General features: G+C 69.5%; 45 protein-coding genes (1 of these 45 running past the window's edge). 12 read left to right on the forward strand and 33 right to left on the reverse strand.

The annotated features are described in order from the left end of the window. Window positions 1–449 precede the first annotated feature (449 nt). From ribH to ribD, 4 genes are read right to left on the reverse strand one after another with little or no spacing between them, the layout of a single operon-like run. Window positions 450–902 carry a 6,7-dimethyl-8-ribityllumazine synthase gene (gene ribH / locus SGCZBJ_RS10395; RefSeq protein WP_101717937.1) on the reverse strand — a complete coding sequence of 151 codons (453 nt, stop codon included), beginning with the start codon at window positions 900–902 and terminating at the stop codon, window positions 450–452. Between the two features lie 14 nt (window positions 903–916). After that, a complete protein-coding gene (gene ribB / locus SGCZBJ_RS26605; protein WP_101717938.1) occupies window positions 917–2107 on the reverse strand; it encodes a 3,4-dihydroxy-2-butanone-4-phosphate synthase in 1191 nt (396 codons plus the stop codon). Then, window positions 2074–2697 carry a riboflavin synthase gene (locus SGCZBJ_RS10405; protein WP_101717939.1) on the reverse strand — a complete coding sequence of 208 codons (624 nt, stop codon included), beginning with the start codon at window positions 2695–2697 and terminating at the stop codon, window positions 2074–2076. The genes ribB and SGCZBJ_RS10405 overlap by 34 nt, the downstream gene beginning before the upstream one ends. Window positions 2698–2706: 9 nt before the next feature. After that, window positions 2707–3669 (reverse strand): bifunctional diaminohydroxyphosphoribosylaminopyrimidine deaminase/5-amino-6-(5-phosphoribosylamino)uracil reductase RibD, encoded by a 963-nt coding sequence (gene ribD / locus SGCZBJ_RS10410; RefSeq protein ID WP_101717940.1) that lies wholly within the window; start codon window positions 3667–3669, stop codon window positions 2707–2709. A 144-nt stretch (window positions 3670–3813) separates the two neighbouring features. Between ribD and SGCZBJ_RS10415 the strand changes: the two genes are divergently transcribed. Then, on the forward strand, window positions 3814–4488 hold the full coding sequence (locus tag SGCZBJ_RS10415) for a GntR family transcriptional regulator (protein ID WP_101717941.1): 675 nt from the start codon (window positions 3814–3816) through the stop codon (window positions 4486–4488). A 101-nt stretch (window positions 4489–4589) separates the two neighbouring features. Further along, the gene (locus tag SGCZBJ_RS10420) at window positions 4590–6638 is read left to right on the forward strand and encodes a TonB-dependent receptor domain-containing protein (protein WP_101717942.1); all 2049 of its coding nucleotides are present in this window, start codon (window positions 4590–4592) and stop codon (window positions 6636–6638) included. 165 nt (window positions 6639–6803) lie between these two features. Here the strand turns inward: SGCZBJ_RS10420 and SGCZBJ_RS26070 are convergent, their stop codons facing one another. The 6 genes from SGCZBJ_RS26070 to SGCZBJ_RS10445 form a co-directional block, all read right to left on the reverse strand. Beyond that, a complete protein-coding gene (locus tag SGCZBJ_RS26070) occupies window positions 6804–7037 on the reverse strand; it encodes a hypothetical protein (protein WP_240621468.1) in 234 nt (77 codons plus the stop codon). Window positions 7038–7159: 122 nt separating this feature from the next. Then, window positions 7160–9094 (reverse strand): beta-N-acetylhexosaminidase, encoded by a 1935-nt coding sequence (locus SGCZBJ_RS10425; RefSeq protein ID WP_240621469.1) that lies wholly within the window; start codon window positions 9092–9094, stop codon window positions 7160–7162. Between the two features lie 23 nt (window positions 9095–9117). Next, window positions 9118–9744, reverse strand: a complete 627-nt coding sequence (locus SGCZBJ_RS10430; RefSeq protein WP_133149227.1) for a DUF1349 domain-containing protein — start codon at window positions 9742–9744, stop codon at window positions 9118–9120. Beyond that, a complete protein-coding gene (locus tag SGCZBJ_RS10435) occupies window positions 9734–11062 on the reverse strand; it encodes a GntP family permease (RefSeq protein WP_101718000.1) in 1329 nt (442 codons plus the stop codon). The genes SGCZBJ_RS10430 and SGCZBJ_RS10435 overlap by 11 nt, the downstream gene beginning before the upstream one ends. A gap of 223 nt (window positions 11063–11285) precedes the next feature. Continuing rightward, the gene (locus tag SGCZBJ_RS10440) at window positions 11286–14207 is read right to left on the reverse strand and encodes a TonB-dependent receptor domain-containing protein (RefSeq protein WP_240621470.1); all 2922 of its coding nucleotides are present in this window, start codon (window positions 14205–14207) and stop codon (window positions 11286–11288) included. Between the two features lie 535 nt (window positions 14208–14742). Continuing rightward, window positions 14743–15681 (reverse strand): MurR/RpiR family transcriptional regulator, encoded by a 939-nt coding sequence (locus SGCZBJ_RS10445; RefSeq protein ID WP_101717945.1) that lies wholly within the window; start codon window positions 15679–15681, stop codon window positions 14743–14745. A 183-nt stretch (window positions 15682–15864) separates the two neighbouring features. Here SGCZBJ_RS10445 and SGCZBJ_RS10450 point away from each other — a divergent pair, with 183 nt between their 5' ends. The 3 genes from SGCZBJ_RS10450 to SGCZBJ_RS10460 are packed head-to-tail and all read left to right on the forward strand — an operon-like array spanning window position 15865 to window position 19022. Further along, window positions 15865–16254 carry a RidA family protein gene (locus SGCZBJ_RS10450; protein ID WP_058347523.1) on the forward strand — a complete coding sequence of 130 codons (390 nt, stop codon included), beginning with the start codon at window positions 15865–15867 and terminating at the stop codon, window positions 16252–16254. Between the two features lie 5 nt (window positions 16255–16259). Further along, window positions 16260–17543 carry a type III PLP-dependent enzyme domain-containing protein gene (locus tag SGCZBJ_RS10455; RefSeq protein ID WP_101717946.1) on the forward strand — a complete coding sequence of 428 codons (1284 nt, stop codon included), beginning with the start codon at window positions 16260–16262 and terminating at the stop codon, window positions 17541–17543. Window positions 17544–17570: 27 nt separating this feature from the next. Continuing rightward, window positions 17571–19022, forward strand: coding sequence for an N-acyl-D-amino-acid deacylase family protein (locus SGCZBJ_RS10460; protein ID WP_101718001.1), 1452 nt, complete (start codon window positions 17571–17573; stop codon window positions 19020–19022). A gap of 4 nt (window positions 19023–19026) precedes the next feature. Here the strand turns inward: SGCZBJ_RS10460 and SGCZBJ_RS10465 are convergent, their stop codons facing one another. The 13 genes from SGCZBJ_RS10465 to SGCZBJ_RS10525 form a co-directional block, all read right to left on the reverse strand. Beyond that, window positions 19027–19914, reverse strand: coding sequence for an RDD family protein (locus SGCZBJ_RS10465; RefSeq protein WP_101717947.1), 888 nt, complete (start codon window positions 19912–19914; stop codon window positions 19027–19029). Further along, window positions 19911–20918 (reverse strand): stage II sporulation protein M, encoded by a 1008-nt coding sequence (locus tag SGCZBJ_RS10470; RefSeq protein ID WP_101717948.1) that lies wholly within the window; start codon window positions 20916–20918, stop codon window positions 19911–19913. Before SGCZBJ_RS10470 ends, SGCZBJ_RS10465 begins: the two co-directional genes overlap by 4 nt. Continuing rightward, entirely contained in the window at window positions 20915–22228 is a 1314-nt protein-coding gene (locus SGCZBJ_RS10475; protein WP_101717949.1) for a DUF58 domain-containing protein, read from the reverse strand. Before SGCZBJ_RS10475 ends, SGCZBJ_RS10470 begins: the two co-directional genes overlap by 4 nt. Further along, window positions 22225–23181 carry an AAA family ATPase gene (locus tag SGCZBJ_RS10480; protein ID WP_420808156.1) on the reverse strand — a complete coding sequence of 319 codons (957 nt, stop codon included), beginning with the start codon at window positions 23179–23181 and terminating at the stop codon, window positions 22225–22227. The genes SGCZBJ_RS10475 and SGCZBJ_RS10480 overlap by 4 nt, the downstream gene beginning before the upstream one ends. After that, the gene (locus tag SGCZBJ_RS10485; RefSeq protein WP_240621471.1) at window positions 23168–24397 is read right to left on the reverse strand and encodes a hypothetical protein; all 1230 of its coding nucleotides are present in this window, start codon (window positions 24395–24397) and stop codon (window positions 23168–23170) included. The genes SGCZBJ_RS10480 and SGCZBJ_RS10485 overlap by 14 nt, the downstream gene beginning before the upstream one ends. Beyond that, the gene (locus SGCZBJ_RS10490; RefSeq protein ID WP_101717952.1) at window positions 24394–25020 is read right to left on the reverse strand and encodes a DUF4129 domain-containing protein; all 627 of its coding nucleotides are present in this window, start codon (window positions 25018–25020) and stop codon (window positions 24394–24396) included. The genes SGCZBJ_RS10485 and SGCZBJ_RS10490 overlap by 4 nt, the downstream gene beginning before the upstream one ends. Before the next feature lie 141 nt (window positions 25021–25161). Continuing rightward, window positions 25162–25938, reverse strand: a complete 777-nt coding sequence (locus SGCZBJ_RS10495; protein ID WP_205685362.1) for an energy transducer TonB — start codon at window positions 25936–25938, stop codon at window positions 25162–25164. Next, window positions 25938–27434, reverse strand: coding sequence for a surface lipoprotein assembly modifier (locus SGCZBJ_RS10500; protein WP_101717953.1), 1497 nt, complete (start codon window positions 27432–27434; stop codon window positions 25938–25940). The genes SGCZBJ_RS10495 and SGCZBJ_RS10500 overlap by 1 nt, the downstream gene beginning before the upstream one ends. 47 nt (window positions 27435–27481) lie before the next feature. Then, entirely contained in the window at window positions 27482–28246 is a 765-nt protein-coding gene (locus tag SGCZBJ_RS10505) for a Slam-dependent surface lipoprotein (RefSeq protein ID WP_101717954.1), read from the reverse strand. 115 nt (window positions 28247–28361) lie between these two features. Then, the gene (locus SGCZBJ_RS10510; RefSeq protein WP_101717955.1) at window positions 28362–31340 is read right to left on the reverse strand and encodes a TonB-dependent receptor; all 2979 of its coding nucleotides are present in this window, start codon (window positions 31338–31340) and stop codon (window positions 28362–28364) included. A gap of 140 nt (window positions 31341–31480) precedes the next feature. Continuing rightward, the gene (locus SGCZBJ_RS10515) at window positions 31481–32452 is read right to left on the reverse strand and encodes a FecR family protein (RefSeq protein WP_101717956.1); all 972 of its coding nucleotides are present in this window, start codon (window positions 32450–32452) and stop codon (window positions 31481–31483) included. A gap of 58 nt (window positions 32453–32510) precedes the next feature. Next, on the reverse strand, window positions 32511–33056 hold the full coding sequence (locus SGCZBJ_RS10520; RefSeq protein ID WP_165799296.1) for an RNA polymerase sigma factor: 546 nt from the start codon (window positions 33054–33056) through the stop codon (window positions 32511–32513). A gap of 232 nt (window positions 33057–33288) precedes the next feature. After that, window positions 33289–34200, reverse strand: a complete 912-nt coding sequence (locus tag SGCZBJ_RS10525) for an aldo/keto reductase (RefSeq protein WP_205685363.1) — start codon at window positions 34198–34200, stop codon at window positions 33289–33291. A 212-nt stretch (window positions 34201–34412) separates the two neighbouring features. On the opposite strand from SGCZBJ_RS10525, the gene SGCZBJ_RS10530 reads away from it, so the two are divergent. Next, window positions 34413–35630, forward strand: a complete 1218-nt coding sequence (locus SGCZBJ_RS10530) for a dipeptidase (protein WP_101717958.1) — start codon at window positions 34413–34415, stop codon at window positions 35628–35630. A gap of 48 nt (window positions 35631–35678) precedes the next feature. On the opposite strand, the gene SGCZBJ_RS10535 is transcribed toward SGCZBJ_RS10530, so the two are convergent. Both SGCZBJ_RS10535 and ilvD read right to left on the reverse strand, forming a co-directional pair. Further along, on the reverse strand, window positions 35679–36995 hold the full coding sequence (locus SGCZBJ_RS10535) for an O-acetylhomoserine aminocarboxypropyltransferase/cysteine synthase family protein (protein ID WP_101717959.1): 1317 nt from the start codon (window positions 36993–36995) through the stop codon (window positions 35679–35681). Window positions 36996–37143: 148 nt separating this feature from the next. Continuing rightward, window positions 37144–39000: a dihydroxy-acid dehydratase gene (gene ilvD, locus SGCZBJ_RS10540; RefSeq protein WP_101717960.1), complete on the reverse strand. Its 1857-nt coding sequence runs from the start codon at window positions 38998–39000 to the stop codon at window positions 37144–37146. A gap of 96 nt (window positions 39001–39096) precedes the next feature. On the opposite strand from ilvD, the gene SGCZBJ_RS10545 reads away from it, so the two are divergent. Then, entirely contained in the window at window positions 39097–39993 is an 897-nt protein-coding gene (locus SGCZBJ_RS10545; protein ID WP_101717961.1) for a LysR family transcriptional regulator, read from the forward strand. 13 nt (window positions 39994–40006) lie between these two features. Here SGCZBJ_RS10545 and SGCZBJ_RS10550 read toward each other — a convergent pair whose 3' ends face one another. Then, complete coding sequence (locus SGCZBJ_RS10550; RefSeq protein WP_101717962.1) at window positions 40007–42835, reverse strand: TonB-dependent receptor; 2829 nt, start codon at window positions 42833–42835, stop codon at window positions 40007–40009. A gap of 270 nt (window positions 42836–43105) precedes the next feature. Here SGCZBJ_RS10550 and rhaT point away from each other — a divergent pair, with 270 nt between their 5' ends. Further along, window positions 43106–44173, forward strand: a complete 1068-nt coding sequence (gene rhaT, locus SGCZBJ_RS10555; RefSeq protein WP_240621472.1) for an L-rhamnose/proton symporter RhaT — start codon at window positions 43106–43108, stop codon at window positions 44171–44173. A 30-nt stretch (window positions 44174–44203) separates the two neighbouring features. On the opposite strand, the gene SGCZBJ_RS10560 is transcribed toward rhaT, so the two are convergent. Then, window positions 44204–44890 carry a DOPA 4,5-dioxygenase family protein gene (locus SGCZBJ_RS10560; protein ID WP_101717964.1) on the reverse strand — a complete coding sequence of 229 codons (687 nt, stop codon included), beginning with the start codon at window positions 44888–44890 and terminating at the stop codon, window positions 44204–44206. A gap of 231 nt (window positions 44891–45121) precedes the next feature. Between SGCZBJ_RS10560 and SGCZBJ_RS10565 the strand changes: the two genes are divergently transcribed. After that, the gene (locus SGCZBJ_RS10565; protein ID WP_205685364.1) at window positions 45122–46633 is read left to right on the forward strand and encodes a DHA2 family efflux MFS transporter permease subunit; all 1512 of its coding nucleotides are present in this window, start codon (window positions 45122–45124) and stop codon (window positions 46631–46633) included. On the opposite strand, the gene SGCZBJ_RS10570 is transcribed toward SGCZBJ_RS10565, so the two are convergent. Continuing rightward, window positions 46630–47871 carry an MFS transporter gene (locus SGCZBJ_RS10570; protein WP_101717965.1) on the reverse strand — a complete coding sequence of 414 codons (1242 nt, stop codon included), beginning with the start codon at window positions 47869–47871 and terminating at the stop codon, window positions 46630–46632. The two genes, SGCZBJ_RS10565 and SGCZBJ_RS10570, sit on opposite strands and share 4 nt — an antisense overlap. 327 nt (window positions 47872–48198) lie before the next feature. On the opposite strand from SGCZBJ_RS10570, the gene SGCZBJ_RS10575 reads away from it, so the two are divergent. After that, window positions 48199–48429, forward strand: coding sequence for a DUF5961 family protein (locus SGCZBJ_RS10575; protein ID WP_101717966.1), 231 nt, complete (start codon window positions 48199–48201; stop codon window positions 48427–48429). Window positions 48430–48483: 54 nt separating this feature from the next. Then, entirely contained in the window at window positions 48484–48666 is a 183-nt protein-coding gene (locus SGCZBJ_RS10580) for a hypothetical protein (RefSeq protein ID WP_133149228.1), read from the forward strand. Window positions 48667–48670: 4 nt separating this feature from the next. Here the strand turns inward: SGCZBJ_RS10580 and SGCZBJ_RS10585 are convergent, their stop codons facing one another. The 4 genes from SGCZBJ_RS10585 to SGCZBJ_RS10600 form a co-directional block, all read right to left on the reverse strand. Next, the gene (locus tag SGCZBJ_RS10585) at window positions 48671–50692 is read right to left on the reverse strand and encodes a S9 family peptidase (RefSeq protein ID WP_101717968.1); all 2022 of its coding nucleotides are present in this window, start codon (window positions 50690–50692) and stop codon (window positions 48671–48673) included. A 53-nt stretch (window positions 50693–50745) separates the two neighbouring features. Next, the gene (locus SGCZBJ_RS10590) at window positions 50746–53859 is read right to left on the reverse strand and encodes a TonB-dependent receptor (protein WP_101717969.1); all 3114 of its coding nucleotides are present in this window, start codon (window positions 53857–53859) and stop codon (window positions 50746–50748) included. A 105-nt stretch (window positions 53860–53964) separates the two neighbouring features. Then, window positions 53965–54912, reverse strand: coding sequence for a FecR family protein (locus SGCZBJ_RS10595; protein WP_165799297.1), 948 nt, complete (start codon window positions 54910–54912; stop codon window positions 53965–53967). Further along, window positions 54906–55379: an RNA polymerase sigma factor gene (locus SGCZBJ_RS10600; RefSeq protein WP_101717971.1), complete on the reverse strand. Its 474-nt coding sequence runs from the start codon at window positions 55377–55379 to the stop codon at window positions 54906–54908. Before SGCZBJ_RS10600 ends, SGCZBJ_RS10595 begins: the two co-directional genes overlap by 7 nt. Before the next feature lie 241 nt (window positions 55380–55620). Here SGCZBJ_RS10600 and SGCZBJ_RS10605 point away from each other — a divergent pair, with 241 nt between their 5' ends. After that, window positions 55621–56421, forward strand: coding sequence for a universal stress protein (locus tag SGCZBJ_RS10605; RefSeq protein ID WP_101717972.1), 801 nt, complete (start codon window positions 55621–55623; stop codon window positions 56419–56421). On the opposite strand, the gene mnhG is transcribed toward SGCZBJ_RS10605, so the two are convergent. After that, window positions 56418–56570, reverse strand: the 3' end of a protein-coding gene (mnhG, locus tag SGCZBJ_RS10610; RefSeq protein WP_101717973.1) for a monovalent cation/H(+) antiporter subunit G. It continues 192 nt past the right edge of the window; the window shows 153 of its 345 coding nt (coding positions 193–345); the start codon falls outside the window, past its right edge; it ends in the stop codon at window positions 56418–56420. The genes SGCZBJ_RS10605 and mnhG overlap by 4 nt on opposite strands.

Genomic DNA, 56570 nt, shown 5'->3' on the forward strand with positions numbered 1-56570 from the left:
CCAGGTCCCCGAGCGTCCGGTTTTCCCGACCGGACTCTTTCCCGCTCGACTGCATCCCGCCGCCGCATGGTCGCTGGCCGTGCGCCCCTTCGGTGCGGCGAGACGGGTAGAGTGTACGGCGGGTTCGAGCGCGTCTGATCGACGGACGTGAGAAAGTCGTAGGGCGTTGAGTTCGTGGAACTCTTTTCGGCGAACGCCGGGGATCCACGCTGCTCTATCCCCTTCGCTCCCGCTCCTCCCCCGAGAAACGGGGGAGGTGGCGCGGTGCGGATACGCGCCGTGACGGAGGGGGCGACGGCCGGCGCGGCGCCCAGCCTCGCCCCCTCCACCGCTTCGCGGTCCCCCTCCCCCGCAGGCGGGGGAGGAGCGCCTTACCCGGCTACCGCCTCGGCAGCTGAGAACGGCCCCCTCCGGCCCTTTGGGCCGCCTCCCCCAGAGGGGGAGGATCATCAGGCCGCCGCCCGGATCCTGCGCAGCGTCGCAATCGCGCCCAGACACGCCGCGGCGGCCTCGCGGCCCTTGTTGGCGGCGTCGTCGCGGCTGCGGACGATGGCCTGGTCGTCATCGTAGGTGGTCAGCACGCCGAAGGTGATCGGGGTCTCGGTGGCCAGGCCCGCCTGCATCAGGCCGATGCTGGCGCCCAGGCTGATGAACTCGAAATGGGCGGTGTCGCCCTTGATCACGCAACCCAGGCAGACGACGCCGTCGTAGCGGCCGATGCGGGCCAGGGCCTGGGCCAGAAGCGGCAGCTCGAAGGCGCCCGGCGCATCGATGACGTCACCCTCGGCCACCGGCGCGCCGCCTTCCTGTAGTTCGACGAGAGCGCCACGCAGCAGGCCGCCGGTGACCTCGGGATTGAAGCCGCTGACGACGACAGCGATGCGAGTTTCGGGATGGGTCATGAAGCCGGTCCAGGTCAGGAGGCGCGGGCCAGGCCGTGGCCCAGCTTGTCGCGCTTGGCGGCGAGATAGGCGGCGTTGTGCGGGGTGACGGGGGCCAGAAGCGGAACCTGCTCGGCCACCTCGATCCCGCCGGCGCGCAGGGCGGCCGCCTTGCGCGGGTTGTTGCTGAGCAGGCGCAGGCGATCGACGCCAAGGCTCTTCAGCATGGCCACGGCGGCGGCGTAGTCGCGCGGATCGTCGGCGAAACCCAAGGCGTGGTTGGCTTCGACGGTGTCGAGCCCCTCGTCCTGCAAGGCGTAGGCGGCGATCTTGTTGGCGAGGCCAAGCCCCCTGCCCTCGTGGCCGCGCAGATAGACCAGCGCCCCGCCCTCCTCGCCGATGCGGCGCATGGAGGCCTGAAGCTGGGCGCCGCAGTCGCAGCGTTGCGAGCCCAGGGCGTCGCCGGTCAGGCACTCGGAATGCACCCGCACCAGCGGCGCGTCGCCCAGCGGCCCTTTCAGCAGCACGAGATGCTCGACGCCGCTGGTCCGATCGCGGAAGGCGCGGACCTCGAACCGGCCGCCATGGGCCGACGGCAGGTGCGACGCAGCGACCGGCTCGACCGTCTGGACGCGCAGGTGCTCGACCAGCTCGGCGATGGTCAGGATCGGCAGGTCATGACGGGCGCCGAAGACCTCCAGGTCGTCGCGGCGGGCCATGGTCCCGTCGTCGTTCATCACCTCGCAGATGACGGCGGCGGGCGTCAGGCCGGCCAGCCGCATCAGCTCGACCGAGGCCTCGGTGTGGCCGGCGCGAGCCAGCACCCCGCCGGGCACGGCCCGCAGCGGGAAGACGTGGCCGGGCGAGACGATGTCGGCGGGCTTTGCGTCCGGCGCGACCGCGGCCTGGATGGTCAGGGCCCGGTCGAAGGCCGAGATACCGGTGTCGACGCCCACCGCCGCCTCGATCGAGACGGTGAAGGCGGTGCTGCGCCGGGTTTTGTTGTCGGCGACCATCGGCGGCAGGCCCAGGCGGTCGACGGCGTCGGGCTCCATGGCCAGGCAGATCAGGCCGCTGGCGGCCTTGGCCATGAAGGCGATGGCGGGGCCGTCGGCGAACTGGGCGCCGAGCACCAGGTCGCCCTCGTTCTCGCGATCCTCGTCGTCGACCAGGATGATCATGCCGCCGGCCTTCAGGCGTTCGAGGGCGTCAGATAGGCGTGACATAGCCGCTCCACGTATTTGGCCAGCACGTCGACCTCGACATTGATCGGGGCGCCGACGCCGGCGTGCTGAAGGTTGGTGTGGGTCCAGGTGTGGGGGATGATCGTGATCCCGACCGGGAAGCGTTCCTCGGCGTCGGCCGGCCCGACGTGGTTGAGGGTCAGGCTGACCCCGTCGAGGGCGATCGAGCCCTTCTCAACGCAGAAGGCCCGCAAGGCGCCCGGCAGGCTGAGCGTCAGCCGACGCGAGCCGCCGTCGTCGACTGCTTCGGAAAGGCGCGCGACGCCGTCGACATGGCCCTGGACGAGGTGGCCCGACAGCCGGGTCGACAGGGTCACGGCGCGTTCGAGGTTGAGCACCGTTCCGACGCCGGCCGCGCCCAGGCTGGTGCGGGCCAGGGTCTCGGGGCTGACGAAGAAGTCGGCCCCGCCGCCAGGATCATGACGCACGACCGTCAGGCAGACGCCGTTGACGGCGACGCTCTCGCCCAGCGCCAGGTCGGCGAAGCCGGTGGCCAGGGACAGGCGCAGGGCGCCGTCCTCGGGGGCGACGGCGACGACCTCGCCCAGGGTTTCGATGATGCCGGAGAACATGGGGCTCCTTCAGGGGGCCGGGACGCGCAGGGCGGTCTCGACGATGTCGGGATCGCCCGCGCGGGCGGCCTTGGTGATGATGACGCGCTCGTCCCAGAGGCCGGCGGCGAGGAAGGCGGCCGACAGGGTCGGGCCCGCCTCGACCAGGGCCTCCAACGCGCCGCCATCACCGAGATCGGCCAGCAGCGAGGGGATGTCGGCGTGGACGGAAGGATCGAGGCCGCGCTCTCGGGCGGCGGCCAGATAGCTGCCAGGCACGCGCCCCCGGCGGTCGAGTATGGCCAGGCGACGCGGCGCGCGGCGCGGGTCGGCCACCCGGCGGACGGTCAGCAGCGGGGCGTCGGCCAGGATCGTGCCCGAACCGGTGATCACCGCGTCGGCGCGGCGGCGCAGGGCATGGGCCAAGTCGAGCGAAGCCTGCGAGGTGAAGGTCTTCTCGCCCGGCGGCGGGACCATCGAACCGCCAGCGGTGAAGGCCTGCTTGAGAGTCACCCAGGGACGGCCGTGCAGGGCGCGCATGACGAAGGGCGCGATCAGCCGCGCGGCCTCGTCGGCCAGCGGTCCGGCGACGCGGGTCACGTCCAGGCCGGCGGCCGAAAGGCGGTCGGCCCCGCCGCCGGCGACGGCCGGATTGGGATCGCGAGCGCCGATCCAGACGGCGCGGGCGGGGCTGGCCAGGATCGCCTCGCTGCACGGCCCGGTACGGCCGTGGTGGTTGCAGGGCTCCAGGGTGACGACCAGGGTATGGACCGCCTCCCAGCGGTCGCGGCAGGCGGCGAGCGCGGCGGCTTCGGCGTGCGGCAGGCCCGCGCCCTCATGGGCCTCTACCGCCAGGACGGAGCCGTCGGCGGCCAGCACGGCGCAGCCCACCGGCGGGTTGGGCGCGGTGGCGCCGGCAAGGGCGGCGGCGGCGTCGAGGGCCAGGCGGAAGGCCCGGGCGATGGCCGGCGGTGGAGGCGAAAGAGCCGTCATGCCAAGCAGTTAGGCCGCGCTCCTCAGCCTCGCCAAGCGTTGGTCGCTTTTCGAAACTCTTACATGTTAGAGCCCATGGGAAATGACGACGGCGCGTTTTGCGCCTACGAGCGTGAGCATGCGCGCGCAGCCCCCGAACCGGCCATGAAGGGCCCCCTGAACAGCGTCGAGCCTCATGGCGACTGGGCGCCGGGACTGCAAAAGGCCCGCCTCTACGAGCTGATCCTGCAGGACATCATCCTGGGCGAACTGCCACCGATGCAGGTGCTGGAGGAGAAGGCCCTGGCCGCTCGATACGCCGGCGGCGTGGCGGGGGTGCGCGAGGCGCTGGGACGGCTGGCCATCGAAGGCCTGGTCGTGCGGCGGCCGCGCGTGGGCACCATCGTCGCGCCGATGGACGTCACCGAGATCGAGCACGCCTTCGAGGTGCGGCGAATGCTGGAAGGCCGCACGGCTGCCCTGGCCGCCCGCAACCGCCGCCCGGCCGACCTGGTGGCCATCACCGCCGCCTTCGAGGGGGCCGAAGCGGCGATCGAAGCCGGCGACTTCCGGGCCATGCTGGCCATGGACCACGCCTTTCACCGCGCGGTGGCCTTCGCCGCCCAGAACCCCACCCTCGCCCGCTTCGTCATCGCCCTGCAGAACGTCGCGACGCGGTTCTGGATCTGGCAGATGGAAAAGCAGACGCCGGAGGAGCAGATGGCCGACGTGGTGCTGCACCGGGCCCTGGCCCAGGCCATCGTCGACCGCGACCCGGCCGCCGCCGAAGCCATCTGCGCCCAGTTGATCGGCGAGCCGCCCAGCGCCCAACGCGCCTGACATCGCCCATGATGGGTGAAAAATGGGCCGACTACGGGTTGCGAATTGTTACGTTATAACATAGTTGACCTCCTACTATTGTTAGATGGGGTCAGCGTTCCATGCAACTTCGAAGCATCCTTCTCGCCGCCGGCAGCCTTACCGCCCTTGCCGCTCCGACCTGGGCGCTCGCCGCGCAATCCGGCCCCGGCGGGACCGACGTCGAGGGCGTGGTGGTGACAGCCGACCCGCTGGGCCGCTCGGGCAAGGAGGTGATCTCCAGCGTCGCGGTGCTGACCGGCGAAGAGTTCGTGCAGCGCCGCCAGGCGACGCTGGGTGAGACGCTGAACGGCCTGCCCGGCGTCAATTCCGACACCTTCGGCGGCGGCGCCAGCCGGCCGGTGATCCGCGGCCAGACCGCCCCGCGCGTGAAGGTGCTGAGCGAGGGCGCGGCCCTGATGGACGCCTCGGAAGTGTCGCCTGACCACGCCGTTTCCGGCGAGCCACTGCTGCTGGAAGGCGTTGAGATCCTGCGCGGTCCCAGCGCCCTGCTCTACGGCGGCGGCGCGATCGGCGGCGCGGTCAACCTGATCGATCGCAAGATCCCGACCCAGGTCCCGCCGCTGGGCGGCGACGGCGTGGCCGAGGTGCGCTTCGGTTCGGGCGACAACGAGCGGGCCGGCGTGCTAGGCCTGACGGCGGGCGTGGGCCAGTTCGCGGTGCGGATCGAGGCCGCCGGCCGCAAGACCGACGACTACGAGGCCCCCGGCTTCGACAGCTCGACGGTCCCCGGCACCTTCAACCGCACCTCGACGGCGACCCTTGGCCTGTCGTGGATCGGCTCACGCGGCTATCTGGGCGCGGCCTACACCCAGCAGGACAGCAAGTACGGCCTGCCCGGCCACAGCCACGAATACGAGTCGTGCCATCCGCATGGCGCGACCCTGCACTGCGGCGGCCATGACGATCACGGCGACGAGGATGACCACGATCACGACCATGAGGGCGAGGAGCACGGCGCCCCGGTGGTCGACCTGCTGAGCAAGCGCGTCGACGTGCGCGGCGAGATCAACGACCCGTTCGCCGGTGTCGAGCGCATCCGTTTCCGTGGCGGCTACACCGACTATCGCCACCACGAGATCGAGGACGGCGCCATCGCCACCACCTTCGGCAACGAGGGCTACGACGCCCGCGTCGAGGTGCAGCACGCGCCGATCGGCGGGGTGCGCGGCGTGGTCGGCGTGCAGGTGGGCAAGAGCGACTTCTCGGCCGTCGGCGAGGAGGCCTTCCTTCCGCAGAGCCGCACGGAGACGAAGGCGCTGTTCGTGGTCGAGGAATACGTGGCCGGCGACTGGCGCTTCGAAGGCGCCCTGCGCCAGGAGTGGCAGGAGGCCAGCGCCGAAGGGCGCGTGGACACCGACCACAAGCCGTTCTCGGCCTCGGCCGCGGCCAGCTGGACCTTCACGCCGGGCTATGTGGCCTCGCTGTCGGTGGCCCGCTCGCAGCGCGCGCCCAGCGCCCAGGAGCTCTATGCCCGCGGCGTGCACCTGGCGACCAACACCTACGAGATCGGCTCGGCCGGCCTCGACGTCGAGACCGCCGCTTCGGTGGAGCTGGGCGTGCGCAAGACCCAAGGCGCCACGACCTTCTCGGCCAGCGCCTATCGCTACGCCTATGACGGCTACATCTATGCCGACACGCTGGACCGGTACGAGGACTTCCGCCTGGTGCGCTACGCTCAGGACGACGCCACCTTCACCGGCCTGGAGGGCCAGGTGACCCAGAAGCTGAAGCCCTGGCTGTCGGTGACCGCCTTCGGCGACTACGTGCGGGCCAAGCTGAAGGACGGCGGCGGCGACCTGCCGCGCATTCCGGCCGGACGCCTGGGCCTGCGCGGCGACGCCAAGAGCGGCGCTTGGAGCGGCAATGTCGAATATGTGCGGGTGTTCGAGCAGGACCGCGTCGCGGCCTTCGAAAGCCAGACGCCGGGCTACGACATGATCAACGCCACGCTGGCCTACGACCTGCCGATGGGCCCGGTGATCGGCCAGGTGTTCCTGCGCGGCACGAACCTGCTGGACGAGAAGGCGCTGAACCACGCGTCGTTCGTCAGCACCTCGGCGCCGCTGCGCGGACGCAACGTGGTGATGGGTCTGCGGGCGCTGTTCTAGGGCGACCTCGGCTTGGAGACGCCATCCCCTCCCCGGCGTCTCCGAAGGTTCGTCATCCCGGCCGCAGCGTAGCGGAGAGCCGGGACCCAGGAGTCGGCGCATTGCAGCGGCCCCTGGGTCCCGGGCCTGCGGACCGCTTCGCGGTCCTCCGCCCGGGATGACGAACTATTTGTCGACGCCCGGCGTGATCCGCACGCTGTGCACGACCCACATCGGCTCGATGGCCTTGCTGGCGAAGGTGAAGCAGATGTCGCCCTTGCCGCGCGGCGGGGCGTCGATGACGATCTCGGTCAGGGCCGAGTTCTTGGCCGCCTCCGTCAGCGGCACGGTGGCCAGACGCGGCCCCTTGCAGCCGAAGCGCACCTCCAGCTCGCCCTCGGGCCGCGAGGGCGGACGCACCGGCAGCGGCTCCAGCTTGTTGCCGAGCTGGAAGTTGAACGGCAGCTGGCCGACCGTGACGGTCAGCTTGGCGCCGGCCGTGAGGTCCGCGTCCTTCCAGATCCAGCACGGGTTGAGGATGTCTAGCAGGAAGGTGGCGCGTCGCCCTTATCGTTGGCGCCGTCGTCCTCGAGGTTGAGGATCAGGCCCTCGGTGCAGCGGGCCAGCTGGTGCGAGCGGCGGGTCAGGGCCGTATCGGCGGTGACGTTCCAGGCGCGCACCCGGCCCAGCGGATGCTTGCCCTGGAAGGTGCGGGCCTTCAGTTGCGCCCCGGCTTGCAGCTTCAGCGGCGCGGCGTAGCGCGGCGAGGCGGCGGTCGGCTCGGAACCGTCGGTGGTGTAGCGCACCTCGCCGACCTGGAGGCCGGTGTCGAGGCTGGCGCCGATCTCCGAGCCCTTCGGCCAGTCGAACGAAGCCTGCGGCTCGAACGGCACGGCATCATAGGCGAGACCCAGGTCCGACAGGCGGCCGAGGGTGGCCGGCAGGCGATCCTCGAAGCCGGCCCAGCCCTGCTTTTCGCGCGAGGTCCAGGCGTTCTCGGCCAGGGCCGCCAGGCGCGGGAACAGCATGGTCACCGCCCGCTCGTCGGTGCGGATATGCTCGCTGAACATCGTGGCCTGCATGCCCAGTACGTGCTTGTGCTGCTCGGGCGTCAGTTCCGACGGCTCAGCATTGAAGGCGTAGACGCTTTTCAGCGTCGAGAGCTTGCCGCGACCGGGCGGTTCGTCCGGCGAGGTGCTCTGGCGATGGTCGAAATAGAGCACAGGCCCCGGCGCCAGCACGGTGTCGTGCCCCTGCTTGGCGGCGGCGACAGCGCCTTCCAGCCCCCGCCAGGACATGACCGTGGCGTTGGGGGCCAGACCCCCTTCGAGGATCTCGTCCCAGCCGACCAGGCGGCGGCCCTTGGCGTTGAGATGCTTTTCGATGCGCTGGATGAAGTAGCTCTGCAGGGCGTGCTCGTCGGCCAGGCCCAGCTCCTTCATGCGGGCCTGGATCTTCGGACTGGCCTCCCACTGGGCCTTCAGCGCCTCGTCGCCGCCGACGTGGATGTATTCCGACGGGAAGATCGCCATCACCTCGTCGAGCACGTCCTCCAGGAAGGCGAAGGTCGCATCGTCGACGTTGAAGATGTCGGGATAGACGCCCCAGTCGGCCATCACCCGATCGGCGGCCGGGCGCGTGCCCAGTTGCGGATAGCTGGAGATCGCCGCCTGGGCGTGGCCGGGCATCTCGATCTCGGGCACGACGACGATGCTGCGGGCGGCGGCGTAGGCGACGATCTCGCGCGCCTGGTCCTGGGTGTAGAAGCCGCCGTAGCGAACCTCCTCGCCGGAAGCCTTGTAGCCCGCCGCCCCGGCCGGACGCCGCCAGGCGCCGTGGTCGGTGAGGTTGGGGTGCTTCTTGATCTCCAGGCGCCAGCCCTGGTCGTCGGTCAGGTGCCAGTGCAGCGTGTTCAGCTTCAGGCTGGCCATGCCGTCGATGATCCGCTTGATCGTCGGCAGGCTCTGGTAATGGCGGGTGCTGTCGAGCATCAGGCCGCGCCAGGAAAAGCGCGGGGCGTCCTCGATGCGCACGGCCTGCACGCGGACCGGCGCGCCGGCCTTGTCCTGACCAGCCAACTGCCAAAGCGACACCGCGCCGTAGAACAGACCCGCCTTGTCCTGGGCGAGGATCTGCGCGCGCTGGGACGAGACGTCGAGGGCGTAGGCCTCGCCCGCCGGACCGCCGCGCGACAGCACGACGCCGCCGGGGCCCGTCGGCGCGCCTTCCTTGATCGCCAGGCGCACGCCGCGCGTGGCGGCCAGGGTGTCGACCAGCCACTGGGCCGCGACCCGGGCCTCGGCGTCGCCCTGCGCGATCCAGACGGCGTCGCCGGCGCGCAAAGTCAGAGAACCTTGCGCCGGCGCGATCTTGGCCGGGGCCGGGGTGACAGCGAAGGCCTGTGCGGCCAGGGCGGGCGCGGGCAGCACGGCGGCGAGCGCGACGGCGGCCGCGACGGGTCGGAGGGCGAAAGGCATGGTCAGCTCCCAGCGGCCTCTTTTCAGAGGCTCTTGATCGTTATGTTTGAAATCCGGGCCGCAAAGCCCTTGCCGGCCGGCGAAGCGGCCATGACGCCAAGGTCGACCACGTCCGGCATCGGCAGGTGGCCAAGGCGGGTGTCGACGAAGGCCCCCTCACCCACCGCATGGGCGCAGAACAGGGTCTGGCCCGAGCGGCGCAACTTGACCCGCACGGCCGGCGCGGTGGGGATCACGAGCGACGAGCCGTCCGACCAGTCGCGGGTGAAGACGGTGGCCGAGTGCAGTTCTCCGCCCAGCCGCTCGACGCCGGTCTTCATCCAGAGATCGGGGGCCAGGCGCAGCATCAGGCCGGTCTGGTCGGCGTCGGCGGCGTAGTCGCCGGCCAGGGTCGCCGTCATCTCGAAGTCGCCGGACTGGCGGCGGAACCAGAAGTGGCCGTTGTCGATCAGCGGTCCGCCGGCCGTGCGACGCCAGAAGTCGGTTCCGGGACCGGCCTCGCAGGCCAGGGTCTTGTCCTTCCAGGCCCAGGTCGGCGGCGCGTTCAGCCACGACCAGCCGTCGTTGGCGGCGGCCACGGCCGGCATGGCGACGGCTGCGGCAGCGCCTGCGAGAAAGGCTCGGCGGTCGAGGGCGCGATCAGACGACAAGGCTGAGCCCCAGCACACAGATCAGGCCGACGATCCCGACCAGGCTCTCCATCACCGTCCAGGACAGCAGGGTTTCCTTCAGGGTCAGGCCGAAATACTCCTTGAACAGCCAGAAGCCCGGGTCGTTGACGTGCGAGAACATCAGGCTGCCGGCGCCGATGGCCAGGACCATCAGGTTGGGGTCGACGCCGGTCGTGGCCATCAGGGGCTGGATCAGGCCGGCGGCGGTGAGGCCCGCGATGGTGGCCGAGCCCAGGGCGACGCGGATGACGACGGCGATCAGCCAGCCCAGCACCAGCGGGTGCAGCGGCAGAGAGCCGAGCCAGCCGCCGAGCGTGGCGCTGACGCCGCTGTCGACGAACACCTGCTTGAGGGCCCCCGCCCCCGCCAGGATCAGCAGGATCGAGGCCACGTCCTTCAGGGCGTCGCCATAGCGCTGCATCTGCACGGGAATGCCGATCCCGCGCAGCACCCCCAGGCTGAAGGTGGCGTAGATCAGGCACAGGGTCAGGACGACGGCGGGGTTGCCGAGGAAGCCGATCAGGTCGTGGGTCGGCGACGGGTTCCTGAACGCCACCAGCAGCGCCGTGGTGGCGGCGATCAGCACGACGGGCAGCAGCGCGGTCGTGAAGCTGTTGATCGGCCCCGGGGCCTTGGCGTCCGCGGCCTCCTCGGCGGCGAACGGCGAGTCTGCGGGCGGTCCGCCCAGCGGCAGCAGGTTGACGCGCTTGAGCACCAGGGTCAGCAGCGGGCCGCCGACCATCAGGGCGGCGATGGCGACGATCAGGCCATAGCCGAGGGTCAGGCCCGTGTCGGCGCCGAACAGGGTGACGAGGGCGGCGGGCGACGGGTGCGGCGGCAGGTAGCCGTGGGCCACCGACAGACCTGACAGCAGCGGCAGACCGACATAGACCGGCGGCAGGTCAGCCCGCTTGGCGATCGAGAAGATCAGCGGGATCATGACCACGAAGCCGACGCTGTAGAACAGCGGGATGCCGACGATCAGGCCGGTCATGGCCATGGCCAACAGGATGAAGCGCAGGCCCACGGCGCCGATCAGGGCGCGGGCGATGCTCTGGGCGGCGCCGCTGTCGGCGATGGCGCGGCCGAACATGGCCCCCAGGCAGATGATGGCCACGAGGCCGCCGAGCATGTCGCCGACGCCCTTCTCGAGGGACTTGGGGATCTGGGCCAGCGGCATGCCGAACAGCACCGCGCCGCCCAGCGCCACGACCAGGAAGGCCAGGAACGGCGGGACCTTGCCCCAGGCGATCAGCACGACCAGCAGCGCGATCAGCGCGACAACGGCGAGCACCATCATGACCAAGCCACCACCCTAGAGCACGCGGGCGACGTTTCGCTCCGCTGCGGGAAGGAAAGAGCGATTCCCCGGCGCCGTGGGGTTTTGTGGCGCCGGGGAATCTAAAGCCGGACAAGGCAGGGGATCCGCCTTGGGGCTGAGGCCCGGCCGCTTACCGGGGAGGGAGTGGCTTCGCGGCCGGTGGTGGGCGCGCTCGCAGAAGCGCGCCCGAGCACGGCGATCAGAACCGCAGGCGAACGCCCGCGCGGTACATCCGACCGATGGTGTCGTAGAGGTAGGGGTTGACGCCCGGGCTGACGTTGGTGGTCGGCGCGGCGACCGGATCCTCGTCGAACAGGTTGTCGACCTTGAAGTAGGCGGTGACGTTGTCGTTGACGTCGTAGGTGCCGCCGAGGTCGACGTAGGTCGCCCCCTCCATGTGGTTGTTGTCGATGGTGCGGCGCTGCACGGTCGAAACCGGGCAGTTGGTCTGGCACTCGATGTATTCGTTGTTGTAGACGCCGTCGCTGATCCAGCGCTGGTAGAGGGTCAGGCTGAGGCGATCGAGCGCCCAGGTCTGGCTGAAGGTGGCCTTCCAGTCAGGGGTGTTGGACAGGTTCACGCCGGCGCTCTCGACCGGGATCGTGCCCAGCACGCCCGAGGTGGTCTTGAAGCTCATGACGTGGGTGGCCAGGGCCCGGATCGACAGCGTGCCCGGCAGGCCCCAGTCTTCCAGGTTCTTGCGGTAGATGGCCTCCAGGTCGACGCCCTTGGTGCGCATGGTGGCCACGTTGAAGGCCTGCACCCGCACGAAGTTGGTGTTGGGCTGGGTGCTGGTCAGCAGCATCGCCCCGCAGATCTCCTGGTTGCCGGCGACGCACAGGTCGACCAGGTCCTGGGCGGCCAGCGAGTTGATGGCGCCGTCGACCTTGATGTCGAAATAGTCGGCCGAGAAGCTGAAGCCCGGCAGCCAGGCCGGCTCGGCCAGGACGACGCCGACCTCGGTGTTGCGGGCGATTTCCGGACGCAGGTTGCTGTTGCCGACGATCTCCTGGAGGACGTTCACCGCCGTGCCGCGATAGAGCACGGTGGCGTTGGTCACCACCGGCGGCGCGAACAGTTCGCCCAGGTTGGGGGCGCGGATGTCGCGCGAAGTCACGGCCCGCAGGCGCAGGCCCTGGACCGGGGTCTTCCAGACGCCGCCCAGCTTCCACGTCGTGACGTTGCCCGAGGTGCTGTACTTGGTCTGGCGGACCGCGCCGTTGATGTTGGCCTCGCCGAGGGTCTCGGACTGGAGGACCGGCACGTTGGCTTCGAGGTAGCCTTCAGTCACGTGATAGGAGCCGTGGCCGCCGTGATAGTTGCCGGCATACCAGTTGTTGCCGGCCAGGCGCAGCAGCGGATCGGCCTTGTAGTCGTCGGTGTAGCCGTTGTCGGCCGTCGCGCCGTCGCCATAGGGGTCGCCGATCGTGCGGTACTTCTCCTCGCGCCATTCCAGGCCGGCGGCGATGGCCACCAGGCCGGCCCACGACTGGAAGGGCTCGCCGGTGACGTTGAACGCGGCGACGGACTCGTTCTGCTTGGAGCGCTGGCGCGGCCCGTTCTTGGGCATGACATAGGCCAGGGCGGCCGGATCCTGGGCGACATTGCCGATGATGTTCAGCGGCACGCAGCCGGCGGCGCGGGCGATCGGATCGCGGCAGATCACCGTGCCGTTCGGGCCGGCGATGGCGTCGATGGCGGCGTTGTAGCGCGGCGTCAGAGTGATGTTGTCGACGTCGATGCTGATGCGGTTGACGCCGTAGGCGTAGTAGGCGTCATAGCTCCACGACGTGCCGAATACTTCGCGGCTGCCGGTCGCGCCCAGCACGAAGCGTTCCTGCTCGCGCTTGACGTTGACGTCGATGGGACCGAAGGCGCCGTTGCTGGTGCCCATCTGGAAGCTGGTGATGTTGTTGCTGACGCAGGCCGAACGGATGGCGGCCGGCACGAACGGATTCTCGCACTGGATGGTCAGGCCCGTGCGCTCGGCGCCGACATTGGGCTGGTTGAGCGAGTTCACCTGGGCGAAGTTGGTGGTCAGGTAGAGCTCGTCGTCGTCGCCCCACTTGTAGCTGACGCGGCCGTAGGCGACTTTTCGCTTGAGCCGCGCGGCCAGGGTCGGCGAGGCGCCGATGCCGCCCGACAGGTCGCCGCCGACGCAGAACGGGGCGAAGCAGCCGGTGACGCCGCCGGCGCCGTTGGGCGCGCCGCCCGAACCGTACTGGAACTGGTAGGGCGCGCCGCCCGCACCGAACGCGATGCCCTGCAGCGGGCCGTTCGTGATCAGGCCGTACTGGGCGTACTGGATCTGCTGGGCGCCCTTGATGACGCGATACTGCGGCCGGCCGTCGGTGGTCGAGGCCAGCGGGCGCACCTGGATGGCGGGGGTTTCGTACCAGTCACGGCCGCCGGCCTGCTGCTCGCCGAAGCCGCCGGCCAGGACGCCGGCCTCGCGGCTGTATTCGACGCTGCCGATGACGCGCAGGCGATCGTCCATGAAGGCGTCGCCGAACGCGGCCTGGGCCACGAAGGTGTCGTTGTCGCGATACTTGCTCTCGCCGCCTTCGAGGCGGGCCTTGAAGCCCTCGAAGGTCTTGTCGGTGACGAAGTTGACCACGCCGCCGATGGCGTCCGAACCGTAGGAGGCCGAGGCGCCGCCGGTGACCACGTCGACCTGCTTGATCAGCAGTTGCGGAAACTGGCTGACGTCGGAGACGCCGTTGATGTTGGCCGGGGTGACGCGCTGGCCGTCCAGCAGGGTCAGGGTGCGGATGGGCCCAAGGCCGCGCAGGCTGAACGAGCTCAGGCCCTGCATGCCGCTGCTGGTGCTGTTGACGAAGACCGTCTTGCCGGTGCTGCCTTGCAGGGCCGGCATCTGGACGATGGCCTGAAAGACGTTGGGCTGCGAGGCCTTTTCCAGGTCCTCGGCGGTGACGGTGGTGGTCGGCGTCGGCTGGGTGAAGCCGCGCGAGGCGATGCGAGAACCGGTGACCACGACTTCCGAGACCGTGGCGTCACCTTCGGCGGCGGGCGCTTCGGCTTGCTGAGCCGCGTGGGCCATCGCCCCCCAGGACAACAGCGCCAGAGCCGAGACCGTGCCGGCATAGGTTCGGCGATTCAATTTCAACAACTTCCAGCCCCCTTGCTCAAGGAGCACGAGCCCGGGCGCACTGTTGGCGCTCACTGGAACCCGACTCCAGATAAATGTTATTACTTCCCCGCATACGCAGATATGCTCTTTATATTTTCGAATGTCGGACAATTAGGCTCGGATACTGTTGCGAACCGGGCCACCGCCTTCAATTCCCGCCCTCTTGAGGACGCAGGAAGGATTGTCACAGGCCCTATATAACGTCAATCACAAAACATTCATTTATGTAGCAATCATAAAACGATTGCCTATGACCCCACCCGAAAACCCGCAAATTACCTTATTTTTCAGCGCACAAGGCGGCGCCCATAAATGCGGCGCCGATGAAAGATGCGCTATCAAGGCAACGCAAGCAGCACCCGCCGCACACGCGGAGCGCATGAGACCGCTATCAAGAAAAGATCGAATTCCAAGCGCGGGAATAGGCGATACGCCGCCCCACCCAAGCATATGACGCCCCGGCGGCCAGAAGAGCCGCCCGGGCGACCGCTCGACCGCCGAAGCCTCAGTCGCCGATCGGCTGCTGAGGCGCGATCCCGTGCAGCCAGGCGACGCTGCCGCGGGCCCGGCGCAGCATCTGATGCGCCCGCTCGCCCAGCGACACGGCGACCGCATAGGCCAGCCGGTCGATGACGAACAACTGGGCGAAACGCATCGGGTTGGGCTGGAACTCCTCGACCCCCGACGGCGACAAACCCACGTGCAGGCAGACGTCGGCGTCGCGGCCGAGCGGCGAATCCGCGTCGGTGATGGCGATGCAGGTCGCCTTGTAGTGCTTGGCCAGCTCCATGCTTTCCTGCAGCTCGCGCGGACGCCCCGTGGACGACAGGAACAGCGCCACGTCGCCGGGCGACAGGATGGCGGCCGACATGCGCTGGGCGTAGCCGTCGGTGAACACCATGGCCGGCACGTCGAGGCGGAACAGGCGGTTGTGGATCTCGCTGGCCAGCGCCGCCGAACTGCCGCCGATGCCGTAGATCACCACGCGCGCGGCCTTGGCGATGGCCAGGGCGGCGACCTGCAAATCCTTTTCATTCAAGGTTTCGCGCGTGCGCCCCAGGGCGTCGATGATGGTGTCGAACAGCCGGTCGGCGACCGCCGCGTCGGCGCCCAGAGGCGCCTGCGGCTCGGGCCGCGCCGGCGCCGGACGGGCCGCCCGCTCGCGCTGGTCGGTGACGGCCTGGGCGTGGGCCAGCTCCTGGATCAGGCGGAACTTCAGGTCCTTGAAGCCCTCGCAGCCGACCGTGCGGCAGAAGCGCAGGACCGTCGGCTCGCTGACCCCCAGGTCGGTCGCCACCGACTTCACGCTGGCGCGGACGAACTCGTGCGGCGACTTCAGGATCAGCTTGGCGATCTTGAGATCCGAGCGCGTCATCGCCTCCATCATCGCATCGATGCGCGGAAGGATGTCGCCGTCGTCGACGGCGTTTTCAGACTGACTCATCCCCCGATCCCTTCACCAAACGGCGCGCGCCCGACGACTGATACCGACAACGATGTCGCGCCGCAATCAAGGCCGCTGCCCCACCAGCATCAAGAATGATAGTTTTGCTACATTTTCGTTGACACCGCTACATCCGGCATGGCTCCTGAGCATCGGAACTCGACCTTGAGTCAGGAGAATTTCGTGTCCATCCAACGCATCGGCGCGGCCACCACGGGCACCGGCGGCAACGCCCTGCCCTTCTGCCAGGCCACGGTCGCCAACGGCTTCGTCTTCGTCTCGGGCCAGGTGCCGATGGACGAGAACGGCGTGCTGGTCGACGGCGGCGTCGTGCCCCAGACCCACAAGGTCATCGAGAACATCGTCGGCATCCTGGCCAAGGCCGGCTGCACCCTGAAGGACGTGGTCAAGGCCAATGTCTGGCTGGACGACGCCCGCGACTTCCACGCCTTCAACCGCGTCTACAACAGCTATTTCGGCGACGCCCTGCCGGCCCGCGCCTGCGTGCAGTCGCCGATGATGGTCGACTGCAAGGTCGAGATCGAGGTCATCGCCCTGGTTCCGCAGGCCTGACGCCGATGATGTCGCCCGCCGATCTCGACACGCTGGTCCTCGCGCCCGGAACCAAGGCCGTGCCGCTGGACGGCTCGGTGCGCACGCTCGGAGACTTCTCTGGACGCGGCCTCTCGCTGCTCGGCGGCGACATCCCGATGCCGGCCGCGGTGCTGAAGCGCGCCGCGATCGACAACAATCTGTCGGTCATGCAGGCCTATGTCGACGCGGCGGGCGCCAGGCTCGCCCCTCACGCCAAGACGACCATGTGCCCGCAGCTGCTGACGCGGCAGATCGAGGGCGGCGCCTGGGGCCTGACGGCGGCGACCATGACCCAGCTGAAGCTGTGCCACGAGATCGGCGCCCCGCGCCTGATCCTGGCCAACCAGCTGGTCGGCCGCGCCGAGATCGAGTGCCTGCGCGACCTGACGACCAAGGCGCCCGAGCGCCCGGTCTATGTGCTGGTCGACGGCGAGGCCGGCGTGCGGGCCATTTCCGACATCTTCGCCGCCGCACCCGACGCGCCGCCGGCCCGCCTGCTGATCGAGCTTGGCATGGCCGACGGCCGCTGCGGCGTGCGCTCGGCGGGCGAAGGCCTGGCGCTGGGCCGCCTGGTCCACGCCCTGCCGGGCGTCGAACTGCATGGCGTCGAGGGCTATGAGGGCCTGGTCTTCAGCGACCACGCCGTGCGGGACGCGACGGAGGTCGACGCCTATCTCGACGGCCTGATCGGCCTGCACCACGCCCTGCGCGCCGAAGGCCTCTACGCTCCGGCCGAAGTGGTGCTGACCGCCGGCGGCTCTGCCTATTACGACCTGGTGGCCCGCGCCCTGGCCGGCGAGGCGCCGGGCGCGACGATCGTGCTGCGCAGCGGCTGCTACGTCACCCATGACAGCGGCTTCTATCGCGAACTGCTGAGCCGCATGGACGCCCGCGAGGCCGTCGGCGCCCCGCCCCGGCTGCGCCCCGCACTGGAGGTGTGGACCCGGGTGATCTCGCGCCCGCAGCTGGACATGGCCATCGTCATGATGGGCAAGCGCGACGTCTCGTTCGACATCCACCTGCCGACGGCCCGCCGCTGGTTCCGTCCCGGCCTCCACCAGCAGGCGCAGAGCATCGACGGCGTCGTCACCGCCAAGCTGGCCGACCAGCACGGCTTCCTCACCACCGCCCCCGACGCCGACCTGGCTGTCGGCGACCTGCTGGGCTTCGAGATTTCCCACCCCTGCACGACCTTCGACAAGTGGTCGGTGCTGCTGGAGGTCGACGAGGCCTACGGCGTGCTGGGCGGCCTGAAGACCTTTTTCTAAAGCGAGCGTTCCTTGAGCAGTCCGACCATGGCAAGCCCCCTCCCCGCCGCCGACATCGTCCTGAAGGGCGGCACGGTCATCGACGGAAGCGGCGGCGCGGCCTTCGTCGCCGACGTCGCCCTGGCCGGCGACACCATCGTGGCCGTGGCCCCCTCGCTGCCGACAGGCATGGCGCAGGTGATCGACGTCTCGGGGCTGGTGGTGGCGCCTGGCTTCATCGACGTGCACACCCACGACGACCTCGTCTGCATCACCCAGCCCGACATGCTGCCCAAGATCAGCCAGGGCGTGACGACCGTGGTGGCGGGCAACTGCGGGATCTCGGCCCCGATGCTGCGCTTCGACGAGGCGGTGGCCGAGCCCTTCAACCTCCTGGGCGCGCGCGAAGACTTCGCCTACGCCGCCTTCGCCGACTATCGCCGCGCCATCGAGGCGGCCAGCCCACGCATCAACGTGGCGGCCCTGGTCGGCCACTCGACCCTGCGCGTGCTGTGCATGGCCGACCTGGAGCGCCCGGCCACGGCCGCCGAGCGCGAGGCGATGGACGCCCTGCTGCGCGACGCCCTATCGGAAGGCGCCCTGGGCATGAGCTCGGGCGTGTTCTACGCCCCGGCCTGGGCGGCCGACATGGAAGAGCTCCAGGCGCTGGCCCGCACGGTGGCGCAGGCCGGCGGCGTCTACACCGCCCACATCCGCGACGAGCGCGAGGGCATCATCGAGGCCCTGAAGGAGGCCTTCGCCGTGGCCGCGCCCAGCGGCGCGCCGCTGATCCTGTCGCACCACAAGTGCGCCGGCGTGCGCAACTGGGGCCGGGCGGCCGAGACCCTGGGCCTGATCGACCAGACCCGCCAAAGCCAGCCGGTGCACCTGGACTGCTACCCCTACACCGCCGGCTCGACCATCATCCGACCCGACCTGGCCGACGGCGAGGTCGAGATCCTGGTCAACTGGTCCGAGCCGCATCCGGAGATGGCCGGCCGCACCCTGGCGGCGATCGCCGCCGACTGGGGCCTGACCCAGCCGGAGGCGGCCGAACGGCTGATGCCCGGCGGCGCCAGCTACTTCCAGATGGCCGAGGCCGACATGCGCTCGATCCTGGCCCATCCCTGCTGCATGGTCGGCTCGGACGGCCTGCCGCACGACAAACGCCCGCACCCGCGCCTGTGGGGCGCGTTCCCCCGCGTGCTGGGCCACTATGCCCGCGACCAGAAGCTGATCAGCCTGGAGGCGGCCGTGCACAAGATGACCGGCCTGGCCGCCGACACCTTCCGCCTGGCCGGTCGCGGCCGCGTGGCCGCGGGCATGAAGGCCGACCTGACGGTCTTCGACGCCGAGGCGATCATCGACCAGGCCACCTACGAGGCGCCGACGCGTCCGGCCAAGGGCGTGGAGCATGTCTTCGTCAACGGCGCCCTGGCCTGGAGCGACGGCGGCGTGGTCGGCCAGCGAGCGGGCCGCTTCCTGCGCTCGGCCGCCTGAAGTCTCAGCGCGCGGTGTCGTGCTTGTCGCGACGCCGCACGCCCATCAGCAGGCGCGCCTCCAGCCGCTTGCGCAGGGCCGCGTAGTAGGCGCTGAGGAAGTCGTAGTCGTCCTCCTCCGGCAGACGCGTCCAGCCCACCTTGCCGGCGATGCGGTCGGCCACGGCGCGCATGGTCTTGCGGTCGCGCTCGCGCAGCACGTCCTCGAGCACGTGAAGCTCCTTGGCGCCGTAGGCGTCGATCTGCTCCTGGGTGAAGGCGTAGCGTTGCAGGCGCTCGGCCCCCTCGTCGGCCATGTCGCGCATCAGCTTGCGCTTGGGCGCGCGCACGACCCAGGTGCCGCCGATCAGGTCGCCGGCCCGCAGGCGGTCCTTGTTGAACAGCGGAAACAGCACGAACACGCCCGCCCAGGTGATGCCCAGCAGGTACATCCAGCCCTCGACGCCGCCGCCTTCGACGCCGGCCGGGGCGAACAGCATGCTGATCGGAATGAAGATCTCCAGCTCGCGCATGGCGTTGCGGGCGAAGATCGCGCCGGGCCGCAGGCGGCCGCCGTCACGGGCGGCGACGCGGATGCCCATGGCCCGCTTGCCCGGCGTGGCGGCCGCGGCGCTGAGCTCGAAGCCCACGAAGTAGAAGTTTCGCAGCAGGAAGAAGCCGAGCAGCCACAGAACGGCGATGACTTCCGCCCCCTTCAGGCCGGCGGCCGCCAGCGCGCCGACGCCGATCAGGCCGATCAGGATCGAGGCGACGATGAGCACGGCCAGCATGATCGCCGCGTCCACCAGGAAGGCGCCGGCGCGCTGGCTGGCGTCGGCCAGTTGCAGGCGCAGGTCGACGCCCTCCGGCGTGACGAAGGCCCGCGTCAGCTTGAGCGTCGAGGCCTCGCTCATGCGCTCGTCCTCCGGCGCGGGGCGTAGAAGTAGAGGCCCCAGATCAGGGCCGTGAGCGCCGCCACGCCGTAGCGGGCCGGCGTCCAGGCGATCAGCTGGCGGCCGAAACCCTCCAGCAGGCCGGCGAAGAACAGCATGACCACCACGCCGCCCATGACGGTGGCGGCGTGCCGTCCGGCCTCAGCCGCCGCGTCCAGGCGGCTGCGCTCGCCGGGAAAGGCCACGGTCCAGCCGATCTTGAGGCCGGCCGCACCCGCCAGGCAGACGGCGAAGATCTCGGTCACCCCGTGGATCGCCAGCCAGCCGCCGGCCTCGACGCCCAGACCCCGGCTGGCGAACAGCGCGAAGAACACCCCCAGCATCACGCCGTTGTAGATCACCAGCATCGCCGTCGGCACGCACAGCGCAAAGCCCAGGGCGAAGGCCAGCAGCGCCACCTGGGCGTTGTGAGTGAACAGGAAGGTGGCGAACATCGAAAGACCGCTGCCCGACTTGGCGCCGTCCAGCGTGGAGCGGAGCATCTCGGTGGTCGCGGCCGGATCGCGTCCGCCGGTCATCTCCCGGGGCATGAAGGCGTAGTACCACTCGGCGTCCTGGCCAAAGAGCCAGGCCCCGACCAGGGCCCCGATCACCATCAGCCCGACGCTGACCAGGGTCTCGCGCCACAGGCCGCGCACGGCCGCGGGCCAGCCGCCGGCGAAGAAGGCGCCAAGCTGGCTGCGCAGGGTCTCGCGCGAGCCGTAGACGAAGAAATAGGCCCGGGCGCAGAGCATCTCCAGGTAGTCGATCATGCCCCGGTCGAGCGAGGTGGCGCGGGCCACCGACAGCGACGACAGGGCCGAGCGATAGAGCACCGGCGCGGCCAGGATCTCCTCTTCGGAGAGGCTGGCCATGGAGCCCTTCTCGACCTTCTCCATCAGCCGTTCCAGGCGCTTCCAGTCGGCCTCGCGCTCCTGGCGGAAGCGCTGGCTCTTCAGGCGGCCGTCGACCTTGACGTCGATCACAGGAGGTCCCTCCGCTTGAGGTCGACATAGGTGTTGATCAGGGCCGGGCCGATGCGGGCGGCGGGGGCCTCGACGATGTGCGCGCCCATGCGGCGCAGGCGGGCGACCACGGCCTCGCGCTCGCGCAGCAGGCCGGCCGAGACGACGGCGCGCGAGATGTCGGCCGGCTCGAACGGCTCGGCGTCGACCATGGCCTCCAGCTCCTCATCCTGCATGACGACGAACAGCACCAGGTGCCGGCGCAGCAGGTGGGCCGAAGCGTCGATCATCAGTTCGGCGGCGGTGGGGTCGGTGAAGTCGGTGAACACCACCACCAGCGAGCGCCGGCGCAGCTTGGCCGCCAGGGTGTTGAGCGCCAGGGTGTAGTTGGTCTCCTCGGCGGAGTAGTCGATGCGGCCGGCCGCGTGCTGCAACTGGCGGAAAGCGTCGAGCCCGCTGACCACGCCGGTCAGCAGCCGGGGCGCGGAGTCGAACGAATAGAACCCCGCCCGGTCGCCGGCCCGCAGGCAGGCATAGGCCAGCAGCAGGCCGGCGTTGATGGCCCGGTCGACCTTGGGCGCCCCGCCGACCGGCTCGCACATGGCCCGGCCGCCGTCGATGGCCATGACGACGTGGTGGTTGCGCTCGGTGCGGAACTCCTTGGCCAGCAGGTGCAGGTGCCGCGCCGACTGCTTCCAGTCGATGGCGCGCGGGTCCATGCCGGTCTGGAACTCCTTCAGCGCCTCGAACTCCGAACCCTCGCCGCGGTCGACCTGGGTCTTGCTGCCCATCAGGGCGTCGCGGGCCAGCATCCGCACGGCCTCCTCGCGCACGCCCTGCAGGTCGGTGCCGGCCGGAGCGTCGATGTCGAGCACGAAGGTCTGCTGCTTCCAGACCAGGCCCAGCGGGCCCGTCCAGCGCACCCACAGGCGGTGCAGGCGCCCCTCCCCGCGCCGCTCGGGCGTCAGGGAGAAATCGAAGGTCGCCGCGCGGCCCTCGACGTCGCTGCGGGCGAAACGCGGCTGCAGGCCCAGACGGTCGTCGGCGTCCAGCGCCGCCTCGGCGCGGCCGGGAACCGGGCCCTTGCCGAAGCGCGTGGTGAAGGCGATGGCGGCGGTGCGGGCGACCGACAGGAACGGCCGCTGGGGTTCGTCCAGGGCCAGGCGCGAGCGCGAGCCGCCCGACAGGGCGTCGGCGACCATGGCCAGCAGCATGACCCCGATCCAGATCGGTCCGGCCAGCCAGCCGGCCGGCGCGAGCACGCCGACGACCAGCGCCGCCGGCATTCCGGCGGCGACGGCGACGACGGCGCGGCGCGTGGGATAGATCACCGGGGAGCCGCCACCCGCTCGACCAGGCCGGAAAGCACGTGGTCGACCTTGCGCCCCTCGATCTCGGCGGCGGCCGAGAGGATCAGGCGGTGGCGCAGGGCCGGCGCGGCCAGGGACTTCACGTCGTCGGGGATCACGTAGTCGCGGCCGTCCAGCGCGGCGCGGGCGCGGGCGGCCACGGCCAGCATGGCCCCGGCGCGCGGGCTGGCGCCGGTCTCGATGTCGGTGGACTCGCGGGTGGCCCGCACCAGGTCGACGATGTAGCCGACGACCTCGTCGGTCAGCCGCACCTTGGCCACGGTCTCGATGGCCGCGTCGATCGCCGCGCGCTCGGCCACGGCCTCGACGCCGAAGGCGGCCGGGTCCATCTGGCCGGTGCGCGAGCCGTGGCCGACGATGATCGACCGCTCCTGCTGGGCGCTGGGGTAGTCGAGCACGTGCTTGAACAGGAAGCGGTCGAGCTGCGCTTCGGGCAGCGGATAGGTGCCCTGCTGCTCGATCGGGTTCTGGGTGGCGACCACGGTGAAGCGCGGGCTGAGCGGGTGCGACTTGCCGTCGATGGTGACCTGGCGCTCCTGCATGGCTTCCAGGAGGGCGGCCTGGGTCTTGGGCGGGGTGCGGTTGATCTCGTCGGCCAGCAGCAGCTCGCAGAACACCGGACCGCGCGTCAGGCTGAAGGTAGAGGTCTGGAAGTTGAACAGGTTGGCGCCGATGACGTCGCCCGGCATCAGGTCGGGCGTGAACTGGATGCGGCCGTAATCCAACGCGACGGTGCGAGCGAAGCTCTGGGCCAAAAGCGTCTTGGCCGTTCCGGGCGGGCCTTCAAGCAGCACGTGGCCGCCGGCGAACAGCGCCGTCAGCAGCAGGTTGACGGCGTCATCCTGGCCCACGACGGCCTTGCCGATCTCCGAGCGGATCCGCGCGGCGAGCGCCCCGACTTCACTGACGTCCACGGATGAGCTCCTGCTTCCAGATATGGAGATCGCGCGCCACGGCCATCAGGTCGGACGGCGAGGCCGTCAGCGCCCGATCGGCGAGCGCCGAGTAGGTGTGGGTCGCGCCGACGGTGCGGCTGACGCGATCGAGAAAGTCGACGAGGTCCTGGCCGTCGAGGCCGCGCGGCGCGCCGATGGCGCGGGCGGCCGAGGCCTGGATGAGGCGGGCATAGAGCCTGGCCATGCGGTGCTCCCGGCGCGCCAGGCGCACCAGGCCTGCGGTGTTGTCGGCAAGGGCCGTCTTGCCCAGCGCCACCGCCCGGCGCGAACGCAGCGGCGGACCAAAGCGCGCGAAGGCCTGGGCGCCCGCCAGCAGGGCCAGCGCCACGGCCACCAGGGTCGCCCCCAGCAGCGGCGGCTCGACCACCAGGCGCATCAGGCTGCGCGTGCGCTTGAAGCCGTGCAGCGTCACGTCGAACACCACCGGCGAGCCGTCGTCGCGGATCAGGTTCAGCATGGCCACGGCGGTGCGCGCGCCGTCTGCGGTCTTCAGGCCCTGGGTGTTGAGGTAGTCAGGATCGGCCAGGACATAGGTCCAGCTGTCGTCGCGCATGGCCATCACCACGCCGCCGTCCTGGTCGAGCAACACAGGCGTCCAGCCCGGTCCGGCCAGCGTGCGCGAGCCCGTTATGGTCACCGGCGCGCCGAACGCCTCGCCGGACGGCCGACGCAGGCGCACCGTGCGCTTGCCCTTGGCCGCGTTCATCTTGAGATCCTTGCGCAGCTTCGGCGGCAGCAACTCCAGCGCCTGGGCGGGATTGTTGGCGCCGAAGGTGGTGACCCAGCCGCGATGCTTGGCGTCGGGTCGGACGTCCCACTTGGGCAGCACGACCAGGGTCGGTCCGATGTGGTCGTTGCGCTCGAGCGGCACGGGCGACATGCCTGTCGACGGCGTCAGGACCAGAAGCCCTTCCTCGGCCGAGAGCGGCAGGTCGCCCCGGCTGGTCAGCACCGGCTGGCCCATCAGGCTGAGCAGGCGCAAGATGCCGCCGAAGCCGACGGACGAACGCGACAGGGCGTGGCCGCCGCCGTCGTCGCCCTTGCGCAGTTCAGGCGCGTAGGCCGACAGCACGGCCAGGCCGCTGAACGAGACCACGCCGACCAGGACCAGCACCAGCATGGTCATCGGCGAGAACATGCCTGAAGACTTGCCCGAGGATTGGGAAGCGCTCATCCGCGCCATCCGTCAGGCAGGGCGAAGGCCTCATAGGCCGCGCGGCATTCGGCGAAGTCCTGGGCGCCGACCGGGCGGCCGCCGAACAGGCCCCGCTCGACCAGGCGGGCTATGCCGACGAAAGCCCCTCGGGCGGCGTCGGGAATGGCCGGCAGCGCGGCGATCTCGCGCGCGGTCAGCGAGATCTTCACCGATCGGGGACGGCGCTTCTCGATGTCCTGCACGCTGCGCAGCAGGATCAGGTGGGCGGCTTCGACGAAGAGGCCCTTGGCGGCCAGCTCGTCGGCGGCGGCCAGCAGGTCGCGCGCATCGGCCGCGTCAGGACGCCAGCCGGCCTCCGCGACGACCAACGGCTTGATCGCCCGCGGCGCCGGCGCCCAGATGCGCAGCAGTTCACGGACGATGGCGTAGAGGATCAGCAGCACCAGCACGGTCACACCGATCCAGAACACCCATTTCAGATAGGGCGCGATGAATTCGAGGAACTTGCCGACGTAGCGCAGCCACTCGGGGATCTTGGGCGGTACGAAGACCGCCTGCTCGAACTGGAAACCGGCGTCCTTCGCCAGCCGCGCGTGCGCCGCGACGACCGCGTCGTCCGACGCCCCTCTCGAAACTGTCACGCGCCGGAAACCCGCATTCGCCCCCTTCGCGACCAAGACCAGGCCCAGCCGCGAACACTCGACTCAACTCTACAGCGTGACGCGGGCTTGGCTAGCCGTAACCGGTGACAATCGACCGGTCAGGCGCCCCTGCCCTCGCGCTCAGCCGACGAAGAACTCCACGGGCACGAGCACCTCGACGGGATCGCCCGCCACGTCGTCGGGCGGCGGCGGCATGGGCGAGGCCCGGCGGACCGTGGCCAGGGCCTCCTCGTCCAGCAGCGGATAGCCCGAACCCTTGGCGATCCTCGCGCTCAGCACCCTGCCCGTCCGATCGACCATGAAGGCGACGTGGACCACGCCCTCCTGCCCCGCGCTCTGGGCGCGGCGCGGGTAACGCTTGTAGGCCTTCAGACGTCCCAGGATCAGGCCGCGCCAGCTGACCGCCGCGTCGCGGGCTGCGGCGGCAGAGGTGCGCGGCGCGGCCATGACCGGCGCGGGCGGCGCGGGCACGGCCGGCGGCGCCGAAGCCTCCCGCGGCGTCGAGGCCCGCGTCGAGGCGTCCGCCTCCACCGCCTGGGCGGCGGATCGCTGCTGGGGCGGCAGGACGCCGCGCGGATCGGGCGGACGGTCGATGGCCTTGGGCGGCGCCGGCGCGGCGACGGCGGCCGGACTGGGCTTGGCCTCCGGCCCGGGCGGGCGCTCGTCCCTGGGACGCGGCGGCGCGACCGGCTCGACCGCGAACTCCACGGCGATCGCCTCGATCGGCGCGGCCGTCGGCATCTCGGGTCGGGCGAGCTTCAGATAGGCGCCCAGCAGCAAGGCCACATGCAGAACCACCGCGCCAGACAACGCCAGGCTCCAGCGGCGCTTGCGCCCTGTGGCGGCGAGCGGCTCGTACGGGATCTCCAGCACCGTCATGGGCAGGGCCTGCAACATCAGAACACCCGTTCCAGCTTCAGGCTGGCGGCGGTCTTCTCATAGGAGAACAGCCAGTCGATGCTGCTGGCGACCTTGGCGTACTGCACGGTCAGGCTGGGCGTGAAGCCGCCTTGCGTCTTCCAGCGCGGCGCGCGCAGGATGGCGGTGAAGCTCTGCTCATCGTCGCGGCGGCGCGCCTCCAGGGTCTCGTTAACGGCGTCCCAGCGCTTGCGCCGGGCCGAGGCGAACAGCGTGGCGTTCAGCCCCTTCATCGTCGGCGTCGCCACGCCCAGCCGCAGGCCGGCCTGGCGATAGGCGTTGACCGCGCGATCGGCGTCCTTGTCGAGCAGATCGGCGCCGCCGAACACCGTCCATCCACCGGCGAGGCCGCGCCATGCGGTCAGGAACAGCGACGCCTGGTCGCCATCCAGCGCGGCGAACGCGGTCCGGCTGTAGCGCATGACCTTGTAGTCGCCCTCCAGCTTGACCACGGTCGAGGCGCCGAGCGTGCGGTTGACCTCGGCGTGCAGGCCGGGCGCCTCGTACAGCCGCTCGGCCCCCATGGTCCCGACGTCCAGCGACGGCGCGACACCGAACGCCAGCCGCGCGGTGCGGTAATCGAGCCCGGCCTGGGCGACGAAGGTGGCCTGGTTGTAGCGCCCCTCCTCCGGATAGAGCTCGCCATAGGCCATGCCGCGGAAGGTCAGCCCGCCCGAGCCTCGCAGCGGCAGGCGCCTGTTGAGCACGGTCTCGAAGCTGACCGTGGCCGCGCTGACAGGATCGGGCGTCTTGCGGTCGAAGAAGCAGATCCCCTCGGGCCCCGGCAGCAGGCAGGCATAGCTGCCCGAGGCCTGGTTGACGTTGGAGTTCCAGCCCGGCCCCAGCGCGACCTGGCCGGTCCAGGCGCGCCGGCGCTTCAGGGCCGCCAGGAAGCTTTCGACGCTGCGGCGGACGCCGACGGCGCGGGCGTCGTCCTTGGGCATGTCGGCCAGGACGGCGCGGAAGGCCGCCTCGGCCTCGCGGTCGCGCTGGTTCTCGAACAGCACCCGGGCCAGCTCGATCCGCCCCGGCATGAAGCCCGGCTGAAGGACGAGAAGCTGGCGAAAGCTGCGTTCGGCCGCGCGCAGGTCGCCGTCCTGCCGCGCCAGCTGCCCCTGGGCGTAGCAGACCAGCATCTGGTCACGCTCGGGCAAGGCCAGATAGGCCTTCAGGAAGCGGCGGGCGTCGCCCCACTGGCGGCGGGCCAGCGACAGGTAGAGCGCCTTGCCGACGTCGTCGGCGCCCGGCCCCACCGTGTAGGCCTGGCCGTCGATGACCAGCACGTCTGGGGCGGTCTCCTGCAAGGTCTTGGCTTCGCGCTCGGCGGCGCGGCGCGACAGGTCCTGGTCGAGACGAAGGCGGGTGTCGTCGTCGACCTGGGCGCGCGCAGCGCCGGCCAGGGCCAGAACGACGAAAGCCGCGCAACCGGCGGCGGCGCGGAACGGAAAACGCGGGGGAACGGACGACCTGTTCATCGCAGGGGCTTGGGGCGAGGGCCAGCCGGCCCCCGCCCCTCGCGTCCTCAGTTCTTCGTGCCGCCGAAGGCGGTGTCGTAGACGCTGTTGCCGCCGAAGGTGACCAGACCGGCCAGGGCCGCGGCGTTGGCGCCGAAGAACCTGCCGCTGACTTCGCCGCCCGAGGCCAGGGTGCTCGTCCCCTGCGTCGCCGTGGCGTTGGCCGTGGTGCTGGCGATGTTCAGGCCCGAGATGCCCACCGAGCCGATGTCGACCTTGTAGCCGGTCGAGGCGCTCTGGACGTAGCCGCCCAGCGTGCCGGCGGTGAAGTCGGCGTTGAAGGTCCCTTCGAGGATGCCGTTGGTGGCGTAGTCGCTGAGGCCCTTCACGGTGTAGCTGGCCGTGCCCGTGCCGGCGGTGGCGCCGGTGTCGTCGCCGACATAGTAGACGGTGTGGGTGCCGTCATTGGCGTTGGCGGTGTCGGACCACTCGCCGAACCATAGGTCGCCGGTGCTGACCTTGGCGAAGTTGAACACGCCCATGCCGTTGTGGCTGCCCGGCGCGGTCGACGGGTTGTTGATCGTGCTGACGCCGCCCGACGGCGGGGCCGAGGCCGCGAGGCCCTGGAAGTCGACATAGGCCGACAGACCGATCGAGGCGACGGCCACGCCGGCCTTGCCGGCGGTGTGCGGACCCGCGTTGATCACGCTGGCGCCCACCTTCAGGTGGGTTTCGTCGGTGGACTCGCCGACGATGCCGGCATGGGCGACGCCCGTCAGGGCGGCGGCGGCGATGGAGGCCAGGATCAGCGTCTTGAAGGTCGAACAGGACATCTCGTCTTCTCCGATGCTTAGTTGAATGGGCCTCTTCGATGGAGGCCCGGGCTCATCCAGCGGCGTCCGCCGCGTCGGTAGGGAGCCGTCGCGCCGAAAGCCGTGAATTGGGGGGTCAGTAGCGGGCGGTCATGCTGAGCTTCAGCGTGCGCCCGGGGGCCGGCTGGGCCGTGCGGGTCAGGGGATCGGTGTAGTAGCGGTCGTTGAGATTGGTCGCGACCAGCTCGAACCGGACCTTCTCGTTGAGCTTGAAGTTGGCGTAGGCGTCGACCGTGACGATGTCGTCCCACAGGTAGGGCGTGTTCAGCGCCCAGCCGTCGACGCGGGTGGCGGTGGCCCCGCCGATGAAGCGGTCGAGCTCGGGATTGTCGTAGCCGCTGTAGTAGACGCCGCGCACGCCAACCTCGAGCCGGCGCTCCAGGAAGCGGGCGCCGAGGTTCAGATTGGCCGAGTTCTCGGGCGTGGCCTGGGTCAGCAGGTAGCCGCCGACGAAGCCGAAGTTCACGCAGTCGGGCACGATGCCGGTGTTGGGCTGCTTGAGGATCGCCTGCTGGCGGTCGCAGACCTTGTTCTTGAAGTTGTGGGCGGCGGAAAAGTCGGCGAACAGGCGGCCGTTGTCGTAGCGGGCCTGGAGCTCGATCCCCTCGATGATCTGCTTTTCCATGTTGGACAGCTGCAGCTGCGTGCCGCGCTCGATGACGTTGCTGGTGCGGTTGCGGAACCAGGTCAGCCGGAAGTCGGCGCGCTGGTCCTCCGGCAGCGACAGCAGCGCCGACAGGTCGTGGATGTAGGCGACCTCCCAGGTGCGGGCGTGCTCGGGCTTCAGCGGCCGGGTCGGGTCGATGGCGGCCGAGAAGCCCACCGTGCTCTCGAACAGGCTGGGGAAGCGATAGGCCTCGGCGTAGCGGGCGTAGGCCCGGGCGTTGGGGGTGAAGTTGAAGGTCGCCGAGACCGCGGGCGTCCAGCCGTCGCCGCGCTGGGTGCGGCTGACGGCGGTGACCGGCGCCTGGTTCAGCGACGCCACGCAGTAGCCGGTGGCGTTGGCCACGCTATTGAGGAAGCCGTTGACGCAGGGGTTGGTGGCGCGGGTGAACTTGCCGGTGCTGTCGCGCTCCCACGCGATGCGGTTGTTGACCGTGCGGCCGTTGACCAGGGTGCGGTAGAGCACCGAGCCGTCGGTGAAGACGTAGTTGGTGAACACCACGCCCTTGGCCAGTTGCTCGGCCAGGAAATCGTCGAACGCCCAGTAGTGCGAGTAGCGGGCGCCGGCCGTCAGGGTCAGCTCGCTGACCGGCCGCCATTCGAGATTGGCGTGGACGTTGTATTCCTCGCGCCGGCCGGCCCGGGGATACTGGCGCCAGCCGTCGAACGTGCCGCCCCAGACGTCGGGCGAGGTCAGCTTCTCGTGCTGCCAGTCGCCGGCGACCACCAGGTCGAGGGTCGGCACCAGGCGCATCTTGTTGCTGGCCGAAAGGCCGTAGCGATCGTTCTTGGCGTTGGCGAGCGCGGTGTTCTTGATGATCGGGTTGGCGGCGTTCTGGGCCCAGTTGGGGAAGCCGCCGGCGCTGTAGGTGTGGCTGTTGGTGCGGGTCAGCCAGACCGAGGTCTTCAGGTCCACCCAGCGGCCGCCGGGCTTGAGCCGGTAGTCGACGTTCCAGGCGGTGGCGTGGACCTCGCTGAGCGGCCACTGCACCTTCCCCATGCCGTTGTTGCCGACCGAGATGATCCGCGAGGGCATGACCTCGCCATAGGTCGAGACGGTGTCGCGCACGCCGAACTTCAGCTGCTGGCTGTCGCTGATCTTCCAGACCAGCTTGCCCAGCCACGAGCTCATCTCGCTGGAGGTGTTGGGGACCTCGTTGCCGGGCTGGTAGTTGAAGGCCAGGCGCTTGATCAGGTCCTGCGGGCCGGACGGCGTCGGCAGGTTGGTCTGCTGATAGTAGCCGGCCTCGCTCTCGCCGGCGAAATAGTTGCCCCGCTCGCGCCAGGCATAGGCGGCCAGCCACTCGAAGTCGTCGCTGCGGCCCGCGATGGCCAGCCGCGCGGCGCGGTCGCCGAACGAGACGGTGTCGTTGTCGCCCGAGGTGCGCGGCGTCACCTGCACGTAGGGATCGTTGTAGGGACTGCCCGGAAAGCCGGTGGTTCCGGTCGAGCCGGGAAAGCCCGGGACGTTGCGATAGTCCTGGCCGGTCAGCAGGGTCGGCAGGCGCGGCTTGGTGGAGTTGTTGCCGCCCTCGATGCGGACCTCGGCGCCGTAGGTCTCGCCCTCGCGCAGGATGTCGCGCGGCGAGAGGGTGTCGATCACCACCGCGCCGCCCACCGAGGTGTGCACGCCGGCGGTCAGGGACGGACCTTTCAGCACCTGCACGCCGCCGACCAGGCTGGGGTCGATGTAGCTGCGATTGTTGGCGCCGTTGTAGCCGCGCCAGACGGTCAGGGCCTGCTCGCCGCCGTCGATGATCACCGGCACACGGCCGGGCCCCTCGACGCCGCGGACGCTGGGATCCAGCGCGCCGCTGTTGCGGGCGTCGCCGCTGAACACCCCGACCATGCCTTTGAGCACGTCGGCCGGGCTGACGCCCTTGTAGCGCTCGACCTGCGCCTTGCCGGCATAGGTCGAGGTGCCGTCGAGGTCGTAGACGCCGTCATAGCCGAGAGCGTCGCGGGCGCTGAGCGCCTCGCCGCCGACGGTCGCGCCCTCGACCCGCAGGGCGTCGGTGACCACCGCCCCCTTGGCGCTGGGCGCGGCCTCCAAGGTCACGACGCCGGGACGCACCTCGCGCCAGGTGACGCCGCTGCCGGCCAGCAGGCGCGACAGGATCTCGCCCTGGCTGAAGCGGCCGCGCACGGCGGGCGCGCGGCGGCCATACGGCGCTTCGACCGCGTAGACGATCTGGACCTTGGTCTGCAGCGAGAACTGGCTCAGCGCCTGGGGCAGCGGCTGGGCGGGAATGTCGACCGTGTAGGCCGAGGCTTCCTGGGCGGCCGCCGGAAGCGCAGCCAAAGCCAGAGGACTGGCCGAGGCCAGGGCCAGGCACAACGACAGCCGGCGGATACGGGGCAGCAGGCCGGAACGGATAGCAGGCGTCGTCATGTCTTCGGTCGGTCTCGTCTCGTAGGCCGCCCACTGTTGCGAGCGACACTCAATTGCATCTTATGATGGAGAGACGAAACCCGGCGGCGAGATCCCCTAGCGACCTCGTCGATTTTTTTGCGAAGGCGTTACAAGCCCGGTCAGTAGAGCAGGACGAAACCGCCCAAACGGGCCGTACGAAGGTCCAGCGAAGCGGCCAGGGCGTCGATGGCGGCGTCGGGCCGCGCGACGTCGAACACCCCCGACACCGGTCGGGCGGCCAGCGCCTGTCCACGGACAAACACCTTGCCGCGCCTGTAGCGGCCGATCTCGTCGACCACTTCGGCCAGCGGGCGATGATAGACGACGAGGCGTCCCTGCCGCCAGGCGTCGACCGCGGCCGGATCTTCCAGCGCCAGGGCCTCGGGCGCCGCGCCATCGAGCCAGGCCCCCTGCCCGGCCCGCAGCACCGCCATCCCGCCGCCGTTCGCCGGATGCACCCGCACCGCGCCGCGCAGGACGCTGACCTTGGCGCGCTCGCCCTGAAGGCGCACGTCGAAGGCCGTGCCCAGCACACGGGCGCTGCCGGCCCGGCTCTCGACCACGAAGGGTCGCGAGGGATCGTGGACAACGTCGAAAAAGGCCTCGCCCTTGACCAGCCGCACGCGGCGGCCGTCGGGCCCATAGCGGACGTCGAGCACCGAGCCGGTGTTCAGCGTCACCGTACTGCCGTCGACCAGCACCTGCCGGCGCACCTGCCCGATCTCGGCGACCAAGTGGTTCGGATCGGCCGGCGCCAGCGTCTTCAGGGTGACGCCCGCGCCGAGCGCCAGCACCAGGCACGCCGCCACGGCCGCCGGGATCTTCCAGGTCCGCCGACGCGGGCTGGCGGCAGCGGCGACGCCTCGACGGCGTCTCGGTCGGAACGCCGCATCGGCCTGGGTCGCCGTGGCCGCGCCCATGAGCGACAGAATGTGGTCGGCCTCGGCCATCGCCTCGGCGCGTTCCGGCCCCGCGGCCAGCCAGGCGGCGTGCTCGGCCGCGTCGCCGCCGTCGCGCAGGCGCAGCGCCTGGCGCGCCGCCGCGTGGAACAGCGCCGCGCTCTCGTCCCCCGGTTTGTCCTTGTCGCTCATGTGGGCTTTTGGTCCTCCCGATGGACAGGACGAACCGGCGCCCGCGCTTCCCCTAGTCTCATCCATCGCCGCGCGCTTCCTTCAACCGGCGACGGCAGTGGCTCATGGCCTTGGCCAGATGGTTTTCGACCGTGCGCGGCGAGACGCCCAGGCGATCGGCGACCTGCTGCATGGTCAGGTCGTGGCCGCGATAGAGCAGGATCACCTGCCGGCACTTGTCGGGCAGTTCGGCGATGGCGGCCTGGACGATGGCGATCTCCTGGCGGCCGGCCAGCACCTGGAAGGCCGAGGGCGCGTCGCTGCCGGCGTCCAGCGGCAACTCGCCCGGCGCGATCCGCCGGGCCTGTGCGGCGGCCTGTCGCTGGCGGTCGACAACGAGATTGGCGATGATCCGGCGCAGGTAGCTCAGCGGATTGCGCACCGCCGCGCCGTCGAAGCCCGGCGCGCGGGCCAAGTCCGACAGCTTCAGCCACGCGTCCTGCATGACGTCGTCGGCCAGGCTGGCCGAGCGGGCCTTGCGGGCGGCGAAGCGGCGAAGGTCCTCGTAATGAGCCTCCAGCAGGCTGGTCAGGTCGGAAGCCGTTCCCCTCTGGCCAGATCGCATCACGCCACCCCGAATGAGAACGATTCTCATTACCGCGCCATGATCTAGCGATCTCCTCGCCGCCCGTCAAAGGCGACCGCATGCCTTGGGCGTATCGACATTCAAGGCTCGCGCGTGGTCCTCGTCCTTCGACAAGCTCAGGATGAGGACCAGTCACAAGCCGAGATCGTAGAAAAACCTCATCCTGAGCCCGTCGAAGGAGGAGGTTTTCATCTCAGATACCGGATCCGCCCTAAGGCAGCGGAACCCCTCGGCTGGCGGTCAGGATGGCGTACCACTGGGCCCGGGTCATGTGGACGTGCAGGGCGTCGGCGGCGGCCTTGATGCGCTCGGGCGTCTGGGAGCCGACGATCGGGATCGGCCGCGACGGGTGGGCCATGATCCAGGCCAGGGCGACGGCGGCGCGGTCGACGTGCTGCGGGCGGGCCACGGCGTCGAGCGCGTCGATCACCGCCCGGCCGCGATCGTCGATCCCCTCGCCCGTCAGGCGGCCGCCGCCCAGGGGCGACCAGGCCAGCACGGCCATGTCGCGCTCAAGCGCCTGGTCGAGCACGCCGTCCGACAGCGGCTCGATGGCCAGAGGCGAGAACTCCGGCTGGATGCTGGCCAGCGGGAACGGCAGGTGCGCCTGCAAGGCCGCGACCTGGCTGGGCAGATAGTTGGAGACGCCGATAGCGTCGATCTTGCCTTGCTCGCGCAGCTTGACCAGCGCCCCCGCCACCTCGGCCGGGTGAGCCAGAACGTCGGGGCGGTGGATCTGGTAGAGGTCGATCTTCTCGACGCCCATGCGCTGCAGCGAGGCCTCGCAGGCGGCGACCAGATAGTCGGCGCTGGAGTTGTAGGGCACGCCCAGGACGATGCCGCCCTTCGAGGCCAGGACGAACTTCTCGCGCAGATGCGGGGCGTCGTGCAGCACCTTGCCCAGCAGAACCTCGGCCGAGCCAAAGCCGTAGGGCGTGTCGGCGCCATAGATGTCGGCGGTGTCGAGCAGGGTGATGCCGCTCTCCAGCGCGGTCTCGACCAGATGCCGGGCGTCGGCGACGGATTCGCCCTTGAAGCGCCACATGCCCCAGGCCAGCGGCGACACGGAAAGGCCGCTCTTGCCGAGCGGTCGGGCTTCGTGGGGCTTGCGGTCGTCGAGCATGGAAAGCGCACTCTCGGTTCGGAAAGGACGCCGAGATGACTGGTGAGCGGCCTCGAGCGCAAGCTTTACCGACGGCAATATCCAGCATGAGAACACCGCGTTGGTCGGCGCGGCCCGGCGGCGGCTAGCGTCGAGCCGCCTTCACGAACGCGCCGAGGGGCCCGGCGCGCGGCGAGGCGCCCTCCCCGACCAACGACAAGAAAGACGACGCCATGCTTCGCCCCATCCTCCTGGCCACGGCCGCCGCCCTGGCCCTGGCCAGCGCCGCTCCGGCGCTCGCCGCCAATCTCGACGCCGCCGCCGTCCACGCCCGCACCCTGGTGCTGGACAGCCACGTGGACGTGCCCGCCGACCTGGGCGTCGGCGCGCACGAAGCCGCCGTCGACGGCGACAGCCAGCTCGACCTGCCCAAGCTGGAGCGCGGCGGGGTCGACGCGGCCGTGCTGGCGGTGTTCGTCGCGCAGGGGCCGCGTACGCCGGACGGCTATGCCCAGGCCCGCAAGGAGGCCGACGCCAAGCTGGCGGCCATCCGCGGCGTCGCCGAGCGCCATCCCGACCGCGCCGTTCTGGCCCTGAAGGCCGACGACGTCGAGGCCGCGGCCAAGGCCGGCAAGCGGGCGATCGTGGTGGGCTTCCTCAACGCCTACCCGTTCGGCGAGGACCTTAAGCCGATCGACGCCTATTACGCCGCCGGGGTGCGCAGCTTCGGCTTCGTCCATGCCGGAAACAACGCCTTCGCCGACTCCTCGCGCCCTAGCGGCGGGACCAAGGTCGAATGGGGCGGCCTGTCGCCCCTAGGCAAGCAGGCGGTGGGGCGGCTCAACGACCTGGGCGTGATCATCGACGTCTCGCAACTGACGCCCGACGGCGTGAAGCAGGTGCTGGCGATCAGCCGCGCGCCGGTGGTGGCCAGCCACTCAGGGGTGCAGGGCGTCGTCGACAATCCGCGCAACCTGTCGGACGCCGAACTCGACGCCATCGCCGCCAAAGGCGGGGTCGTGCAGGTCGTCGCCTTCGGGCCCTATCTGGTGCGGCTGACGCCGGAGCTTCGTCCGAAGGTGGCGGCCCTGCGCGCCCAGTACGGCCTGCCGGCCGCCTTCACGCGCGCAGCCGACGGGACCGAGGCGCTGTCGCCGGACAAGCGCAAGGACTACAGCCACGCCATCACCGACCTGCTGCCCAAGGCGACGGTCAAGGACCTGGTCGACTCCGTCGACTATGCGGTGGGGCGCGTAGGGGTCGACCACGTGGGGCTGTCGTCGGACTTCAACCACGGCGGCGGGGTGATCGGCTGGGCCAACGAGGGCGAGGCCGGCAACGTCACCGCCGAGCTGGTGGCCCGCGGTTATTCCGAGGCCGACATCGGCAAGCTGTGGGGTGGCAACTACCTGCGCGTCTTCCGCGCCGTGGAGCAGACCGCCAAGCGCTGACCGACATGAAGAAAGCCCGCCAGATCTCTGACCTGACGGGCTTTTTCGTCACTCGGCTGCGACGCGGAGACCTGCCGAGGCGGCCAGGGCCTGATCAAGGTCGGCCAGGATGTCGTCGATGTGCTCAAGGCCGATCGACAGCCGCACATAGCCTTCGGAGACGCCGGTCGCGGCCTGGTCCTCGGCGCTGAGCTGGGAGTGGGTGGTCGAGGCCGGATGGATGGCGAGGCTGCGCGCGTCGCCGATATTGGCCACGTGATAGAACAGCTTGAGCGCGTCGATGAACCGCTTGCCGGTCTCGCGTCCGCCCGCCAGTTCGAAGCCGACAAGGCCGCCATAGCCGCCCGACAGGTAGCGGTCGGCCCGCTCGCGGCGCAGGCCGTCCTGGGCGGTGGGATAGATCACCTGGATCACCTCCGGGCGCTTGGCCAGAAAGTCGACCACGGCTTGCGCGTTCTGCGAATGGCGGGCGATGCGCAGCGGCAGGGTCTCAAGCCCCTGCAGGATCTGGAAGGCGTTGAACGGCGACAGGGCCGCGCCCAGGTCGCGCAGCAGCACCGTGCGGGCTCGCAGGATGTAGGCGATGGGGCCCAGCGGCTTGGCCGCCTGCGCCCAGACCGCGCCGTGATAGCTGGGATCGGGGGTGTTGAGCGACGGCTGGCGGTCGGGATGGGCCTCCCAGTCGAAATTGCCGCCATCGATGATGACGCCGCCGATCGAGGTGCCGTGCCCGCCGATATACTTGGTGGTCGAATAGACGACGATCGCCGCGCCATGCTCCAGCGGCCGCGCCAGCAGGGGCGCGGCGGTGTTGTCGACGATCAGCGGGATCCCATGCGCGCGGCCGATGGCGGCGACCTCGGCGATCGGAAAGACCGTCAGCTTCGGATTGGGCAGGGTCTCGGCGTAGTAGGCGCGCGTGCGCTCGTCGGTGGCCCGGGCGAAGGCCTGGGGGTCTTCCGGATCGACGAAGCGGACCTCGATCCCCTGGTCGCGCAGGGTGTTGGCGAAGAGGTTCCAGGTGCCGCCGTAGAGGTCGGTGGAGCTGACGATGTTGTCGCCGGCCCGGGCCAGGTTCTGGATGGCGAAGGCCGAGGCCGCCTGCCCCGACGCCACGGCCAGGGCCGCGGCCCCGCCCTCCAGCGCGGCCAGGCGCTGCTCCAGGATGTCGATCGTGGGGTTGCCGATGCGGGTGTAGATGTTGCCCAGTTGGCGCAGGGCGAAGAGGTCTGCCGCGTGCTCGGCGCTTTGGAACTGGTAGGAGGTGGTCTGGTAGATCGGCGGCGCCACGGCCCCGGTCGTCGGGTCGGCCCGCCAGCCGGCGTGCAGGGCCAGGGTCTCGGGATGGAGCTTGCGGTCGGACATCGGCTTCTCCTGAAGCTTTTTACGTCGATGTCGAAAACCTGACCCGGACCGCCCTCCTCCGCACGACCGATATTCTCGCCGCGCGGGCAGAAAAACTCACCCCAGGATTGCGCGGCCGAGCCCTGGCGAGCCCGGCCGCTTTCAGTTCCTAGTTCTGGCGCTCGACCTGGGAGACGTCGCGCACAGCACCGCGAGCGGCGTTGGTGGTCATGGCCGCATAGGCGCGCAGGGCCGGCGAAACCTCGCGCTTGCGATCCTTGGGCTTCCAGGCGTCCTTGCCGCGCGCCAGCTGGGCGGCGTGACGCTCGGCCAGCACCGCGTCGGAGACTTCCAGGTTGATTCCGCGGTTGGGGATGTCGATCAGGATGCTGTCGCCGGTCTCGACCAGGGCGATCAGGCCGCCCTCGCCGGCTTCCGGCGAGACGTGGCCGATCGACAGGCCCGAGGTGCCGCCCGAGAAGCGGCCGTCGGTGATCAGGGCGCAGGCCGCGCCCAGGCCCTTCGATTTCAGGTAGGTGGTCGGGTACAGCATCTCCTGCATGCCCGGGCCGCCCTTGGGACCTTCGTAGCGGATCACCACGACCTCGCCGGCCGTGACCTTGCCGCCCAGGATGCCGCTGACGGCGTCTTCCTGGCTCTCGAACACGCGGGCCGTACCGCGGAAGGTCAGGATCGACTCGTCGACCCCGGCCGTCTTCACGATGCAGCCTTCCGGCGCGAGGTTGCCGAACAGCACCGCCAGGCCGCCGTCCTTGGAGAACGGGTGCTCGACCGAGCGGATGACGCCCTTCTCGCGATCCAGGTCCAGTTCCTCCCAGCGGGCGGCCTGGCTGAAGGCGACTTGGGTCGGCTTGCCGCCCGGGGCGGCGCGGAAGAACTCCTGGGCCGTGCCGCTGTTGGTGCGGCCGATGTCCCAGCGAGCCAGGGACTCGGCCATGGTCGCGGCGTGGACGGTAGGCTGGCTGGCGTCGATCAGGCCGCCCTTCTCCAGCTCGCCCAGGATGGCGGGGACGCCGCCGGCGCGGTGGACGTCTTCCATGTGCACGTCGGCCTTGGCCGGCGCGACCTTCGACAGGCAGGGCACGCGGCGCGACAGACGGTCGATGTCGGCCATCGAGAACTCGACGCCGCCCTCGCTGGCCGCGGCCAGGAGGTGCAGCACGGTGTTGGTCGAGCCGCCCATGGCGATGTCCAGGCTCATGGCGTTCTCGAACGCCTCGCGCGTGGCGATGCCGCGCGGCAGGGCGGTGACGTCCTCCTGTTCGTACCAGCGCTGGCACAGGTCGACGATCAGGCGGCCGGCTTCCTTGAACAGGGCCTCACGGTCGGCGTGGGTGGCCAGGACCGAGCCATTGCCGGGCAGCGACAGGCCCAGGGCTTCGGTCAGGCAGTTCATCGAGTTGGCGGTGAACATGCCCGAGCACGAGCCGCAGGTCGGGCAAGCGGCCTTCTCGATCGCCTCGACTTCTTCGTCCGTGTACTTGTCGTCGGCGGCCACGACCATGGCGTCGACCAGGTCCAGCGAGCGGATCGCGCCCTTGATCTGCACCTTGCCGGCCTCCATCGGACCGCCCGAGACGAAGACCACCGGGATGTTGAGGCGCATGGCGGCCATCAGCATGCCCGGCGTGATCTTGTCGCAGTTGGAGATGCAGACGATCGCGTCGGCGCAGTGGGCGTTGACCATGTACTCGACCGCGTCGGCGATCAGTTCGCGGCTGGGCAGCGAATACAGCATCCCGCCGTGGCCCATGGCGATGCCGTCGTCGACGGCGATGGTGTTGAATTCCTTGGCCACGCCGCCGGCGGCCTCGATCTCGCGAGCGACCAGCTGGCCCAGGTCCTTCAGGTGCACGTGGCCTGGGACGAACTGGGTGAAGCTGTTGGCCACGGCGATGATCGGCTTGCCGAAATCGCTGTCCTTCATGCCGGTGGCGCGCCACAGGCCGCGGGCGCCGGCCATGTTGCGGCCGTGGGTGGAGGTGCGTGAGCGATAGGGAGGCATGGGAAAATCTCAGTGTCGGCTGTGGGGTTATTACCGCCGCTGACCGTGCGAGCAAAATATATTAAAAGACGACCATTAGGTCGCATGAGATATCAAATGGACGTCCGACAGTTCCGCCATTTCGCCGCCGTGGCCGAGACCCTGCACTTCGGCCGGGCGGCCGAGCGACTGCGCATGACCCAACCGCCGCTCAGTCAGTCGATCATGGCCCTGGAGAAGGAACTGGGGGCGGCGCTGTTCGTGCGCACCAAACGCAACGTGCGGCTGACGCCCCTGGGCGAGCAGTGGCTGCCGCAGGTGCAAGAGGCGCTGGCGGCGCTGGACGCGCTGCCCGCCGCGGCGCGGCGGATGCGCGACGGCCAGAGCGGCTATCTGGCGCTATCGTTTGTCAGCACCGCCGACTACAGCGTGCTGCCCTCGCTGGTGCGGCGCTATTCGCAGGCCTATCCGGAGGTCGAAATCCGGCTGTTCGAAGCCACCAGCGACGTGCAGCTGCCGGCCCTGGTCGAGGGCGAGCGGCACGCGGGCATCATCATCCCGCCGACCGACCAGCCCCTGCCCGCCGCCCTCGCCTATCGCCGGCTGCTGCGCGAGCCGCTCGTGGCGGCCGTGCCAAGCGCCTGGATCGACGAGGGACGCATCGCCAGCGACGCGGTGCTGTCAGCCGACGAGCTTCTGGCCTCGCCGCTGATCCTGTTTCCCAAGCACGTGGCGCCGAATTTCCACGACCTGGTGACCGGCCACTACCGCGCGCTGGGCGGCGACGCCCACATCGCGCAAGAGGCCATCCAGATGCAGACGATCATCAGCCTGGTGTCGAGCGGCCTGGGCGTGGCGCTCGTCCCCGCCTCGCTGCGCAACCTGGCGCGCACGGGCGTCACCTATGTGCCGCTGGCCGGGACCGCCCCCGAACTGGAAACGGGCCTGGCCTGGCGCAAGGGCGAGATCAGCCCGACCCTGGCCAACTTCCTGAAGCTGACCGAGCAGGGCTGATCATCTCTAGCCTCTAGAACTTCGCGCGGACGCCGAAGTAGTAGCGCGAACCGAAGGTCTCGTTGCCGATGTAGCGCGCATCGGCGTTGTATTCCCGGCGCACTTCGTCGGTCAGGTTCACGCCTTCGACAAAGACGGTGATGTTGTCGTTGACGTTGTAGCTGGCCGAGGCGTCGAGGGTTCCGAATGCCTTGTTGAACTCGGGCCAGTTGCCGCGGCCGACCGGGGTGATCAGCCAGTCGCCGCGCCAGTTGTAGGACGCCCGGGCGCTGACCTTTTCGTTCTCGTAGTAGAACGAGACATTGTAGCTCTTGCGCGACAGGCCCGGGAACGTCAGCGCCTCACCGGTGATCAGGTTAGGCTGCTTGAAGCCCTTGTCCTTCTGATAGGTGAAGTTAGCCAGGACGCCGAAGCCCTGGAAGGGTTCCGGCAGGAAATCGAAAGCGTACTGGCCACCGATTTCGAGACCGTCGATCGTCACTTGATCATCGCCGTTGATCGGCGTGGTGATGCGGAAGGGCCTGGGCTCGCCTTCCTCGAACTCGTCAACCGCCACATTCGTGATGAACGACGAGATCTCCTTGCGGAAATAGGTCGCCGAAATGAAGCTGTCGCGGCTGAAGTACCATTCCAGGCCGGCGTCGTAAGCGGTGGCCTCGAACGGCTGAAGGTTCGGGTTGCCGCGCGAGCCGGTGAAGCTGTTGCGGTCGATCGAGCGGCGCAGAGCCAGTTGGGCCGGCGCAGCGCGGGCCATGACCTTGCTGGCCGAGAAGCGGCCGATCAGCTTGCCGGGGATGAACTCGGCCCGGACGTTCAACGAAGGCAAGGTCTTGGTGTAGCCGCCCTCTGCCTCGCCCTCGACGTAGTTGACCTCCAGCCCAGACGGACCGTTGCTTCGGATCTGGTTGTAGCCGGTGGAGAGCGTCTCGGTGTCGACGACCCGCACGCCCAGCGTGCCGCTGATCGGCACGGGCAGTTCGTGGAAGTCGAAGTTGGCCTGAACGTAGGCGCTCTTGGTCTTCTCCTCGACCGACCAGGTGTCGAGGAAGTTCTGGAAGCTGCCCCGACCGCCAAAGGTCTCGGCGGTGTTAGGGTTGGGGTTGACTGCGTAGACGTCGTTCACCAGGCCGCTGCTCGCCAACGTGGCCGCGTAGGTGGCCATGGTGTTGTCGTTCCATCGGCGCACGCCGCCGGAATAGCCGAGGTCGCCGGTCTGGAAGAACGGGATCCCCTGCTCGGTCGAGTTGAGGTTGACGATCTGCTCGAGCGTGGAGCACGGCGCCTGGGCCGATACGATCGCGCTGGGATTACGGTCGGTCGGCGAACGAATATCGCCCGTACGGCAGCTCAGACGCGAAGTGCGCTGGTAAAGGATCTGGTTGGTCTCGAACTGCCTCGCCTGGACGCCGGCCTTGATCGAGGTCAGCCAGGAGACGTCCGGCTTGTAAGTGATGTTGAATTGCTGAGCGGTCTCCTCAGCGCTGTTGTTGCGCGGGTTGAACAGCGCATCGAGCCGTTGCACGCCTTGCCCGGTCGTGACGTCGAGGCCGGGGAACGAGAAGTTCGGCGATCCCTTGCCGCCCTTGTAGTCGATGACCGCGCGCGGGATGCCGAACGCCGTCGCCGTCGAGTTGATCTCGTTGTTCTGCACCTCGGCGTTCGAATAGTCGAAGCGGGCGTCGAACACCCACTTGTCGAGCTTCCACTCGCCGCCGACGGCGGTGGTGTATTGCGTCCGCTCCAGGTCGCCCAGGATGTTGCGATAGACCAGGTCGATCGGGAAGGCTGACGTGCTGACCAGTTCGAGGTGATCGACCGTGTTGTCGCCGCCCACCGTGGACTTGCTGTAGTCGATCTCGCCGCTGGTGCCGGTAAGCTGCAGGAACGAGCTGTTCACCCGCTCCTTGGCCGTAGCGTAGGTGGCGTCGAAATAGGCCTTGAAGTTGTCGGTCGGACGCCACTCGACGACGGTGCTCAGCGCCTTTCGCTCGGTCTCGCGGCGGTCGATGATCAGGCGCGGGATCTCGGGAATGAAGTCGGCCGTGCCGTCGCCGTTGATGTCGGTGGGACGGCCGGTGACGCCTCCGGTGGGCCGCGCGCCCGCCCGGGTCGCCCAGCCCGTGGTGCGGGCGTTGTTGCTGTTCAGGTGCCGCTTCTCCCAGGTGCCCGACAGCAGGACGCCCAGGGTGTCGTTGAAGAAGGTGCGGCTGCCGATCAGGGCCAGCTTGGGGTCGTACTCCTTGGCGAGGTTCGAGTAGACGCCCTGCACCGAGCCGGCGACGAAGGGCTCCTTGCTGTCGAACGGACGGCGGGTGATGACCCGCACGGTGCCGCCGATGCCGCCTTCGGCCATGTCGGCCGTAGGCGACTTGACCACGTCCAGGCGCGAGACGAACTCGACGGGAATGTCGCGGAAATCGACGGCGCGGTCGCCGCCGCCGACGGTCAGCGACAAGGCCGACGTGCCGTTGATCTCGACGCGGTTCAGGCTGGGATCGGCGCCGCGGATGCTGACGCCGCGGCCTTCGCCGTCCTGGCGGCTGATCTGCACGCCCGTCACCCTTTGCAGGGCTTCGGAGAGGTTCTTGTCGGGGAAGTCGCCGATGTCCTCGGCCGAGATGCTGTCGACCACCTGAAGGGAGTTGCGCTTGACGTCCATGGCGCTGCGCAGCGAGGCGCGGATGCCGGTGACGACGACTTCCTCGACGGCTTCGGGCTCTACGGTCTGGCCGGCGGCGGGCGCGGCCTGGGCGTGAGCGATGGCGGGGGCCGAAAGCAGGACGGCCGCGACGGCGAGGCGCGAGGCGCTGGTGCGCAGCTGGGCGCTGATGGGGGTCTTCATGGTTTCCTCTCCAGTTGCGACTTGTCGTTGCTCAGGGCCATCGGGTGACGCCAAGGTCGACAAATTTCATATTATGGGATTAATTCCCTATAGTCGGGACGATAACCGGGAATTCGTGCGCATGTCGAGCGCCGCACAGTGTTTCAGGAAAGAAATGACCGCCACCGTGTCCTCGCGGCGACGCTCGGCGCGGTTCGTTGACAAAGCCACGCCCGCTCGCGATGATCCCAATAATTAGAAAATCGTTTTGATATATGGGAGTTGACGCCAATGAATCCGCTTATGGGCGTTTTCTTCCATTGGCTGGGCGGCCTGGCCTCGGCCAGCTTCTATGTGCCCTTCCGCGGCGTGCGCCGCTGGTCGTGGGAGATCTACTGGCTCACCGGAGGCGTGTTCTCCTGGCTGTTCGCCCCGTGGTTCTTCGCCTCGCTACAGACCCGCGACCTGCTGGGCGTGATGGGCCAGGTTCCCCCGCACATCGCCGGCCTCTGCATCCTGTTCGGCGTGCTGTGGGGCTTCGGCGGCCTGACCTACGGCCTGACCATGCGCTATCTCGGCCTGTCCTTGGGCATGGCCGTGGTGCTGGGCCTGTGCACCGTGTTCGGCACGCTGATCCCGCCGCTGGTGCGCGGAACCTTCGCCGACGCCCTGCTCAGCTCGACCTCCGGCCGGATCATCCTGCTGGGCCTCCTGATGACCGTGGCCGGCATCGTCGTCGTGGCCTGGGCCGGGGCCAAGAAGGACGGCGACCTGTCGCCCGAAGAGAAGCGCGCAGCCGTCGCCGAATTCGACTTCAAGAAGGGCCTGGCGGTGGCGATCTTCTCAGGCGTCATGTCGGCCTGCTTCGCCTTCGGCCTGGCCGCCGGAGAGCCGATCAAGAACATCTCGGCAGCCGCCGGCACCGGCCCGCTGTGGACCGGCCTGCCGGTGCTGTGCCTCGTCATGTTCGGCGGCCTGATCACCAACGGCGTCTGGTGCGCCTTCCTGATCGCCAAGAACCGCAGCGCGGGACAGTGGATCGGCCGCGCTTCCAGCGGCAAGGAATCGGCCGACAAGCCGCCGCTGCTGGCCAACTACCTGCTCAGCGCCCTGGCGGGCGTGGCCTGGTACTTCCAGTTCTTCTTCTACACCATGGGCGAGAGCCAGATGGGCAAGTTCGGCTTCTCCAGCTGGACCCTGCACATGGCCAGCATCATCATCTTCGGCACCCTGTGGGGCTTTGCCTTCAAAGAGTGGAAGGACGCTCGTCCGGCCGTGCGCAACATGGTCTGGGCCGGCGTGGCCCTGCTGGTCGGCGCCACCGTCGTCATCGGCTACGGCAACATGCTGGGCGCGTAAGGGCCCCTTCCCTCACGGCTCGATTGGCCCTCACGTCTCGATCGGCACGAACGGCTTGGTGTTGGGATAGATCAGCTCGACCGGCGGCTCGCCCTCGCCCGGCTTCTTCATGCCGTAGCCGTTCACCGGCTGAGAGCGGTTGATCCAGGCGGTGTAGTAGAGGTGGTCCGAGCGAGGGTCGTCCGTATTCGGATGCAAGAGGATCGTCAGGCCCAGGCTGTTGAGCTGCAGCCACGGCAGGATCACGTGCAGCAGGTCGTTGGTGAAGCCGAAATAGAACGACGGCGTCACGTGCGGGCCGCGCGGGACCTGGTTCCAGTCGCCCAGCTCGACGACGAAGCGCTCCGACACCCAGCGCCGCAGCAGGGCCGCCTTCTGCGAGGTGTCTTCGTCGAAATAGACGTGGGCGTGATAGCTCTTGATGTCGGTATAGGCGCGCGGCTGCTGCGGCAGCGGCGCCTCGCCGGGCCGGATCGAGACCGGCTGGGGCGTGGCCTGCTTCCAGGTGTCGTAGCCCCACGGGCTCTTGCCGCCGGCCGGCGCACGCGGCTGGCGCGCGGGCGGCGGTACCTGGGAGCCCTCCTGCGCCTTGGCCCTGCCCGGCGCGACAATGCCGGCGGCGGCGGCCGCGACGCCGCCCGCCAGCAGCAGGTTTCGGCGCTGGATCTCGAGCTCGTCGTGCGTGGCGACAGGGGCGTTAGGGGTCGGATCGGTCATCGGGAAACTCGCACGGACGAAGCTTGGCTTTCGCCCATCAGGCCTCCCGGCGATCGCCGTCACAATTCAGATCAACTCGATAGGAATTCAGAAAAGCTGACGGTTGCTTGACCCCACTTGCCGTTACGCACGAGTTTGCGCCCGCCCGTTCGACCCTTTAGGACCGCCCGTGCCCGTAAGCTTGCCCCTCCCCGCCGCGACGCCCACGCCTCTATTTCGGGAGCCCGGCGCGTGACGAGGTTGAGACGTCGCGGCCTGGCCTCGATCAACTCCGAGGTCCGCGACGGCATCCTGCCCGCCGCCGACGGCGTCACCCGTGCGCCCGGCGCGCCAGAGGTCGATACGGCCAGGCGACCGCCCTATCGCCTGGTCGCCGTGATCATCGCCTGCGCGCTGTTCATGGAGCAGATGGACGCCACGGTGCTGGCCACGGCCTTGCCGACCATGGCTCGCGACTTCGGCGTGCCGGCCACCAGCCTGAGCTCGGCCCTGACCGCCTATCTGCTGGCCCTGGCGATCTTCATTCCCGCCAGCGGACGCCTGGCCGACCGCTTCGGCTCCAAGACCGTGTTCCGCCTGGCCATCGCCGTCTTCGTCGGCGGATCGGTGCTGTGCGGCCAGGCGACCAGCCTGCCCTTCCTCATCTTCGCCCGTTTCCTGCAAGGCGTGGGCGGGGCGATGATGATCCCGATCGGACGCCTGGTGCTGCTGCGCTCGGTGGCCAAGCAGGACATGGTCTCGGCGATGTCGTGGCTGATCATCCCGGCGCTGATCGGCCCGATCCTGGGACCGCCGATCGGCGGCTTCATCGTCACCTATCTGGACTGGCGCTGGATCTTCTATCTGAACATCCCGATCGGCGTGCTGGGGATCGTGCTGGTCACCCTGTTCATCGACGAGGTGCGCGGCGAGACGCCCGTGCGGGCCGATCCGGTCGGCTTCCTGCTGTCGGGGCTGTCGCTGGGCTGCCTGCTGTTCGGCTTCGAGATGACCAGCCGCGACGGCGAACTGCCAATGGCCCTGGCGCTGATCGCCGTGGGCCTGGCCGCGGGCGGCCTCTACCTGCGCCACGCCAGGCGCCGCGCGGACCCGATCCTGGACCTGTCGCTGATGGCCGTGCCGTCCTTCAGATTGTCGGTGATCGGCGGCTCGCTGACCCGCATCACCCAGGGCGCCCAGCCCTTCCTGCTGCCGCTGATGCTGCAACTGGGGTTTGGCATGACCGCCGCGGCCAGCGGCACGATCACCATCGCCGGCGCCATCGGTTCGCTGGCGATGAAGAGCCTGGCCCCGCGCATCCTGCGTCGCTTCGGCTTCCGCAACAGCATGATCGTCGGCGGCCTGGCGGCCAGCGCCGGTTACGCCGTCTGCGGCCTGTTCCGGCCCGGCTGGCCGACCTGGCTGATCTTCCTGACCCTGATGATCAGCGGCTTTTGCATGTCGTTCCAGTTCACCGCCTACAACACCATCGCATATGACGAGATCCCCCCCGAGCGGATGAGCGCGGCGACCAGCTTCTACGCCACCTTCCAGCAGTTGATGCTGTCGCTGGGGGTCTGCGCCGGGGCCCTGGCGCTGCATGTCGGCATGCTGGCGGGCGATCACGCCACGCCACGGCTCGCCGACTTCACCCTGGCCTTCCTGATCGTCACGGCGATCTCGGCCTCGGCGACGATCTGGAACCGGCGCTTCGCCGCGGACGCCGGCGCCGACCTGTCGGGCCGGCGCCGGGACGAGGACTAGCCGCAGGCCTGGCAGGCGGCTTCGGGAGCCTGCCGGGCGCCGCCGCGACGCACGGCCAGCACCAGGATCACCCCCGCCAGCGCGGCGGTGACGGCGTAGGCCGGGGCGCTGAGCGGACCGAGGCGGTCGACCAGCAGGCCGCCCAGCACCGCGCCCAGCGCGATGGCCACCTGGAAGGTCGAGGTCAGGAGGCCGCCGGCCAGTTCGGCCTGGTCGGTCGCCGCCGAGGTCGCCCAGGCCTGGAAGCCGACGGGCAGCATGGCGAAGGCGAAGCCCCAGAGGGTCAGCGCCAGGGCCGCGATCCAGCCGACGCTCCCCAGGGCCACGATGGCGACGGCGGCGACAGCGATCAAACCCGCCCCGCCCAGGATCGACAGGCGCGGATCGCGGCCGACCAGCGCCCCGCCGGCCAGGTTGCCGAAGAAACCGGCGACGCCGAAGGCCAGCAGGCTGAGCGAGATCGCCGCGACATCGAGGCCGGCGACATCCTCCAGCACGGGACGGACATAGGTGAAGCCGGCGAAGTGTCCCGAGATCACCAGCAGCACGCCGACCAGGGCGGCCGCCACCGCCGGACGGCGGGCGACCTCGATGAGGCCGCCGAGCCGCGGAACCGAGGTCGGCGCCAGGCGCGGCAGGGTCAAGGCTTGCGCGGCAAGCGCGGCCAAGCCCACGACGCCGGCGATGACGAACGCCGCTCGCCAGCCCAGGGTGTCGCTGACGAAGGCTCCGACCGGCGCGGCCGAGACCGTGGCCAGCGACACGCCGGCGAAGATCAGCGACATCGCCTTTGGGATCGCCGCCTTGGGCACGAGCCGCATGCCCAGGGCCGCGGCCATCGACCAGAAGCCGCCCAGGGCGGCGCCCAGCAGCACCCGGGCGACCAGGAGCACCGGCAGGTTGGTGGCGAAGATGGTCAGCAGGTTGGAGACCGCCAGAACGAGCATCAGGCCCAGCATCACCAGACGGCGGTCGAACCGGCCGGTCAGCACCGGCGTCAACGGCGCGGCGAAGGCCCCGACCACGGCCGTGGCCGTCACCGCCTGCCCGGCCGCCCCGACGCTGACCCCAAGGTCGGCGGCCAGGGGCGTCAGCACGCTGGCGGGCAGGAATTCCGACGTCACCAGAGCGAAGACGCCCATGGTCAGGGCGATCACCCCCGGCCATAGGGCGGGCGGCTCGACCTCCGTCGCCACGTCAACGTCGTCGACGCGCTCGGCCAATACTGAACTCTGCATGCTACCCTCCACCACGACAGGCGGGCCGGACCCGGCCTGGACTGGTCGGATAGGTAAGACTGCAACCTGACCTTCGCCGCCCGACGGCCGGCCAGAAATTCAGGGTGCAGGCGCAGAACTTCTCAGGCGACCTCGACGACTCGGGCCGCGAACAAAACATGACGCCATTCCAATGCCTTACTGTCGACTTGAGAACCCGCGATAAGACTGTTGAGCCTTACTCGCTTGGCCAAGGCGCGGAATTCGACGTCGCCCTCTGGACGGCGAACCGCGACGGGGTTTGAATCCCCCGCGCTCGCCATGCGTTGGATGTTCGGAGGAAACGCCATGTTCGAGACCCGCACCTTCCGCGTCCACGCCCTGCACGACGGCTGCGACCACGCGCATGGGGTCGACGCCGAGACCTTCGAGGAGGCCGCCGTGGCCTTCATGGAGGCCTGGCATCCCGAGGTGGATTCCTACGGCCAGGCGTCCGTCGTTGTTCGCGACGTCGAGACCGGCGTCGAGCACTGCTTCCGCGTCGACTTCGAAAGCGGCGAGACCTCAGCCTGCCAGTAGATTTCGGCGGACCCGCGCCATGGGCCCGTGCGTTGGTCGATCATGAACATGCACATGACCGACCCGATTGTACCGCCGAACCCCGATCCCACGCCCGGCCGTCCGCCGCTGGAAATTCCGCCGGACGGCCCACCGCCCGAGATCGACGATCCGGTCGTGCCCTTCGAAGATCCGCCCGAGCCGCCGCCGCTCGATCCCGGCGACCCGCGCCCCTACGACACGCCGCTGCGACAGTAGCCCGTCAGTCGGTCTCGTCCTTGGCGTCGGGCGCTGCGCTCCAATCGTAGTCCTGGCCGAGCACGCGCTTGCTGAACCAGTCCATCTGGACGTTCACCTGGAACAGCCGGTGGCGCAGCTCGCGGAAGTTATGCGGCTCGCGCGGGGCCAGGTAGAGCTCGGTCTCGACGCCCAGGGCCTTCAGCGCCCTATGCAGCATTACCGACTGGGTCCAGGGCACGCGCTCGTCCTCGGCGCCGGCCAGGATCAGGGTCGGGGTCCTGACCTTGTCGAGCTGGCTGAGCGGGGAGTTGTCGACGTAGAGGTCGCGGCGAGCGGCAGAACCGTAGGGCGGGGTCACGAACCACTCGCTGCGCTGCCAGCGGGTGTCCGACGTCAGGTACATCGACGGCCAGTCGACCGCGCCAGCGCCCGAGGACGCGGCCTTGAAACGGTCGGTGACGGTGATCAGGCGGTTGGTCATGTGGCCGCCGGCGCTCCAGCCCATGACGCCCAGACGATCGGGATCGACCAGGCCCTTGGCGATCAGGGTGTCGACGCCCGACAGCACGTCCTTGTCGGCATGACGGAAATAGCCGGCGTTCATGCCTTGCAGGAACGCGTCGCCGTAGCCGGTGCCGCCGCGATAGTTGACGCTGAGCGTCATCACGCCCTTGGCCGCCAGCAGCGGGTTGAAGCGGCCGTAGGCGAAGATGTTGAACACGTCCGACGAGCGCGGCCCGCCGTGGCTCTGGACGATCAGCGGGTAACGGCGCCCCGGCTGGTAGTCGAGCGGATAGGTCACGAGACCTTCCAGGGCCTGGCCGTCCGGCGCGGTCCACTGGATGGCCTCCTGGCGCGGCAGGCGGAAACGGGTCGCGATGTCGTCGTTGAGGTGGGTCACCTGCACCGGCGACGGCTTGGCCGGATCGATCCGGAACACCTCGCCCGGCGAGGTCGCAGAGGCCTTGAAGAACACCAGGGTCTTGCCGTCGCGCGTCAGGCTGACGTCGCCGGCGGCATGATCGCCGCGCGCCAGCGGCCGCACGGCCTCGCTCCTGACGTCGACCGCGAACAACTCACGGCGAACGCCGGTGGTGGCGGTGATGTAGATTTCGCGGCCGTCGGCGGACCAGATGGCGTCCTCGATCTCGTAGGGCAGGCCGTGGGCCAGCTCGCGCGGCGCGCCGCCTGCGGCCGGCAGCACGAAGAGGTTGGGGTTGACCGTGCCGTAGCGGCCGTTCTCGGCCGTGGCCAGGAACAGGGCCGAGCGGCCGTCGGGCGACAGGCGCGGCGTGCTTTCCTGGAAATCGTTGTCGGTCAGGCGGCGATCGACGCCCTTCCCTTCCTTGAGCCACAGCTCGGACTTGGGGTTGTCGTCCAGCAGGTCGGACGGCGCGCGGCGATAGAGGATGGTCTTGCCGTCGGCCGACAGGTCGAAGGCCTCGACCTCGAACTCGCCTTCGATCACCGGCTCGGCCTTGCCGTCGGCGAGCGCAATCCGCCACAGCCGGCCGCGCCCCTGCGGGGTCTCGAACGACAACATGTCGTCCCTCTCGCGCTTGCGCTTGGCCAGGGCCTTGCTGTCAGGCCCGGCGGCCAGGAAGTAGATCGCCGAGCCGTCCGGCGACCAGCGCAGAGAGGACGGGCTGGTGCGGACCTTTCCCAGACGCCTGGGCTCGCCGCCGTCGATGGGCGAGATGTAGATCTGGCGCGTGGCGTCGCCGTCGCGCTTGGCCACGAAGGCGAAGCGCTTGCCGTCCGGCGCCCAGGCCGCGCCCGAGGCGGGTCCCTCGACCATCCGACGAGGATCCGAACCGTCGAGGCCGATGCGCCAGAGGTCCTCTTGAACGGCGTTGGCCTTCCAGTCGACGCGGCCGACCGAATAGAGGACGAACCGGCCGTCGGGCGAGACCTTGGGATCCGAAAGCTTCTCCAGCCCGACCAGGTCGGCGGCGGTCATGACGCGGGGGGCGGACCAGGCCGACGGCGCAGAAAGCGCGAGCAGGCCTCCGGCGGCGAGGGCCGCCAGGCGGGAAAGGGTCATGGGAAGCTCCGGAAGAAGAGGTCGCCGGCGCCCGAAGGCGCCGGCGATGTGCGTCAGAACGCCAGTTGCAGGCCCAAGGTGAAGGACCGGCCGGTGACGCCGTAGACGGCGCTGTAGTTGTAGTCGTTGCCCGACTCCGTGCCGCTGGGCAGGAATGGACCTTCGTTGTCGAACACATTCCGCACCGTGCCGAACACGCGCAGGTCCTTGTTCTTCGGATCGGGATAGAACCGCACCGACAGGTCGTGGCGCCAGAAGGCGTCGACGTTGAGGAACAGCGGGTTGGTCACGCCCCGGGCGGCGAAGTCGGCCGCCAGATCGTTGTCGTCCACCGCCTCGCCGATGTAGTTGGCCGTCCACTGCAGGTTCCAGTGGCGGTTGCGCCAAGCCAGGCTGGCCTTGCCCTCGTGCTCGGAGGTGCCGACTTCGCCGAGATCATCGGCGATCGTCGTGCCGTTGATGCCCGAATAGCGGGTCTCCAGCTTCAGGCGACGGCTGTAGTTGGCCCGGAAGGTGAAGTCGCCCGGGACATTCCAGCGGTCGAGGTCGAAGCGGTAGCGCAGGGCGACGTCGACGCCGCTGGCGCGCAGGTCGTCCAGGTTTTCCTCGAGGTTCAGGATCCGGGTAATCTGGCCTTCGGCGTCACGGGTGATGACGCTGCAGAAGCGGTTGTCGGTCCCCGCTGCCGAGCCATAGCACTCCGACATCAGCTGGGCGTTCGACAGCGACGAGATCGCGTCGGTCACCTTGATGTCGTAGTAATCGACGCTGAGGTCGAAGCCGCGCAGGAAGGTCGGCTGCAGCACGAAGCCGACGGTCAGGGTGTCGGCCGTCTCTTCCTTCAGGTCGACATTGCCGCTGTTGGGCGCGTTGACGCTGGTGACCTCGGACACGAAGGCGCCGTTGGCCGCGATGGCCGCCGCGATGCCGGCGTTGGCGCGACAGTTCTGCGCGATCTGGCCGGTCGTGCTGGCCGTCACGCCCGAACAGATGTCGACGATCGAGTCATAGTCGTCGCGGGGCGGCGAATAGAGCTCGGTGGTGTCGGGCGCGCGCTGGGCCCGGCTCCAGGCGGAACGGAAGCGCAGGCTCTTGACCGGCGCCCACTGCACGCCGGCGCGATAGCTGAGCGTCGTGCCGACGTTCTGCAGATTGTAGTCGGCGACGCGCAAGGCGGCGTCGATCTCCAGGCGGTAGGCGAACGGCAGGTCCTTGAGCAGCGGCGCGGAGGCCTCGACGAAGGCCTCCTTGGTCTTCACCACCCCGCTGTACTCGGGGATGTAGGCGAAGTTGGTCAGGCCGTTCTGGGTCAGTTCGTCGGTGGTGGTGCGGGTCTTGTCGCGACGCAGTTCGAAGCCGAAGGCCGTCTGGATCGGACCGGCCGGAAGCTGGAACAGCTCGCCGGTCATGTGGCCCTCGACGGTGTCCTGGCGGTTCTGCGGCCGATACCAGACGTTGGCGCGGATGTAGTCGGCCATTTCCGGGGTGATCGAGCCGATCCCGAACAGGTTCAGCGCCACGCAGCCGTCGGCGCGGGCCGCGGCGTCCTTGCACTGGACCACGCCGGCCGAGGTGCGCTCTGCGTTCAGGGCGTTCTTGACGTTGGCCATGTTCAGGCCGTTGCGGCGAACCTGATAGCCGTCGTACTCGCCGTAGCCGTAGGTCAGGCCCCAGTCCCAGTCGCCGAACACCTTGCCCTCGGCGCCGGCCCAGCCGCGCAGGGTGGTGCGGCGGTTGTAGATCTCGAGCTCGCCCACTTCGGTCATGCGACGGCGGAAACTGATCGAGGAGGTCGAGGCCGAGTAGATCTGGGTCGGCACGAACGGGTTGGCCCGCGCGATGTTGCCGATCGAGAACTCGTCGTTCACGCCGTAGGTGGTCGAATTGTACAGACCATAGGGCTCGCGAACCGAGTTGGTGGTCACACGCGAAGCCTGGAACTGGCCCCAGATCTTCAGGTTCGAATTGACGTCATAGACGATCTTCAATGCGCCCGAAGAGCGCTTGGCCGGCGTGATCAGAGTGCCGTTGGTGCGGGTTTCGTAGCCGTTCTGGGCGGTGACGAAATTCTGCTTCAGGCCGCCTTCGTCGTAGTAGAAGCTGGTGCTGCGGAAGCGACCGCCGGGAGTGTAGGTCGACAGGTCCGGACCAGAGACGGTGTTGGTGGTCGGGTCGTAGACGACCGACTGGAGCGCCCACTTGCGGTCGGTGGCGTTCAGGGCGTCCTGCTTCTCGAAGGTCGCGCCGGCCATGACGTAGAGCTTGTCGTCGAAGAACCGCTTGCCGGCGCCCACCGAATACTCGGTGCTGCTGCCGCCGCCGTCGTCGGTCACTCCGGCCACGACACGGGCCTTCACCCCGTCGAGCTTGGTGGTCGTGATGATGTTGACGACGCCAGAGATGGCGTCCGAGCCGTAGACGGCCGAGGCGCCGCCGGTGCTGATCTCGACGCGATCGACGAAGAACTGCGGGATGGAGCTGAGGCTCACCGCGTTCATGTTGCCGGCGTTGGACACCGTGCGGTGGCCGTCGATCAGGGTCAGGGTGCGGTTCTGGCCAAGGCTGCGCAGGCTGACGGTCGACAGACCGTTGTCCTGGACGGCCGACTGGCTGGTCGACAGGTTCACGCCGATATCGACGCCCGGCAGGTCGGTCAGGGCTTCGGCGATGTCGACATAGCCGCTTTCCAGCAGGTCCTCGCGCTCGATCTCGACGATCGGCGACGGGCTGTCGAAGGTGGTGCGACGCAGGCGCGAGCCGGTCACCACGACCTCTTCAACCTGGACAGCAGGGCTTTGATCTACGGCCTGGAAGGAGGCCGGTTGCACCGAGGCGGTCGGCGTCGCGCCAGGGGCGCGGACGATCAGGGCGCCGGCGCCGTCCTCGACAACTTCCAGGCCGGCCGAACCGGCCATGCGGCGAGCGGCTTCCAGCGGCGTGTACTTGCCGACCACGGCGGCCGAGCGGCGGCCCGAAACGGTCTTGGGCGAGAACAGGATGTTGGTCCCCGTCTCCTTGCCCAGTTCGCGCAGCGCCTTGTCCAGCGACTGCGCCTGCACGTCCACGGTCACGGCCTGGCCGAAGGCCGCCCCGGCCGTCAGCAGAACGCCCACGGCGGCCGATCCGGCCAGCATCCGGCGCAGGCGGCCGTCTTTCCCCATCGTCATGAAATTCTAGTCCCCTCTCGGCCCGACGTTTTCGGGCTTAAGAGGCCTGACGACGGAGGTCGATTTTTCCTCAGCAACTTTTTTCGCGCGGTCCTGACGACCGGTTCATGCCCCGCCGCGCGGCTCGATCAGCAGGCCGCCGCCGCTGGTCCGGACATCCAGATCGAGCAGCGTCGCCACCGAACGGGCGAAGGCCTCGTTGTCGCCGGCCTTGTAGACGCCGCTGATCCGCAGGCTCTCCAGCGCCGGATCCGACAGCTCGATGCGCCGGCGGCTGTAGCGGTTCATCTCGGCCAGGGCCTCGGCCAGGGTCTGGTCGTCGAACACCGCCTGGCCGAACCGCCAGGCCGTGGCCGACTGCACGTCGGCGGTCTCGCGGCGCACGGGCCCCTGCCCCGTCGCGACCACCCGCTGGCCGGCCGAGGCGGTGATGCGTCCCGAAGGCTGGCCCGGCGTCATCACCAGCACCTGCCCCTCGACGGCGACCACCGACACTGTCCGCGACAGCACCGAGACCCCGAAGGCGTCGCCGCCGTCGCCGACGATCTCGCGCCCCTCGGCGGCCACCACGAACGGACGGGCCGGATCGCGCGCGGCGCGGAAGAAGGCCCTGCCCTTGTCAAGCCCGGCCCGGCGCTGGCGACCGTCGATACGCACGCTGAGCCGGCTGTCGGCGTCGAGCAGCACCGACGTGCCGTCGTCCAGATGCAGGGTCCGCGTCTCGCCCACGCCGGTGGCGTAGACCTCCGGCGCGAAGGCCAGCCAGCCCAGGCCGACGGCCGAGACGCCGGCGCCGGCCAGCACCGCCCGGCGGGCCAGGCGCGCCGGTTTGCGCGGCGTCGAGGCGACGATCTCCGGATCATGGCGCAGGGCCCCGGCCAGTTCCCAGGTCGAGGTCAGGGCGTCGAAGGTAGTGCGATGGTCCTCGGAGCGATCCAGCCAGGCCTTGAAGCCCGCCTCGTCGCCATGAGTGCGCGAGTCGCTTCTCAGGCGCGCCAGCCAGTCGGCCGCTTCGCGGCGGACGGCTTCCAGATCGCGCTGCGGCTTCACCACGTCTCGGTCCATTTCGTCAGGAACAGGGCCGCCTTGGCCACGTGTTTTTCAACCGCGCTGACCGTGATGCCCAGCCGTTCGGCGATCTCCCGATACTTCAGCCCTTCCAGCCGGTGAAGCAAAAAGACTTCGCGTGTCCGAGGACTGAGGCGCGCCAACCCCAGCTTGAGCCGCGCCAGGCGCTCCCGCGCCCGCAACACCTCGTCCTGCAACGGACCCGCATCGGCCAGGGCGTCCTCGACGAAATCCAGGGCCTCTTCGGGGCGGCGGGCGCGCTGGCGTCGCTCGTCGATCGCCAGGTTGACCGCGGCGCGGGCGACGAAGCCTTCCGGATTGCTGAGCGTGTTGGCGCGCCGGTACTCCAGCATGCGCACCATCGCCGACTGCACGACATCTTCTGCGCCCGAAGGATCACGGGTGATGCGCGTGATCCGGCGCACGAGCCCGCGCCACCCCTCGTCCTTCAAAACCGCTCGCCTCTGCCCGCCCTCGGTGGCGCGCTTCTTCTGTTCCGGCGCGCCGATCCGTCAACGCCCTAGCTCTGCAAGCGGACGTACGGCGCGTCAACTGCCCGTCATGCAGGCGCCTGAATAGTCGAGCAAAGACAACGCGCAGGACCATCGCAACCCCAGATGACCAGCCTTTTGCGTTGCAACGCCCGCGAGCCGGAGCCAACCTCGACGCACCCAGCCAGTGAGGAGTTCGTCGATGACCCACCCCGTCCGTTCCATCCTGGTGGCCACCGACCTCAGCGCTCGCAGCGATCGGGCCGTCGACCGGGCGCTGGAGTTGGGCCGCGAGTGGAACGCCGACGTCCATGTGGTGCACGCCATCGAGCGGGACGCTGCGACCACGGCTCTGGACGTACGGCGGGTCCTGCCCGATCCGGGCGCAAAGGCCAGCGTCGGCCTGCCCTACGGCCCTGCGCCCAAGGCCATCACCGACACGGCGCGGGAGATGGCCGCCGACCTCGTCGTCACCGGCGTCGCCCGCTACAATGATCTTGGCGACTACCTGCTGGGCACGGCGGTGGACCACGTGGTGCGCGACGCCCCCTGCCCGGTCCTGGTGGTCAAGCAGAGGGCGCACGGTCCCTACCAACGCCTGCTGGTCGCCACCGACTTCTCCAAGGGGGCCAAGGCCGCGCTGCTCGGCGCAGCGGCGCTGTTTCCAGAGGCCAGGCTGCACCTCGTCCACGCCTATCACGTGCCGTTCGAGAGCCGGATCAAGTCGGAGGACGTCCGCGCCATCGCCCGCTCGGAGGCCCAGCAGAAGCTGGATGCGCTGCTCGCCGACCTGCCTGAAGCGGTGCGCAGCCGTATCGAACCTCACCTCGCGTCGGGCGAGCCCGGCGTCGTGCTGGACGAGGTCGCCCGCGAGGTCTGGCCCGACCTGGTGGTGATCGGCGCACGGGGGATCAGCGGCTTCGTGCAGGCCACGGTGGGCAGCGTCGCCTCGAGCTTGCTTCAGCGCGTCGCGGCCGACACCCTGGTGATCAAGGAGGGCTAGTTCTCTTCCCGGGTCTCGTCGCGCGCGAACTCGGTGCGGTCGCGGAACAGCGCCGCCCGTCCCAGCAGGATCAGGGTCACCGGCGTGGTCACCGTCAGGAAGACGCCGATCAGCAGCTCCCGAGGCATGAACCGTCCCTCGACCAGCGT

It is taken from the genome of Caulobacter zeae (assembly GCF_002858925.1).
Classification (GTDB): Bacteria; Pseudomonadota; Alphaproteobacteria; order Caulobacterales; family Caulobacteraceae; genus Caulobacter; species Caulobacter zeae.

Excerpts from the sequence above, each read along its gene's own strand:
- ribD (WP_101717940.1), bottom strand. The coding sequence starts at position 3,669 with ATGACGGCTCTTTCGCCTCCACCGCCGGCCATCGCCCGGGCCTTCCGC.
- SGCZBJ_RS10605 (WP_101717972.1), top strand. The coding sequence starts at position 55,621 with ATGACCCACCCCGTCCGTTCCATCCTGGTGGCCACCGACCTCAGCGCT.
- ilvD (WP_101717960.1), bottom strand. The coding sequence starts at position 39,000 with ATGCCTCCCTATCGCTCACGCACCTCCACCCACGGCCGCAACATGGCC.
- rhaT (WP_240621472.1), top strand. The coding sequence starts at position 43,106 with ATGAATCCGCTTATGGGCGTTTTCTTCCATTGGCTGGGCGGCCTGGCC.
- ribH (WP_101717937.1), bottom strand. The coding sequence starts at position 902 with ATGACCCATCCCGAAACTCGCATCGCTGTCGTCGTCAGCGGCTTCAAT.
- SGCZBJ_RS10435 (WP_101718000.1), bottom strand. The coding sequence starts at position 11,062 with ATGGTGCTCGCCGTTGTCGCGCTGATCGCGCTGCTGGTCGTGCTGATC.
- SGCZBJ_RS10525 (WP_205685363.1), bottom strand. The coding sequence starts at position 34,200 with ATGCTCGACGACCGCAAGCCCCACGAAGCCCGACCGCTCGGCAAGAGC.
- SGCZBJ_RS10510 (WP_101717955.1), bottom strand. The coding sequence starts at position 31,340 with ATGACGACGCCTGCTATCCGTTCCGGCCTGCTGCCCCGTATCCGCCGG.
- SGCZBJ_RS10520 (WP_165799296.1), bottom strand. The coding sequence starts at position 33,056 with ATGCGATCTGGCCAGAGGGGAACGGCTTCCGACCTGACCAGCCTGCTG.
- SGCZBJ_RS10485 (WP_240621471.1), bottom strand. The coding sequence starts at position 24,397 with ATGAGCGCTTCCCAATCCTCGGGCAAGTCTTCAGGCATGTTCTCGCCG.
- SGCZBJ_RS10445 (WP_101717945.1), bottom strand. The coding sequence starts at position 15,681 with ATGAGTCAGTCTGAAAACGCCGTCGACGACGGCGACATCCTTCCGCGC.
- SGCZBJ_RS10425 (WP_240621469.1), bottom strand. The coding sequence starts at position 9,094 with ATGCCTTTCGCCCTCCGACCCGTCGCGGCCGCCGTCGCGCTCGCCGCC.
- SGCZBJ_RS10505 (WP_101717954.1), bottom strand. The coding sequence starts at position 28,246 with ATGTCCTGTTCGACCTTCAAGACGCTGATCCTGGCCTCCATCGCCGCC.
- SGCZBJ_RS10575 (WP_101717966.1), top strand. The coding sequence starts at position 48,199 with ATGTTCGAGACCCGCACCTTCCGCGTCCACGCCCTGCACGACGGCTGC.
- SGCZBJ_RS10560 (WP_101717964.1), bottom strand. The coding sequence starts at position 44,890 with ATGACCGATCCGACCCCTAACGCCCCTGTCGCCACGCACGACGAGCTC.
- SGCZBJ_RS10590 (WP_101717969.1), bottom strand. The coding sequence starts at position 53,859 with ATGACGATGGGGAAAGACGGCCGCCTGCGCCGGATGCTGGCCGGATCG.
- SGCZBJ_RS10580 (WP_133149228.1), top strand. The coding sequence starts at position 48,484 with ATGACCGACCCGATTGTACCGCCGAACCCCGATCCCACGCCCGGCCGT.
- SGCZBJ_RS10495 (WP_205685362.1), bottom strand. The coding sequence starts at position 25,938 with ATGTTGCAGGCCCTGCCCATGACGGTGCTGGAGATCCCGTACGAGCCG.
- SGCZBJ_RS10460 (WP_101718001.1), top strand. The coding sequence starts at position 17,571 with ATGGCAAGCCCCCTCCCCGCCGCCGACATCGTCCTGAAGGGCGGCACG.
- ribB (WP_101717938.1), bottom strand. The coding sequence starts at position 2,107 with ATGTCACGCCTATCTGACGCCCTCGAACGCCTGAAGGCCGGCGGCATG.
- SGCZBJ_RS10545 (WP_101717961.1), top strand. The coding sequence starts at position 39,097 with ATGGACGTCCGACAGTTCCGCCATTTCGCCGCCGTGGCCGAGACCCTG.
- SGCZBJ_RS10500 (WP_101717953.1), bottom strand. The coding sequence starts at position 27,434 with ATGAACAGGTCGTCCGTTCCCCCGCGTTTTCCGTTCCGCGCCGCCGCC.
- SGCZBJ_RS10465 (WP_101717947.1), bottom strand. The coding sequence starts at position 19,914 with ATGAGCGAGGCCTCGACGCTCAAGCTGACGCGGGCCTTCGTCACGCCG.
- SGCZBJ_RS10570 (WP_101717965.1), bottom strand. The coding sequence starts at position 47,871 with ATGCAGAGTTCAGTATTGGCCGAGCGCGTCGACGACGTTGACGTGGCG.
- SGCZBJ_RS10530 (WP_101717958.1), top strand. The coding sequence starts at position 34,413 with ATGCTTCGCCCCATCCTCCTGGCCACGGCCGCCGCCCTGGCCCTGGCC.
- SGCZBJ_RS10515 (WP_101717956.1), bottom strand. The coding sequence starts at position 32,452 with ATGAGCGACAAGGACAAACCGGGGGACGAGAGCGCGGCGCTGTTCCAC.
- SGCZBJ_RS10550 (WP_101717962.1), bottom strand. The coding sequence starts at position 42,835 with ATGAAGACCCCCATCAGCGCCCAGCTGCGCACCAGCGCCTCGCGCCTC.
- SGCZBJ_RS10405 (WP_101717939.1), bottom strand. The coding sequence starts at position 2,697 with ATGTTCTCCGGCATCATCGAAACCCTGGGCGAGGTCGTCGCCGTCGCC.
- SGCZBJ_RS10535 (WP_101717959.1), bottom strand. The coding sequence starts at position 36,995 with ATGTCCGACCGCAAGCTCCATCCCGAGACCCTGGCCCTGCACGCCGGC.
- SGCZBJ_RS10420 (WP_101717942.1), top strand. The coding sequence starts at position 4,590 with ATGCAACTTCGAAGCATCCTTCTCGCCGCCGGCAGCCTTACCGCCCTT.
- SGCZBJ_RS10585 (WP_101717968.1), bottom strand. The coding sequence starts at position 50,692 with ATGACCCTTTCCCGCCTGGCGGCCCTCGCCGCCGGAGGCCTGCTCGCG.
- SGCZBJ_RS10415 (WP_101717941.1), top strand. The coding sequence starts at position 3,814 with ATGAAGGGCCCCCTGAACAGCGTCGAGCCTCATGGCGACTGGGCGCCG.
- SGCZBJ_RS10455 (WP_101717946.1), top strand. The coding sequence starts at position 16,260 with ATGATGTCGCCCGCCGATCTCGACACGCTGGTCCTCGCGCCCGGAACC.